The sequence below is a fragment of the Verrucomicrobiales bacterium genome (assembly GCA_016793885.1).
In the GTDB taxonomy this organism is placed as follows: Bacteria; Verrucomicrobiota; Verrucomicrobiia; order Limisphaerales; family UBA11320; genus UBA11320.
The window spans coordinates 1-57,671 of the sequence record JAEUHE010000141.1; the positions used below are offsets into that span (position 1 = coordinate 1).

Sequence of the window (57,671 nt, forward strand, 5' to 3'; positions counted from 1 at the left end):
CGCAGACCTAAGCCTTATCCGCTCCTGATGAAACATCGGAGAACGTTTCGCGAAATTTCCCATCGAAACCGATACTACAAAAACAGCGTCTTCGGTCCCAAATACCGCATTTCTTCGAAGCGCTAACTAACTGCCATTCGGATCAGATCCCTTTTTAGGTTGGGCTTAAACGCGCAGGACCTTTTTTCCTTAGGACATTGCGTCCTTCGCGGTTCAACAATCCTCGGAGTAGTTCCCAGAGTCTGTCCTACGCCCAGACGCCGGATCGCTCTTTTTCTTCAGCTTTCACTTGCGTAAATTAGATTTATCAGTAATTTCTGTATAGACAGAAATGATCACTGTGATGACCACCCTCAGTCCAGTTCAGCAAAAATTTATTCTCCATTGGGGGGAGATGGGGACCCGGTGGGGGATCAATCGGACGGTTGCGCAGATTCATGCCCTTCTCTTCATTTCCCCGCGGCCGCTTCACGCGGAGGAAATCACCCAAGTGCTGCAGGTGGCCCGGTCGAATGTCAGCACCAGCCTCAAGGAGCTCCAGGGCTGGGGCATTGTAAAACGAGTTCATGTGCTCGGCGATTCTCGCGACCATTTTGAGAGCATGAAGGATGTTTGGGAGATGTTTCGCGTGGTCCTGGATGAACGCAAGCGGCGCGAAATCGACCCGACGTTAGCCATACTCCGGCAATGCGTCGAAGAAGCCCGGAACGATAAGGAAACGGATCAATACACCGAGGCCAAGCTCGGGGAACTGGCGGAGTTCTTTGAAACGACCGGAGCCTGGTACTCTCACATCCGGCAATGGCCCACGCGTGCACTCACCAAATTTATGAAACTCGGGGACAAGGCGAGCAAACTGCTGGGACTCGGGGCCTGATGTAGCGGTCGGGCCTTTTTTTTATAGGTTAATTTCTGTGAATACAGAAATGACAAAAAATAACGATATGAAATCTCCTCAAGGCTGGGGCACCTACGACTGGATCTCGCGGAACCGCCTTTGGCTGTGCGCCGTGTGCCGTGCGGCCCCTCGGACCATGGATCGCTTCCGTTTCCGCGACTGGTTGATCGCGCTGCTCCTGCCTGTTTCCGCCATCCTTGTCACACGTCATTTACCTCCATGGGCCTTTATGTGGGGAACTGCCTTTGGCCTAGGGGCGGCCCTGAAGTGGCTGTGCTGGGTCGACGCCCGGATCCACGGAGCCCGTCCCTCGCCGAGCCGAGCGCTCGGGTGGTTCGTCGGCTGGGCAGGTCTGGACGGACGAGCTTTCCTGACCGATCACATTCGGCCACCACGTCCTGGAATCATGGAGTGGGTCACCGCTTCGCTGCCTGTGCTTGTAGGATTCGGTCTGGTTGTCGGTGCCTTCCCTGCACTTTTCCCCGCCCATCCCATCCTGGCGGTGTGGGTTGGAATGATCGGTTTTGCCGGCCTATTCCATTTCGGGGTGATTCGACTGATAGCTTTGGGGTGGCGCACCCTGGGCATCAACGCTCAGCCGATCATGCGTGCTCCGTTGCTCAGCACATCGCTGGCTGAGTTTTGGGGGCGGCGTTGGAATCTCGCTTTCAGCACTCCAGCGCGGCGGTTTCTATTTCTTCCCGTCGGGCGTCAGTGGGGAAATGGCCCCGCAATGCTTCTCGTTTTCCTAGGTTCCGGGCTTCTCCACGAATTGGTCATCTCGCTGCCCGCTGGCGCCGGCTATGGACGGCCGACAGCCTACTTTTTAATCCAAGCCGCCGGCGTGGCGTTTGAACGGACTCCCGCTGCTCGACGGATCGGCCTTCCTGGCAGGACCGGAGGGTGGCTCTATGCGGCCGTCTGGCTGATCGTGCCTCTGCCGCTGCTCTTTCCTGTCTGTTTCCTGAATTCGGTGATGACCCCGTTTCTTCATGTCCTCGCCGCGCTCTTCACCGGGGGTTTCAGATGAAAATAGAACTGATCCTACAACTGGCAGGCTTAGCGCATGCGGGAATCTTGATCGCTGGTGCCTGCATGCCTCGAGTCACCGGATTGCGACCACAGCTGCGGTCGTTGCCTGAGTTTCCCCGCCAGCTGTTCTGGGTCTACTTTGGAGTCACCGGATTCTGCATCATCGCTTTCGGAACCATGAGTTTTGTGTTCGCCGAGGAACTCGCATCCGGAACTCGGCTCGCGAGAGCGTTCTGCTTCTTGGTTGGATCATTTTGGCTTCTGCGATGCGGAGTCGCTTGTTTCGTTTTCGATCTTCGGCCGTTCCTCACTTCGACGGTGAGACGGTGGGGGCATGCTTTGCTGAACCTAACCTTCGCCTTGCTCACTTTGGTTTACCTCTGGGCAGCGATCTTTGGAGGTGCTTTATGATTCCGTTGCTTCCGCGTTTAGTCACAGACGTTGCCGGCACTATCAAACGACGAGTTCTCGTCAACTTCAGGGTCGACGCATCCCAAGCCGTGCGCCAGTTGCCTCCGCCCTTTCGTCCGCAGCTGGTTCGCGGCCATGCTCTCGTGGGGATTTGTTTGATCCGACTCGAGCACCTGCGTCCGACCGGCATCCCCGAGTGTTTTGGTCTGGCTTCAGAGAATGCCGCTCATCGGATCGCAGTGGAATGGACCCGCGAAGGACGTATGCATCAGGGGGTCTTTGTGGCTCGCCGCCACACCGATTCGACCCTCAACGATTGGGCAGGGGGTAGAATCTTTCCGGGAGTGCATCAGAAGGCCAGTTTCGAGTGTGATCAAACGGGGGACCGCCTGCGCGTCGCACTGACTTCGGCAGGCGCTGGCGATCCTGAACGAATCGAGTTATCGGCACGGCTTTCGGAAAGCGTTCCATCGACTTCTGTCTTCGCCAACCTGGGGGAAGCCTCTGATTTTTTTCGAAATGGGTGTGCGGGTTGGTCGATCGCGCAAGACGGGATCACTTTGGAGGGAGCTCAACTCGAGGCATCCAATTGGGAACTGCAACCGCTCACAGTGGAACACGTTCATAGTTCGCTTCTCGAAGAATGGTTTGGGACTGTCGGGAGTGGACTCGAATTCGACAGCGCCTTTCTGATGCAAGAGGTGCCGCATCGATGGTTCTCGCTGGGAAAGTGGCCTGGTCCTCCACCGAGCCAAGTGATCCGTCGTCGACCATCCCATGGACGCCGACATGCAGCCCTTTTCGAACTGCCATGACAACACGACGCATTATATTGGCTGGAGGCTCTGGGTTTCTAGGAAGTCTGCTCCGAGAGTATTACAGTGGCCTGGGAGTTGAGGTCGTTATCCTCTCCAGAACGCGCGTCGACTCAATGGCATTCTGCCTCACAGTGCATTGGGACGCGCTGAAACGGGGGCCTTGGATCCGAGAATTGGAGGGCGCGCACGCAGTAATCAATCTGACGGGCCAGTCCGTTAACTGCCGATATAATTCCGGCAACCGTCAGATGATTTTGGACTCTCGGATGGAATCCACCCGGCTTATTGGGGAAGCCATCTGTGAATGTCGGCGACCGCCGCCCGTCTGGTTGAACGCGAGCACAGCTACCATCTATCAACATACATTTGGTCCTGGGTGGGATGAGTCCGGTGTGTGTGGATCTGACCCTGAGGCGAACGATCAGTTTTCCGTTGAAGTCGCCCAGGCGTGGGAAGCCGCAGTTGACGCCTTCACCACTCCGAAGACGAGAAAAGTGAAGTTGCGGATGGCGATGGTTATGGGATTGGGTTCCAACAGTGTGTTTCCTATGCTTCGGAGACTGGCTCGATGTGGACTAGGTGGGAAAATGGGGGATGGACGACAGTTTGTTTCCTGGATTCACCAAGACGACCTCTGTCGTTGCGTCGACTTTTTAGTGGATCGATCGGAACTGAACGGGGTGGTCAACGTTGCCGCTCCCCATCCGTTGACCAACGCCGACATGATGGCCGAGATCCGGACCGCCATCGGCATGCCCTTCTCGTTTTCCCATCCCAACTGGGTGCTTGAACTGGGAGCTTGGGCTTTAAGGACAGAGACCGAGCTGATCTTAAAGAGCCGACGCGTTGTGCCTGGCAAGTTGCTCGAGGCTGGATTTGGGTTCCGATTTACCCACCTGTCGGAGGCGATAGCCGACTTGTTGCAGCGGGAGAGGGCTTGATCTGAAATGGCTGAGAAAAGTAGTGAATTCGCGACGGGCTGGCCGACCTTATGTCGGGCTTTCAGCCCTTGAGAGAGGGGTGATGTGTACCTGGGTCTGTCACCCCAGGCTGTTATGATACGCGCCGGTGGCGCTGAGGTCCGACGGGCCACAGGCCCAGCCCCATACCAGCCTGGGGTGACAACCCCAGGTGTCCTCCCCCCGTACACGTCAAGGGCTGAAAGCCGGAGACATCGCCGCCCAGGGCATGGCCGCTCCGCAGACCTGGTTGGGTCGCGGCCTCATCACCTTTCTCACCCCCTTCCTATCCTACCCGTGTATCTCAGGTGTGATGTGAAGTGGGTGAGATGGAAGGGGGGATCTCAGCTACGCTGGGGGGACTAAAGCGGCAGAGGGCTGCCGCACTCCATAATTACCCCAGATGCTGTTTGAAGAACGCTACGGTTCGTTCCCAGGCCAACTGGGCATTCTTCTCGTCGTAGCGTCCGGTCGAGTCGTTATGGAACCCGTGGTTACACTGGGGATACATATGCATGGTGTAGTTCACCTTGGCTTCCTTTAGATCGGCCTCGTATTCGGGCCAGGTGTCGTTGACGCGTTTGTCGAGCTCGGCTAGCTGTACCATTAAGGGTGCCTTGATGTTCTTGCGCACTTCCTTGGCCGCGGGAGTGCCGTAGAAGGGCACCCCGGCATTCAGTACATCAGGAACCACTGCTGCCAGCATGTTGACGATGTAACCGCCGAAACAGAACCCGACCGCCCCGAGCTTGCCGTTGCTGAGTTCGTGCGATTTTAAGAATTTCGCCGCCGCCACAAAATCCTGCTCGATCTTGGCCTTATCCAGTGAACTTTGCAGGGCTCTGCCCTCATCGTCGTTTCCGGGATAGCCACCTTTGGGATGCAGGGCGTCCGGAGCGAAGGCCACGAACCCTGCCTTCGCGACGCGCCGGGCCACATCTTTGACGTACGGGTTCAGCCCGCGGTTCTCATGCACCACTAGAACGACGGGAGCTTTGCCCTTCAGCGCGGTGGGTGTGACCAGATAGCCGCGTCCTTCCCCATGGCCGTTCGGGGAAGGAAACATCGCATAGCGGGGCTTGATTTCAGGGTCGTTGAAGGAAACCTGCTCGGCCTCCGCATAATTGGGCATGAGCGTACCCAGAAGCAGGTTCATGGAAAATCCGGCGGCGGCGAGCGTGGCCAGCCGATTCATGAAGGTGCGTCGATCGATGATCCCGTGAGCATATTCGTCATACCAATCGAAAGCCTCCTGGGGAATCGGAGGATGCGTGGCGCTTTCCTGAGTTGGCACGTTGGGGAAAAGGGTAGGGGTGTTCATGGCTGGGATGGTTTAAGTGTTTAAATGAGTTCCATAGACGGTGTCTCTCGGAAAGGTAGTGAATCGAAGCCGGAGCGCAACCTCACTGTTTGCGTAAGGACTCGTGACTCGTCCCCTACAGTTCCGAAGTGTATGTAGGAGCCGACGTGAGAAGGCCTCAGGGGAGCACGCGTACCCGATAGAAACGGTTGGATACTGTGAGCGGATCCAATCTGCTGGCGGTGTTGCTGGTGGCGAGAACGTCACCAGCAACCGGGATCCACGTGATCGGTTCGCTGAGTTCGGGCGTAAACTCCAGTCGATAGGTGATGTTCGAACGCGACGACCAGGTCAGCAGTAGGTTGTTTGCGATGACACTCGGAGGCAGAAGTTCCGGGGATGGAACCTCTGAAAGCACCTCTTTGACTAACACCACGACTGCATTGGGAGTGTTGCTGAGCAGCAGGGTGACGCTGTTGGAGGGATACAAGAACCTTTCGAATGACCCGGTTCGGTTGCCCGCAGTGATTACCACGAACGACTGATTCACCTGAGCAGAGAACCCCGGGAGCAACATCGCCTCCAGACTGCCGGTTAAGTTGATGGTGCCTGGAAGTCTTAACTGCGCGTGATCCGCTCCGGGAGTCATCCCCCCGATGGTGAGACGGAGCAGGCTGGTCTCGGACGAAAGGTAACCCCCGTTTGCTGCCAGGACTCCGCTCCTAAGATCTACCGTGCCGCTGTTGTTGAAGGGAATTCCGGCGTCGATGACTGCGGTTCCCAGTCCCACTAGCTTGCGGAACGTTCCGGCGTTGTCGAAGCGGCAGCTGCCGCCTGAAAACGCGAAGCGGCCATCGTGCGATACCTCGAACACTGCGCCAGCTCGATTGGTTATGGTTCCGTTGAGCAGGCCGATGAGCCCGGGACCCGACCATGCCACGGTGCCTGCGTTTTCCAGGATTCGCTGCAGGCCAACACCGTTTGGGTTGGCGATAGACATCGTCGCCTTTGGACCGATGAGCGTGCGTCCTGCGCCGGCCATCGTGCCGGCAGTCCAACGTAGGATGTTGTGAACTGCCAAACTGCCGGATCCGCTCCAGGTGCTGCTCCCGTTTGCGAAGTTCAGGTTTTCCACGGCCAGGTCTCCATCGCCCACCACTGTGGCACTGATTCCGTTCAACTGATACTGCCCGGCACCGTTCAGTTGCGCGCCCGGATTCAACGTGAAGGTACCGCCGGTCCATTCGACTAGTCCGGTTGCCGGTGTCTCGAACGTTCCGCTGGCGGAACCGCCACCCGCGAGTCGGTTGGTTGTAGCCCCCGCGAGTTGTACCTTCCCGCTGTTTGTGAAGGCGACGTTGGCTAGAAGCGTGCCCGCTTGAAGCTCGACCGAGCCAAAGTTGTTGAAACTGCCGCTTCGGGTGAAGTCCACGATTTCCAACGTTCCGTTGCGTAAGGATTTGCGGAACGTTCCGGCATTGTCGAACCGATTGGCGCCAGAGACAAAGGTCATGCCTCCGTCGCCCTGAGCTTGAAATATCCCTCCAGGCCGGTTGGTGATGACGGCGTTCACGAAGCCGATGTTTCCCGAGCCGGTCCAAAGAACCGTGCCCCTATTTTCCAGGATCCGCCCGTTGAGTGAGCCTCCGCTGGGCAGGGAGGCTTGGAGCGTGGCTCCTGGGGAAATGACCGTTCGACCGACGCCGGTCATGGCCCCACCGGTCCAATCCATCCGGTTGGTGATCCTTAAGATGCCGTTGCCGCCCAGCGTCCCGTTTCGCAACTCGAGTTGATTCAAGTCCACATCTAGGTCGGCGAGAAGTGTCCCCGCATTGATCCGATACAGCCCCTCGCCCTCGAACCGGGTGCCAGGGTTCATCACGAACGTGCCCTTTGTCCACTCGACCATCGCACCGCCTGACGCTGCAAACGAGCCGTTCGCCGATCCCCCGCCCGCCAGGCGAAGGGTTGTGCTGGCCGAAATGTTCACCGCGCCAGCATTGGTAAAACCTCCCTCGCAGAGCAAGAGGCCCGACTGGATGTCAACAGTGCCAAAGTTGTTGAAAGCTAATCCTGGGTTCACGATTAATGTTCCAAGGCCGGAGGACTTCTCCAACCTCCCGGCGTTGTCAAACCGTCCGTTCGCCAGGCCGCCACCGAGTGACGGAGTTTCGTTCACGACCTGAAACAGAGCGCCGGCGCAGTTGGTCAAGACTCCGCCGCTCATCACACTGAATCCTCCCGTGTTATAAATAAACATTGTCCCACGGTTCTCCAACGTGCGCGCCGAGAGCGTTACGGTGGCTGGGATATTGGCGGTAACGTTCGTGTTGAGGATCGTACGCCCCGTGCCGCTCATGATTCCCAACGTCCACAGCAGGTTGTCGTGGACCATCAATGTGTCGCTCCCCGTCAGCGTCGGGTTGCCGGACACACTTCCCAGCGTGAGGCCCAGACATTCCGCCGGCCTGTTCACCGTGACCGTGGCGGTGATGGGGATGATCGCGTTGTCAAAAGCCCCCGGCACCTGATGGGGAGACCAGTTAGTGGCCGAATGCCAATCGCCCCCCCCTGTGTTGGTCCACACGATGTCGAGCGGTAGGAATTGAAAATGCGCGCGCACCGTCATGTTGCTCGCGATGGTTATCACAAGGGGGTTGTTGGTCGATGGGTAGCTGCCGTTCCAGCCGTAGAACCGATTGGTGCCCGAGGGCGTGGCGGTGAGTGTCACGGATTGTCCATTCGTAAAGCTGGCTCCCTTAGGAGTGGTTTCCACGAGCCCGTTGCCGTCCGTGAGGACCGTGAGCGTATAACGCACAGACAGTCGATTTGTCGGATTGGTGTTGTCCAAAAACTCGGTCACATTGGAAACCCCGTCGCCATCGAAATCGGCCGTGGCATTCTGATTTAGATTCGAGAAGTAGAGCCGTTCCCACGAGTCCGGCTGGCCATCGGCGTCACTATCAATCGAGAGTATGGCCGGAGCGCTCGTGACACTGCCGGAGGGATTGGTGAGGACCACGCGATACTCGCCTTCGTTGGTCGTTCCGGCCTTCTGCACGACCAGGGCGTCGTTGGTGGCTCCGGCGATGTTCGTGCCCTTGAACTGCCACTGATAGTTGAGTGCTCGCGTAATCGCTGCCACTGCGGAAAACGACGCGGCTTCGCCTGGAATTGCGATTCGGGTCTGCGGTTGGTGTATGATCTGCGGTGGGCCGAGCACCTCTGCCGTCCGTGCCGAAAGGTTGCCATTCGCGTCAAAGACGAATTGCCAATCTTGGGCGTGGGTGAGGTTTGCCAAGAGCAAGAAAAGTGCCGCACCCGTGGCTCGGGCCTTCCTCCAGGCATCGGTGCGTTCGCCGTGGAATTTGAGACGGTGTTTGTCGGTAACGAGAGTCTTGGTTTTCATTTGCTACCGCCGATCCAAACGCAGTCATCAAGTGCCAGGTCGATCACAATCCCGGCGATGCTCAAATTGGGTGCGTTGATTTCGAAGAACAACCGAGGGATGCTGCAATTGGGCGGGCGCTTCCGGCATTCCGGAGGTTCGCATCCCTTGCTGGTGCACTTAATAAAATCCTCGATAGCCTCCTTGAGTTGATCCGCCTGCGCGATGCATTCCCAGGGTAGGCTTCCCTTGTGATGGCACTCAGCCCGAAAGACGCGCCGAATTCTATCGGCTTCCTTTTCGCAGCACAATCCGAGCGGGTCGGTCAGGTTGACCGGATTGTTTTGGACATAGGCATAGAGATTCGGGCCTTCATTGAGTTCCGCCTTCCTCAACGGATCGCGAGAGAGCCAACGAGCCAGTTCGGGGTCGTAAGCCCGGAACGGCGTTAGAGACAATCCCACTTCGCTCGCGAAAAGCATCCCCCCGAATCCGAAGTCTGCCTGCACGTCGCCCGCCAGTTTGCTCCGGCGACCGTACGGATCGTACGCGTATCGCGCTCGAACGCTGCCGATGGCATCGGTAACCTCGCGGATGGACCCCAGATGATCGCGAGTGTAAAAGAACGTTCCGGCCGACGGGCCGGATTCCACCTTCACCCCATGCTGATAAAACCGCTTCGTCACCGCTCCCGCAGGATCGCGTTCTTCACAAAGCGTGTAGTCGCACCACACAAAGCGGCGGAACGATACCTCGGCACCATTGGTGTAATGGCGCAGGGTCTGCATTCGGTCCAAGCCGTCGTAGGAGAACTCGGTTCGCTGATGGCCAGCGTTCACAGCGACAAGGCGATCTTTCGCATCCCATTCGTAGGTGCGCGTCGCTCCGGAGGCAGCGCTGGTGCTGACTTGATTGAGGGCATTGTAGGTGGCAACGGAGTTCGATGCGCCTAGTTGCTCGGTGAGTCGGTTGCCAGCGGGGTCATAAGTATACGCGAACGTAGTGACGAGGTTTCCGGAGTTGGTTATTGTGCCTGCTAGGAGTTGATTCACAGCGTCATAACCAAACGTGTGGAACGACGGTGCCGCTGCACCCTGCTGCTGGGACCAGTTGGTGATCCGGTCGGCAAGATGGTCGCGACCGTACCGAAATTCGGAAACGGGCGTAGCACCGACTTTGTGGGTGATGCGATTCAATTCAAAGTCTTCGAGGCTGCTGGCATAACCCCTCTCGACGATTAACTCGTTCGGGAACGTGTTGGTCTGCAAGCGGTCGGTGGCTCCGTCGTACGCATAACTGAAAGTTCCCAAGGCGTTGGTTTCCCCGCTCATGCGGCCCGCTGCATCGTAGGTCATGCTCGTTGCCACACCGTTGATCGCAGTGGAAATGCGTCGGCCTAGAGCATCATACTCGAAGGTGATGGTGTCATTCGGCAGCGGACCATCCACGCTCGCCATGCGATTGGCTCCTAAAGTGGGGACTGCCGTCACGGGGTGGTAGGAATATGTTGTTGTGCCTATGCCATCCGTCATTGAGACGCGGCGTTGGTAATCGGGGTCGTAGGTGTAGCGGATGCCGGCCGTTGGAACGATGGCGTTGAGATAGTCTATCGCCTTGAGCGTATTGTCACGGTTGTAGGTGAACTGCGTGATCTGTTGCTTCTCGTCAATGGACTGACGCAAACGGCTGCTGGTGCTTTCGTAGACATAGCGCACCTGCGATCCATCGGGATACTGCTTGGCGGTGTGCCGTCCTTGAACGTCCGTGAGCCATGAGGTGGTGCGGCCCATGGGGTCGGTCAAGCTCTTGATGGCACCGCATCGGCACCATTCGAAGAGAGTCACCCTGCCCAAAGGATCAGTCTTGCGCTTCATCTGCCTCACCGCGTCAAACTCAAACACCGTCTGCCGGCCGGCGCGATCGCGCACGGCGACGACATCCAGGCGGTCGTAGGTGAGCTGCTCAAAGGAGCCATCGGGATGTGTGATTTTGGTGAGACGATCGAGATCGTCGTGCTGAAAGGTCAGTGCATAACCGCTCACGTCGATCTTGGTCAGTGGGCGGCCCCGTGCATCATACGAAGCGGTGACCATGTCACTCGTTCCCGGCAAGGGCCCGTCCACCTCGATAAGATAGCCGTTGGTATTGTAGGTGTAACGGATCGTTTCGCCTTTCGGATTCGTTTCGGTAAGAAGCTGGCCGCGCTCGTTGTAGGTGAAGGTGTTGGTTTGGCCAGCTGCATCCACCGTCGTGAGCGGCAAATGCTGCGAGTTGTAGGTCCTGCTGGAGAGTAACTCGCTCTTTCCAGCGCGGGTCTGGCGGACCTCCAACAGATCGATCCCGTTGGATGCGTAGAGGTAAGTGAAACTTCGACCCACCGGATCCACCATTCTGGTGACATGTCCAAAGCCGTTGTAGTCGTAGGAATAAAGCTGCGTTGTCCCGTCATCCAGCACGCGGCCGACATGAATCGGGCGGTTGTTGGCCCCTACGAAAGTCGCACTGTTCTGGCTTGCATAGTCATACCACACGCGGCCCTCGAGAGCTTCCTTGGTGCTCTCGAGGATACCGGCGGTTTTGGTGGGATCCTCCGAGTGCAACCAGTGGTAGACCTTCGCTTTGCTGTAATCGCCGTAGCTGGTGGCGCAGGCCGTTCGGCTCCAGTAAAAGGTATTGCGAAAACCCAGGAAAGCGTTGGCGGTCGACATCACGGACGGGACCGCAGACTCCCGCTGGGTATTGCCCGTTCCGGACACGAATTGGGTGTATTCGACCCGGTCTCGACTTCCATCTGGATAGAGCGTCTCCAAGAAGCGTGTGTTTCCGGCGGGCCCCTGGGTAAACGAGGTGGTGCCGTAGGGTGTGACGAGCGCCTTGATGAAATCGCTCCCGCCATCATACACAAAGGTCGAGTTCAACCCGATGACATCGGTGATGTTGGTCAGGCGGCCCACCGAATCGTAACTGAAGCGGGCGAAGCGGCCGAAGGGATCGGTGATGCGGGTGATTTTGTAAACATCGTTGGTGTCGCCATAGGAAAGTGTCGTGACCTGCCCAATGGCGTCCGTGATGGAAGTAATGCGCGAGTCTCCATCGTAGGTGAGCGTGATGGCGTTGCCGAAAGGATCGATGGTCTGGGTCAGAAAGATCTTTCGGGTGGTACCAGCTGTGCCATCGGGCTGGCCGAACACCAGCTTCGATCCATCGCGCGATGTGAGTTCGTAGCTATCCGGACCCGTGCGGAGGAGGTGGGTTTGATCAAACTGCTGGGAGGCGAAACTCTGGGAGTTGCTGTTAAAGCCGCTGAATTCGCGTGTACCACCCCCGCGGAGGTATTGGTTCACGTTGGCGGAGCGGCTTTGTGGAGTGTCGGTGATATACGCGATCCAATCGCACGTCCATTTCGGGCCGAAGTTTGAGTAGGTGAAATTCGCAGGTTGGAAGGCCTCACGCTGATTGTAGGTGACGGTGCCTTTGACGGCAGGACCGACCGGCGGCGTGTAGCCCACGGGCGTGTCGATAATGTTCAAACTGACCAGCATGAGATGCACATCGGCCACGGCCATTCCATTGCCATTGCCTCCGCATGGCTCGGGCTTTTTCGGATCGTCTGGCCCATGGGGTTTCGGATCGTTTCCCCCGGTCTGACCTTTGCCCCAAACCGTTGCACCTTCCTCGGTGTCCACGGCCCGCCAACCGGGCGGCAGGCTTCCCGGAGGGATCAGGAAATAGCCACTGGTCTCCGCCTCGAGCGCTTGTCGAGTGGCCCAAACCGTGTTGCCGAAGGTGGGGTCCTCGAGCAAAAACGTGTCACCGTCTTGACGTACCATCGCCGCGTAGTGTCCGGCTTTCCAATGCACGACCGAAGGTATGACGAACTCACCGGTCTGTGCCCGAAACCCCATTCGATAGTTCAATCCAAGCTTCTTCGACAATGCCGCCACCTGCGGTAGTGAGCAGCCTTTCTGGGTAGACGGGAAATGGAAGATTTCCTGCAGTTCGTTGTTGGTCGACGAGGCGAGTCCGCTTGGGTTGAGCTTGAGAATCTGCATCAACGCATAGGGCCCGCACTTGAACGAAACTTCTGGCCTGTTCTGCATGTTCCAAAGCCCTTCCCGCGCTCCTGCGATGCGCTCCGTCGCCGCTCCCGTCAGTGGGCGGCTCTCGACGGATCGAAGCAGTGCTTCGAGCTCCGTCATTCGGCCCAGACGGGCGTACAGGTAAGCCAGTTCGCCAACGGCCCGGTCGGCGATGGCTTTGCCTTTGTTATCGCTGGCTTGCTTGGCCTGCGACCAGGCACTTTCCCAAGCTCGGAGAGCGAGCGAATAGTGGGCGGTGTTGTAGTATTCGAGCCCCAGACAAGTCAGGACGGCGGCCTGCCACGGGGAGCTGGGGTGTCTTTCCAGAAACCCCGTCAAACTGGTGAAATCATCAGGCCCACTGCGTCCCACATAGCCAAGCAGGGCGGCGGCAAGTGCGGCGTTATCCGCCGCTGTCGGTTCTCCTCCAATGGGTGCCAGCGGCTCCTCAAACACGCGCGCACGGGAAAGCTCCTGGGTGGTCGGATTTGTCGAGAACGTCAGGCCGGATCTTGCCGGCGTGACCTTCGGTAGGGTGCGATTGGGGCTGATCGGTTTGTCTGGAGTCGCGCCGGTCGCCGCCACGCCCACCTGAAAAAGCACCGCGGCCAAGATCGGCGCTAACTGAAGTCTGGGTTTGGGCTTCATCTTGGTAGCAAGACGGGTTGCTGAGGGTGCGATTATTTCTGGCGGAACTCCGTACAAAAGACGAGGCCTCACTCGGAAATCATCACGCCCGGTTGCCGGGACACGGAGAGAGTGTGTGGAACTGAGTTTCATGGCTCGAGGCGTAATCGGTAGAAACGAGGTTTAGTACTTCCAGCCGACACAGTGTCGTCGAAGTGCTCCTCGATCGAGGTGGCGATGCGCGGGAAGCCTGCGCCAGGGAGTTGGCGGAAATTCTCGGTGAGGGCGTCGGCATAGAGTAGGTCATAGGAGCGTCCTGGGACCGCCTGCCAGGTCAAACGAACATGACCGTCGGGTAGCAGCGCGGCTGTCAGACGCAACGCGGAGAGCGGGTCACGTGGATCGGTGTCGCTCAGATATTCGCCGAGATTCGAAACCCCATCGCCATCCGGGTCCGCATCTGGACCATCCGCGCCGGTGGCGGCTTCTGGATCGACTTGGTGCCGGGTTTCCCAAGCGTCGGGCAGGCCGTCGGAGTCGGTGTCGACTTCGGTGCCGGTCACGATCTTGATCTCATCGGGGATGCCGTCGGCATTCAGATCAAGTTCGGATCGGACTTGCTTGACCCTCGGCCACTCGTGCAGCACCACGCAATGGATCGCTCCGGGGGGAACGTCGAAGGGTCCATACACTGTGGACGCATTATTCTCCCGAGATCCAGCTACGGCGTCGATCCGCAACGAGTGCCGGTTCATCTGAGTGGATTCGTTGCAATATTCCACCGCACGTCGATCCCGAAGTGCCCGGAACTCTTGCGCCCGGTTTCCTTCGCTCCTGAGCCCTTTCCACTCGAAGGTCACTCCCGAGTTCGTTTGGAACAACATCCCAACGCGGGTGGTGAAGTTGGTGTCGGCTCCCTGGGGTATGTAGCGGAAGGAGGACAGCCGATTGGCCCGCGTGCCCAGCTTGATCTGATTGGCATGACCAGGCGTGCCTTGAGTTGATTCCATTTGGAGGGAGATTCCATTGTCCGAAACATGGAAGAAACTCGATCGTGAGGATCGGACGTTCATTTGAACCGAAAGGTTGGTATACGAGGCGGCGTCGGAGGGTTGTATAAACACCGGAATGGAGCGGGTGCGATTGGTGCCTGAACCGAGCGGTACCATCGCCCGAAGCCCGGGGAGATTGTCTACAAATTGGCCATCTGGCCGCCACCCCCACTCCCCTTGCGGGGAACTGTAGTGCGCATCCGCGCCGCCGGCGATGAACATGAGCAGTTGCGGGAGCTCGAAGACGGGTCCGATCGCCCCGAGTAGCGCGATGGGTGCGGTTCGCCTCCCGCTGTAGGTTTCGACCGGAATCGAAAAGATGCCGTCCCCGGTCTCGTCACCGAAGGTGAACTTGTCGGCGCTCAGGTCGAAGTCGATAAAGGCTCCGGTCACGCAGGGGGATGACGCGGAGTCAGGCGGCTCGCAGGGTTTCTCATTGTCGTAAACCCATATGCGGGTGTGGTTGGCGTTGTTGGTGAAGTTGTCTTCGATGCGGTAGGGCGTCACGCAGTGGCCACCACCGTCCGCCCGCTGCATACAGATGGTATAGGCGCCGAGCCGTCCGCGCATCTCATTGAGCCGCGCGGTCGGAAACCCGCTGAGACTGGTGGCTGATTTGGATTGTGCCAGGCCGAGCGTGAGATACTCGAGACTGGTCTGGGCTCCGTGATTGGCCCGAATCACCGCCCAAACGTCCTTGGGTTTTGGGGGGCGATTGTTGCGTCCTCCAATGTTGCTGGTGTCGTAATCGCCAGGGAAACCAGGGTCAAGAATTCCGTTGGCAAAGAAGGCGTCGGGGTCGAAGTCGACCGGCTGACGGATGTCATTAAACAGTTGAACCGCGGTGCTGGCCATGCCGACGCAGCTGCCACCCGATTCCTCCATCCAGTAGTCATAGACGAAGAACCAAATGCCCCAGTAGAGCGGGTCGGGGACACACGCTGGACAATCGCCGATGTAGGCATTTTCCCCGTAGCAGGCCAGGAACTCGTTGAGCCGGGCACCTGCTCCCTGATTGTCGAATCGGAAGCCGTGGGTGATGGGGTAGGGGGGGCGTTGGATTCGGAAGTTTCCCACGGTGCTGTATTCGATGCGGCCGGGGCGGAACAAGGTGTCATGAGCCACCCACCGCCAGGAGGTTTGGGCATCGAAGGACAGAACGAAAGGTCCGTTGAGTTCCAGTTGGACGGTCTCGGGCACGAAGGGGGCTTCGACTATCACCGAGGTTCCATCAGCGGCGATGGATTTCACGACGGCAGGCAGGAGGGTCCACGCCTCCGGGCTGTTCGGGAAACTGGGGCTCACTGGCGCGAGAAAGAACTCCATGCTCCCGTGCAGATTCGTTCCGCTCAGCGTGACGCGCTCGCCGGGTCCACCTGGCTCGCCCTGGCGGACGACGGCGCCGCATTGCGGGTTGAGCGGCGATGCCCCAGTGATGGCTGCAGTGCCCGGAGGCGGTTGCAGGAAGAAATCGGCGCTGGCGAGTTGGACGACCCCGGTGGTTCCGAGCGGCAAAGCCGGATACAACACGCCGTTGGTGAACACGGAGAGTGGTTCGACGTCATTGGGCAGGCAGTTGGTGCAGACTACTGGACGACCTTGCAGTGCGAAGCTCACTGTTCCGGGTTGACCGCGGATGGTTTGACCTGCGGGCATGGGGACGTCGAAGCGGAAGCGTCCGGAGCTGTCGCTTCGTGTTACGTGTGCGAGGTCGTTGGCAAAGAGAAACATGGGATGATTGGCCAACGGAGGCGCGGTTTTGGTCGGACTTGCAAAGATCCGCCCGTTCCACCTGACGCGTGGCAGCGTGGCGCTGCCATCGCCATAAGTCATGGTCACCCATTGGGTGGGCACAGCCGGAAGGGCCTCTTCCGGGGTGAAACTTGAACCGCCCGTCCCTGTGAGATTCGATATTCCAAGAGCGACGCCATCGAAATCGTTGAAAGAACCGAGCAGCGTCCGCGACACGCGGAACTCCACGCACGCACTCTGATTCACATCATCCCCGCAGAATGTCTGAGTGGCTTGCCAGAGGTTACGCGGTGTGCAGGGTTGGGACGGCCCGAGGTTGGGCGGCGTGAGACAGGCGAAATAGCCTCCGAGTCCGTCCCCGTTCAAGAGTGTGGTGTGATTGGTGTCTCCGTCGATCGGTACCTTGATTTGTATCTGTGGAAGCTCGGCGAGGGCAGGGCGTCCGTTCGTCGTGTCGATGAATAGGCTGAGAGAGGTATTGGGGGAGAAGCCTGCGCGTCCATCGAGGCTGAACGCTACGAACAGGTTCTCGTCGGTTCGGATGAAGTAAGCAATGCCATCCGAAAGGGCCGGCAGGTCGGGATACCTAACCACCATCTGGTCAGCGCCGGCGTACTCCGATGCCAGGTTGATGCCGCCGTCGGCGATGGGTGGGACCGGAGAAAGGGGCACCACCAAATCCCGCGGCAACATTCCGAGAATCTGTTCGGTGGGTGGTGACCCCGAGCCCACCAAACCGGAGATTTCCTCAATTCGCCCTCCTCGGGGGAAAATGGCAGCCAGCCCGGGTTGATTGCGCACCTCGCGGTAAAGCCCTTCCCGAATCTCCGATTCGCTCCGAGCCACGGACCAGAGTCGGATTTCGTCCAGTTCGCCTCCGAAGTGCGAGACGATTGAGGCATCGTTGGTGGGGCCCACTTGGTCATGCCCGATTCTCAGCTGTCGAAGCTGACCGGCCCCCGCGTGGGCTAAAGGCTGGGTGCCCGCCAACTCGCCGTTGAGGTAAAACCGAGCGGCGGAGCCATCGTAGGTGACAGCGACGTGCGTCCACTTCCGAGCCGGGATGATGCGCGGGAGTTCCGCGAAGTCCGTTCCGCGGCTGAACCGCAATCGGGGCGAGAATCCCAGCCAATAGGAGCCCGGTGCGTCATGGGAGACCAGGGTTTGAAGGCGGTTGGTTTCCTCAGGATAAACCCAGGCCTCAATGGTCATGGCGACGGCGCGATCCCAATCCGCTCGCGGTTCGAACACTACGTGATTTCCCTGCGAGACGGCGTAGTGTGAACTGCGGCGCGGGGGAATGCCGGCTGGGTCGGGGAAAGCCGGGATGGTGAAGCTCTGATCGGCTCCGTTGCCTCGTCCGATGTTGTTCGTGGCGACCAGTCGAAAGTGAACAGTTTGGCCTTGGAACACGCCAGCGATTTCGGCGCTGACGGGCGTTGCGCTCAGGCCGTTGGGCACCTGAAAGCTGGGCGTTAAATTGCCGTAATTGGTCGTCGGCCCCCATTCAAACCAAGCGGTCATGGCTGTACCTACCGGCGTCACTGCGCCGTTCAGCCGAGCGAACGTCAGTCGCAACGAAGTGGCTGGGAGGGTCTGCGCGGGACTGGGGGTCCGGAAGGTTTGGTTCACTCCGAACTGCGCGGTCGCGCTGTTCGAGCTGAAGGCGCGATAGACATAGGTCGCATCGAAGGCCAGATCGGTAAGCGTGAGATTATACGGTTGGTCTGCATTCCCACGCGGACCACCCGTCGTCAGGACCGTTCGGGCGTTGTCAAAGTTGGTGGTTCGCCCCCATTGGAAACCTGCCGCGATCGTCGAGCGATTGGGGTTTGCCAACCCATTCAGCGTTGCTTGAGTGAACCCCAAACTGGTCGCGGCCAGGGTTTGGGAGTTGGGCAGGACCGGCGTGAACAAAGAGAGCCCCACCCATGCACCATTGTTGCTTCCGCCCAGCGGGGCAGTGTCGGCGATGGTGTTACCGGTGCCCTCGTTGCATGGATAGTAGGCCAGCTGGTTGCTTCTTCCTGTCGGGAGGTTTCCGTCCATGCTGTTTTGAATTCCGGCCACGGTCAGGCTTTCACTCCAGACCCGGACATCGTCGATGAAGATGGATCCGACGAAATTGTTATTTCCGTTGGGATAACTGCCAATCCGCACCTGCTGGGTGGTGGTCGTTGCTCCTGGAGTTCCGGTCCAGGCCACCGAACCGCGCTGAGTGCCGTCGACATAGATCCGGGCACCGGCCGCGTCCACGACGAGGGCAAGGTGATGCCATCGTCCGTCCGCGATGAACCCGCCATCCAGGCCGTCCGCACCCCCTGAAGCATTTCGGGTTGGGCTGACGAAGTAGAATCCCCGTACCCGGCCGTTGAGCAGGAACAGGTTCCACCCGTTCCTGGAGTTCGCCACGTATTTGTTCACGAGCCCCTGCTGCCCCGTGGTGACCGTGGTGTTAACCCAAGCCATCACGGTGATGGGGAAGGAGTTGAAGGCCGCCACGTGCGGCACGGCCACATAGTTAACCGTGCCGGCGATGAACAGGGAATGGCCTGGCGCCGACTGGGCCCCAGACCTAGGGGCGGGCAATAGGCACACCGCCAGTAACAAACCCCTGAGGAGGTTATCCTTGAGCCGACCCGAGAACTTCATAAACAGAGCCATCTTTGTGTGGGGGTGATGCACCACCAGTGGCTGTTCTCGGTTTGGGAAGGAACGTCACAAGAAAAGTGAGGAAACTTTCGTCGGGTAGGGGGATCTGGCTCCGCTGGGGGGCAGAAGTGGCTAGTTTTGGCTGGTCGACTTTCTCCCACCCATGGCTTCTCGGAGGTTCGGTTCATGGAACTAGATCTACAAAACCTCTGCAGTTGCAAATAATAGCAGAGGAGTTGTAGGCTTGAGGGCATGGCAGTCCCGCTACGGAAAAAGGCACTATCCATCGTTCGCCAGTCTGGACTCATCCGACCGAGAGATCTTTCGGCGGACGGGGTGCCAGCGTGGGTGCTCTATGACCTCGTTAAGGAAGGCTCCGTGAAGCAGGTCAGTCGGGGGCTTTACTCGCTCAGCGATTACTCCCCCAGCGAAAAGCACTCCTATCTCGAGGCGATGAAGCGAGTGCCGAATGGAATCGTCTGCCTGCTTTCGGCACTTCGTTTCCATGAGCTGACCGTCCAAAACCCTCACGAGGTCTGGATCGCTATCTCCAGAACGGGATGGCGTCCCAAATCGGAAGGAGTGGAACTTCGTATCATCCGATTCTCCGGGGAGGCGCTGACTGCTGGAGTCGAGGAGCATCAAGTTGAGGGAGGGGGCGTTCGGGTAACGAACGTCGCGCGTACGGTCGCTGATTGTTTCAAGTATCGGAACAAGATTGGGATCGACGTGGCCTTGGAAGCCCTACATGAGGGCTGGCGCAAGAAGCGTTTCACGATGGACGAACTTTGGCGTTACGCAAAACTCGATCGAGTGACAAAGATCGTGATGCCCTATCTGGAGACGCTTTCCTCGTGAGTCAAAAAGGAAAGAATCTGGCAGCTTCGGTGCGACACCGCCTCGCTAATGTGGCGGAGCGCGCTGGGGCTGATTTTCAGCAAATCTTGTCATCCTACGCGATAGAGCGATTCCTTTACCGGCTCTCGGTGTCCAAGCACGGGAAGGATTTTGTCCTGAAGGGGGCGACACTATTTACGCTTTGGGAAGGCTTCCCGCACCGGCAAACACGCGATGTGGATCTGTTGGGCTTTGGTGACAAGAGCATCGAGAGACTTATTGAAGTCTTTCAAGAAATTCTCGCATCTCCTGTTCCCGATGACGGGCTGACGTTCTCCAAGGACGTGACCGGCGAACCGATCCGCGCCGTGCAAGAATATGGCGGCACCAGGATGAACCTGATCGCCAACCTGGGGAACGCGCGAATCACCGTGGGCGTCGACGTGGGTTTTGGTGACAAGATAACCCCACCACCAAAGGAGTTGGAGTTTCCCACTCTTTTGGATTTTCCCAAGCCGAAGGTGCGCGCGTATCCCGTGGAGACCGTCGTCGCCGAAAAATTGCAGGCACTCGTGACTCTCGGCATCGCGAACAGCCGCATGAAAGACTTTTTCGATCTATGGCACATTGCGCGGAACACAACTTTCGATGGTAACAAATTGAGTTCTGCAATCGCGGGAACATTCGAGCGACGGAAGACCGTCATTCCGAGCGAGACACCAGTCGGCCTTTCAGCCGAGTTCAGTGGAAATCCAATGAAGCGGACGCAGTGGCGCGCATTTTGCCGGAAGGCGGTGAAGGCCGAGAAGATCGTAGAACTCGATCAAGTCGTGGATTTGCTCTCGGGCTTTCTTCTTCCCATCCTGCGGGCCGTTGCGAACAACACCGACTTCAAGGCGAAGTGGGTGGCCGGAGGGCCTTGGTGGACGTAAGCTTTAAGCCAATGAGCCGGGCCACGGATGCGGCCTATGCGTAAACTTGCCCGTGACTTCAAAGACGCGGTCGTGCGCGATGATTTCGATCAAGCAAAGTCGATTCTCCTGGCTTCACTTGCCCAGAACGAGACTGATTTTGTCAACGCCTTGAGAAAGGAGGGAGCCCTTCGGTATTCACGCTACGGGTTCCGCACGAAAACCATAGTGCCACTTCTGGAAGAGGTCCTACGCAGCCCTCCTTCACCCGTTGCGGAGGAGACACGGAAGTATTTCCGCTCAGTCCTCGCTTTGGCCGAAGTGGCCAATGCTGTGTGCACTAAGCTCGCGAAGCTGAGAAAGTCCTTCAATGCGGCTTCGCTCACGCGTTACAACGAGATGCCGATCAAATCAAGCGCAACGCGGAAAGTGTCTTATCGATCCGAGACCTGGCTAAGGATGCTCTAACACGAGCTGAGGGGAAGTTCATTGAGATCGTCGAGGAACCCGTAAAGCGAGTTCGTGTTCACCTTCCGGCGATCGCTGTGCGATCAACTCCGTACGACACCCTAAGCCTCACCTGGAAATGATCACTTCCAGTTGGGATGTCCAGCCAAAATGAGACTTGCTGAGGTTGTGTTTCAGTCCGAGGCCTACCGTTCCTCCCATGTCCGTTGGTTCCGTGGTTTCCATCCACCTTTCTAGGGTTGGGGTCAATCACGCAGTCTGAGCGGGTTCGCTCAGTGGGCCGACTTGGGACGAGCCTTCGGGTCGGCTCCTGGTGAGGTGTCATCCCAGCCGAGGCCCAGAGTGCGCAGTTGTTCGTCCAAGACCGTCAAATCCCATAGTTGCAGACGTTGCGCGTCGATGCTTACAGCCAACTGTCGACCATCGGCACTGGCGGCTAGGGGGAGCATGCCGGTCGGTAGGAGTAACCTTGGTTTCAAGGTCGACTTGTCGTAGAGCCCCGCTTCCTGCAGCCCTTTCGTCAACCACAGGCTACGGCCATCCTTCGTGTACAAGAACGGACGGCCGAAGTTCGTCAGCACTTGCGTCCTTCTCCATTCTTTGGTGTTCCACAGTTCCACACCGCGGGTGGAGTAGAGTGACACCTCATCTCCAGCCGGCGAGAACTCAAAGTAGTTGATATTGCCCAGTGTGGGCAGGCGCGTCAGCTGAGCGATCGGTTCCATTCCGGGCAGGCTGTAGATCTGAAGTGATGGCGAGTAGTGCGGGAGTATGCCCAGCCAACGGCCGTCGGAGGAGGCGCGGTTCAGGCCGGCGACTGTGCGATGCCAGACCTGTCCTCCGTTCTCGACGCCCTCTCGAGTGTTCAGGCTAGTGCCCTCGCGGCTGGTCATAATCACCCAATTGGACTGCAGCGACAGAAAGCTGTGTTCGTCCAGCTTGGGGAGGGGGAGCTGTTGGAGTGATGGGGGGGCTCCGGCGCTAACGGCTAGCCCGATCCGCCAGCGAAAACTGGCCGCGTCCCCATTGCCCCGGTCCCGGCTGGCGAACAACTCGAGGGCGTCGGGGGTGAAGAAGCAGTGCGCGTCGTACGCTCGGTCCTCCAGTGCGCCCGGACCCTGGATCGTCAGGTCCCAGATGCCGAGCTGTTTTTCGCCGGAGGCTGCCAGCCAGCGGCCATCGGGAGAAAAGGCGGCCTGCTGCAAACGGGTGCCGAGGTCTTCGGCGAATTCGCGAAAGCCGTCAGGCGGTTCGAACGCGTGCAGCCGGATACCGGACGGCAGTTGCACCGCGTAAGCCAGGCCATCCGCGCGAAACTGTCCGATGGCGCTATCCAGCCCGATCGTGAAGGCCCGTTGCCGGGTCCGGGTGTCCCAGCAGATCAACTCAGAGCCCCAGGCACCACTCATGAGGTAGCTGCCGTCGGGGCTGAATTCGACCGTGACGGCCTCGAACTTGTGGCGTCCCAGGGGGCTGATCTCCGCTGTCTTGGCGTCCATGAACTGGACCTGACCACGGTGATCGCACACCGCGAGCTGATGGCCTCCGGGCTGCCAGTTGAAGTCCGCATGAATGGCCGCGAAGTCCCGCATGGCGAGCGAGGTGCCGTTGGTGATGGCGTGCACCGAAAGTCGCCACGAGCCCGCAACCTCACAAAGTGCGGCGAATTGGGTGCCATCTGGCGAAAAGCGCAGCCTGCTGGGTAGGCCGGGCAAGCCCACCCGGTTGATTTCCTGGCCTGTTCGAAGATCGAGGGTGAAGGCATCCGTCCCTCGTGCGGTCAAGAGAACGGGGAGCCGGGGATGGAAAGACACGGCATCACGGGGCACCTCTCTGACCAGCTGAAGTCGCTCGGCCTGAGCAGGGGTAGGCGTGGAGGGGAGAGCGGGTGGGAGCTCCCAGATCTCGCGGTCGGAACGTAGGCCCCCGCCCGGGTAATCGCGTTTGATGGCGAGAAATCGTCCGTCAGCACTCCACTCCGCGACGTAAGCCGCGAGGTTCGTGCTCGCGGGTAAGGTGAAGAGCAATCCATCCTCCGGAATGGAACGAACTTGAATGGGGCCCCTCCCGCGACCGACGGCGATCCGCTGGAAGGACGGATCCAAGCTGCGTAGGGTGAAGCTTTCCCCATACGGTAGCTCCCGCTCGTAGCGCAGGTCCGGCTTGGCCAAGGCACCCATTACCACGCGTCGAAGCTCCGCCGATTTGGAATGGCTGGCGGCGCGGCGAACGGCTTCGAGGGCCTTCACGCGATGTCCCATCTCTCCGCTCAATAGGGTGGCTCGCGCCTGCTCGAGCAGCGCGGCGTAAAGTTGCTTTCCGGTCTCCCGCTCGGCCTCCTCCGCGCGAGCCCGCAAGGTTGCCTCCTGCTGGCGGGTGGCGTTGATTCGATAGATCGCGATGGGCGATCCAATGGCGATCACGAGAAGCAACGCGGTCCCGGTGCCGATCGCCAACGCGAGCGCTGGTTTGCGTCGACACCATCGTGCGAGTTTGGCAGCGGGGGCCAGGGGGCGAGCCCGGATGGGCTCATCGCCGAGAAAGCGATCGAGTTCATCGGCCAAATCCTGAGCTGACGCGTAACGATTTCGGGGCTCCTTCTCCAGGCACTTGGTGCAGATGGTCTCCAGATCGCGTGGCACCGTCGGGTTAAGAAGGCGAGGCGATACAGGGTCGGCTTCGGCCGCCAGACCGAGGGTCTGAGTGATGCTCTCGGCCAGGAAGGGCGGGCGGCCCGTCAGCAGGTGATACAGGATTGCTCCCAGGGAATAGACGTCACTGGCCGGCGTGGTCGGACCGCGTCGGGGATCCGCCTGCTCGGGGGGCATGTAATTGGGTGAGCCCAGAACTTGGCCGGTGAGGGTTAGGTCTTCTTCGGATGTTTGGCGGGAATGGGGGGGGACGCGTTCCGCCACACTCCTCGGTGCCTGATTTGAGTGCTCGGAGTTGCCAGCCATTCCGGTGAGCGGTTCCACCGCTGGATCCAAAGCGGCAGAGGGCTGCCGCACTCCAAGTCGCTTCGCGAGGCCGAAGTCGGTCACATGCGGCACTCCCTGGGCATCGATGAGCACGTTGGAGGGCTTGAGGTCGCGGTGGAGTACACCACGTTCGTGGGCGTAGTGAACCGCTTTGGCGATGGTTCGGAGCAGTAGCGCTGCCGGACGCGCAGACACGGGTTGTTCGCGAATCCATTCGGCCAGACTTCGACCTTCAATGAGCTCCATCGAGAAGTACGGTTGGCCCAGATGCGCTCCGACCTCGTAGACCGAGACGATGTTCGGATGGTTGAGGCTCGCTGCCGCTTCTGCTTCACGACGAAAACGATCGAAGAACGCGGGGCTGGCAAAGTGACCCGCCAGCAACACCTTCACCGCCACCAAGCGGTTCAAGCTTTCCTGCCGCGCTCGATAGATGACCCCCATTCCGCCACGAGCGAGTTCTCCGAGAAGCTCGTAGTCGCCCAGACGATGGGGGTGATGCGCTGGGAAGGGCAGGGGGGTGTTTGGAGCAGCGGACTCTTCCTGACATTCGTCGGCGTCTGCGGTCTCCGAGCGCGCGTCGCCCTCAGGACCCGACCAACCCGGCACGCAAAGCCTGACCAGGCACGCGGGACAATTGTTGCGCAGCGGCCCGGACTTGGGTCGGCCGCATTTCGGACATCGTTGTAGATCATCGGGGTCCATGGGAACTAAGGCTGCTGAGGGATTTCCTCCAAAATCCGGAAAATGTCACACCTCGGAGCCACGGATTCGTCTATCCGCTGATGAGGTTCAGCAGCAGACGCATCTCTTCGTCCACCTCCTGGGGCTCCCCGACGGTTTGGGCCACTTCGTGTCGCAGCAGTTCGCCGTAGCGGCGACGTAGGCGCAGCACCGTCATTCGAAGCGCTCCCTCTCCCAGGCCGAGCCTTCGACCGATCTCTGCGTAGGTCGGACCCTCCCGATCGTTGGAGAGAAGCTCCTTCACCTCGGCGAACAGTTCTCCTTTGGCTTTGGTCTGACACTCTTGCTCCAGCGCGTTCATGGCTTGCTCCAGAACCGTGAGCGCCCAGTTTTTTAGAAACTTCGTTTCAGGAGTTTCCTGGTCGGTCGGCTCGAGCCGGTAGCGCTCCTCTGGAGTTTGTTGGTCCAAGGAGATGAACTTGAACTGTCCTCCCCGCTTTTGGCGATGGGCGCGGCTCCATTCCCGCGCTAGAAAGTAGTCGAGCATCGTCAGGAGAAAGGTGCGGAACTTTCCTTTCGTCCTATCCGCCAGCCGCAGGTGGTCCTTGGCGATCACCTGCGCGAAGAATTCTTGGGTCAAATCCTCGGCTTCATCCGGACCGTAGCCCTTCCGTCGGACGTAGACATAGATGGGATACCAGTAGGCGGAACACAGTGTCTCGAGGGCCCGATGAGCCGGCGCTGAATCGCCTTCACCTGCCGCAAGGACCACACTCCAGTGCGTGGTTGCAAAGATGCGGTGTCCGATTTCGCCAGACTGTTGACCTGAGGTAGCCATATCGCCCGATTCGTACAGAAGCATGGCATAGGATGCGCAGTCCGAACAGCTTGAAGTTGTCTCACCCGGTGCCGCGGGGGTGATTTGCGGTGGGGGAGGGTAGGGGATCCCCCTCCCGGGGGTGCCGGAAAGCTGTAGAGGGCTACAGCACTCCAAAGGCGCTTCGCGACTCGCTCGACCCTATGGAGTGCGGCAGCCCTCTGCCGCTTTTCAGGAGCCGACGGAGTCGGAAATTCCCGCGGGGGCGAATGTGCCCTCACCCGGAACTGGTCCCACCCGCCCCCCTTCCGAGAACCTTTTGCCTTGTGCGGAATCCTGCATCGCTCCACGCTTTGCGGTAGTCACCATGAACCGGATTCACATCACCGATGAACCGTTACTCTGCTCGGGCTCGGCCATCGGGACGGCTCTGCTCTTGAGACTCCTGGCGGTCGCGGGTTTGGTTGGTACGCTCGCCGCCGCTTCGCCGGAGGATTCGCCTCTGCCTTCCCAGGTACGGACGCTGCTCAAGGACTATTGTGTGGATTGCCATGGTGGGGATCAAACCAAGGGCGGTTTCGATCTGTTGGAGATTCAACAGGCTGGTGTTGCTCGTCATGCCAATGAGTGGGAGCGTGTGGTCCGCAAGCTTCAGGCTCGCCAGATGCCGCCAGCGGGGAAGGAGCGGCCAACCGAGCAGGCCTATCAGAGTGTCGTGGCCTATCTGGTATCCACCCTGGACCGTGCTGCGCAGAAGCATCCGGATCCGGGCCGCAGCGACACCTTCCGCCGTTTGAGCCGCACGGAGTATCAGAACGCGGTTCGCGATCTCTTGGCGGTGGACCTGGACGCGACAGCCTTGCTGCCGAAGGACGATTCGGGCCACGGCTTCGACAATCAGGCTTTGGGAAACCTTTCGGCAACGTTGCTGAATCGCTACCTCTCTGCGGCTGAAAAAATCAGCCGCCTCGCCATCGGCGCGCCCCGGCGCACTCCAGGTGGCGACACCTATAGGACCCCGCCGGACCTGACTCAGGAGGAGCACGTCGAGGGGCTGCCTTTCGGGACCCGCGGCGGCATGCTCATCGCTCACACGTTCCCCCGTGACGGCGAGTATGAAATTCAGATTCGCCTCACGCGAGACCGCAACGAACATGTCGAGGGAATGCGGGAGCCCCATGAGTTGGAGATATTGCTCGACGGCAAACTCGCGGCTCACTTTACCGTCTCCCCGCCGAAGGATGAAAATCATGACCAGGTCGACGCCCATTTAAAGGTTCGCTTGACGGTACCAGCGGGACCACGGCGCGTAGGCGTCACGTTCCGAAAGAATCCCTCCTCGTTGCTCGAAACCAAGCGACAGCCCTATCAGGCGCGCTACAACATGCATCGTCATCCGCGGTTGGGGCCAGCGGTTTATCAGGTGTCCATCAACGGTCCTTACCACACAACCGGAGCGGGCGACACTCCGAGTCGTCGCCGCATTTTTATCGCCCGGCCGACGGGCAGCGGTGACGAGGATCGATGCGCGCAGCAGGTTATTGCCAACCTCACCCGGCGGGCTTATCGACGTCCCGTCAGCGATGTCGACCTAGCTGGTCCGCTGGAGTTTTACCGCCAAGCCAAGGCGGTGGATGGCTATGAGGCGGGGATCGAGGCGGCCCTGGCTGCCATCTTGGTCAGTCCCCAGTTTCTATTCCGCGTGGAGCGCGATCCGGCTGATGTTGCTCCCGGTGTGGCGTATCGTTTGTCGGATGTGGCTCTGGCCTCACGACTTTCGTTTTTCTTGTGGAGCAGCATTCCCGATGACGAGTTGCTCGCGGTCGCCGAGCGGGGTGACTTGCACCGTCCCAAGGTCTTGGAAAAGCAGACCCGACGCATGCTGGCTGACCCGCGCGCGGAAAACCTAGTCGGCAACTTTGCAGAGCAATGGCTCCACCTGCGGAATTTGGAGTCCGTCACTCCGGATCTCCGGTTGTTCCCCGACTTCGATGACAATCTGCGCCAGGCTTTTCGACGCGAAACCGAGCTTCATTTTGAGTCCATGCTACGCGAGGACCGCAGTGTTCTCGATCTGCTCCGTGCGGATTACACGTTCCTGAACGAGCGTTTGGCCAAGCACTATGGCATTCCCCATGTGTACGGCAGCCAATTCCGTCGCGTAGCACTCAACCCCGCCAGCCAGCGTGGCGGCCTGTTGCGTCAGGGCAGCGTGCTCACGGTGACTTCCTATGCCACCCGCACATCTCCCGTGATTCGCGGTAAGTGGATCTTGGAGAACATTCTTGGCACCCCGCCACCGCCACCGCCGGGGAACGTGCCGGCGCTCAAGGAGAAGACCATTTCCGAGGCGTTGCCGGTTCGGCAGCGTTTGGCCGAACATCGGGCGAATGTGGCCTGCGCCGGCTGCCACGCCCTGATTGATCCGCCCGGCTTCACGCTCGAGAACTATGATGCCATCGGCCGCTGGCGCACTTTGGAAGATGGTCAGCCCGTGGACGCCAGCGGGGGCCTGCCGGACGGCAGCAAGTTCAGTGGCGCGGACGAACTAGAGAAGGGGCTGCTGCGACGCCCTGATCTGTTTGTCGGCGCATTTACTGAGAAGCTGATGACGTTCGCCCTTGGGCGGGGTGTGGGAGCCCAGGATGCGCCCGCCATCCGCCAGATTGTTCGCGACGCGAAGGCTGACAATTACCGGCTTTCAGCTATTGTAAGGGGTATTGTTAGCAGTACACCGTTTCAGCTACGAAAGGCACCATGATCATCACCAAGAAATTCCTACCAAGGCGGACTTTTCTACGCGGTGTGGGCGCGACGCTGGCGCTGCCGTTGCTGGAGGCCATGGTTCCGGCCGCCACGCCGCTCGCCAAGACGGTCGCACGTCCGGTGCGCCGGCTCGGCTATGTGTTTATGCCGATGGGATGCGACCAAACGCGCTGGACACCGCCCGGCAGCGGAGCCCTGGGCGAACTCTCTCCCATCCTGGGCTCGTTGGCGCCGGTGAAAGACCAGGTGACGGTCCTGACCAATCTAGAACTGCAGACCGCGTACCCGGGCAGTCACGCGACTTCGAATTCCTCGTTCCTCAGCTGTGCCAAGGCGAAGCTGACCGAAAGCAACGACTATTACCTAGGCACCACGGTCGACCAATTAGCGGCCCAGCAGATCGGCCGCGAAACACAACTGCCCTCGCTTGAACTCGCGATGGATCTTTTGCAGGTGGTTGGCCAGTGTGACAACGGCTATGCCTGTGCCTATCAGAACAATCTTTCGTGGTCTTCACCCACGACCCCGCTTCCGGCGGAAGCGCATCCGCGCATTGTCTTTGAGAGCTTGTTTGGCGACGGCGGGAATCCGGCCGAGCGACGCGCGGCATTGGTGAGGCGGGCGAGCTTGCTGGACTGGTTCGGTGAGGATATCGCCCGACTGAACCGGGAACTCGGGCCCGGCGACCGTGCTCGCCTCGGCGAGTATCTCAATACAGTTCGTGAAGTGGAGCGGCGCATCCAGCAAGCCGAGGCCGATGCGAAGGACAATCCGCTGCCCGACCTCGAGCGGCCGGTGGGAGTTCCCGCCTCGTACGCCGCTCATGCACGGCTCATGTTCGACCTCCAGGTTCTGGCCTTTCAGGGTGATGTCACGCGCGTGATCAGCTTCCAACTCGCGCGGGAGACCAGCAATCGGACCTATCCGGAGATTGGGGTGCCCGATCCGCATCATCCGCTGTCCCATCACGGCAACGATCCGGCCAAGATTGCTCGGATGGCGAAAATCAATGAGTTCCACGTTTCGTTGTTCGCAGAATTCCTGGGCAAGCTCAAGGCCACGCGGGAAGGTAACGGCACCCTGTTGGATCATTCGCTGTATCTCTACGGCAGCGGCATCGGGAACCCCAATATTCACGACCATACCAACCTGCCTATTCTCGTCGCGGGCGGTGCTGCCGGTGGAATGAAGGGCGGACGGCATCTGCGCTACGATCGGCCGGTCCCCTTGGCGAATCTCCACCTGACCCTGCTCGATAAAGCGGGGGTAAGGTTGGACAAGTTCGGCGACAGCAACGGTCGTGTGGACGAGTTGTTTGAGCCCATGCCCCTTTAATGCATCTTCGCACTTTGAGTCTGGCGTCGGCGGTGGGCTGGGTCACCTGGGTGGCCGCCTCCCAGGTGGCTCTCTCGGCGGCCGACACCGCGGTTGCCGATGCGGCTCAGAGGTCGGATCGTGCAGCCGTGCGGCGGCTGTTGAAACAGCATCCCGAGGTGAATGCGAGTCAGCCTGACGGAATGACTGCGTTGCACTGGGCAGTCTTGAAGGACGACCTCGAGTTGGCGAGGCTGCTTTTGGAAGCCAAGGCGAATCCCGGGGCCACGAATCGGTATGGGGTCACCCCGCTCGCGCTGGCCTGCCAGAGCGGCGAAACGGCCACGGTGGAGTTGCTGCTCGCCCGGGGGGCTGATCCGGACGCGGCATTGTCTGGAGGGGAAACGGCCCTCATGACCGCTGCACGCACCGGTCGACCTGGGCCTGTCCAAGCGCTGCTGCGTCAGGGTGCGAACGTGAACGCGAAGGAGCGACGCGGCCAGACGGCGCTGATGTGGGCTGCAGCCGAGGGCCATACCGAAGTGGTTGACCTTCTTGTTCGAGCCGGTGCAGAGGTTGGAGCTACCCTGGATTCAGGATTTACGGCCCTCCTTCTCGCTGCGCGGGAGGGAAGAAGGGAAACCGTCCGGCTCCTGCTTAAAGCAGGCGTTGATGTCAATGGGGTAATGTCGCCCCGCAAGTCAGTGGCCAAGGGGCCAGCCAAGGGAACCAGCGCATTGGTCCTGGCGGTCGAGAATGGCCATTATGACCTCGCGTTGGATTTAATCGAGGCGGGAGCCGATCCGAATGACCAGCGTTCGGGATATTCGCCTTTGCACATGATGACTTGGGTGCGCAAGCCGCCGCGCGGCGAGGATTTTGGAGCGCCACCGCCGCCTGAGTTGAACGGACTCGCCAATTTGCAGTTCGTTAGGGCGCTCGTGCGGCGCGGAGCGGATGTCAATGCGCGTCTCGCCACCGGCCGGGGTGGGTTGGGTAAGTTCAACCCGAAAGGAGCGACTCCCTTTTTCATGGCCGCGGCAACGGCGGATCTGCCTTATATGAAGTTGCTCCTGGAACTCGGGGCCGACCCCACGATCACCAACGTGGAGGGATGCACTCCACTCATCGTGGCCTGTGGCATTCATGTCGGTTCCGACCAGGCGACCGAGGCCGCTGGCGAGGAGTCGGAGGTGCTCGAGGCGGCACAGTTGCTTTTGAAACTAGGCATCGACGTGAATGCTGTGGATGCCAATGGCGAGACCGCCATGCATGGCGCCGCCCTTAAGAACCTCCCTAGGGTCGTGCAATTCTTGGCGGATCACGGAGCCAACATCGACATCTGGAACCGGGAAAATCGCTTCGGATCGACCCCGCTCATGCTGGCTCGGGGGTATCGACCCGGAAATTTCAAACCCTCGGCCGAGACCGCCGAAGCCATCGAACGCGTCATGATTGCCGCTGGAGTTCCACCGCCCGTCACCACAACTCCGCCCGTGCTCAAGAACTCCGATTGGGAGCCCACCGCCCTTCAGAAGAAGCCTTAAGCCGGCCGAGTTTGCCACCCGACTTTGAGGACTGCTGGGTGGACGAGCGCTCCGAAAGGCATCCAATCGTTTACCCAACTCCCGCGGATCATCTCTGGATCCGAGGGTCCCTTGCGTTCGCACCGCGCGAAGGCACATTAGCCTCGAGAAACCCACCGTGGTCGAGTCAACGACGCTGGCTGGTGCGGGTGGCATTGACCGGTATTAGAATGAAAAACTCTTGGTAGATGAGCTATGTACAACGCGGAGCGATGGCAACGAAAATGGATTTGGCTAGGTTTGGTCATGGTCTGTGCCCTTCGGTCCTCGTTCGTTCAGGCAGCGTGTGATGCCTGCACCACGATTGGATCAGGTCGGACGCAGGGAACGATCACTCTGAACTCCCTTTCCGAGGCGTCCGGTATTGCCGCGAGCCGGCTCAACCCCGGAGTGGTGTGGATTGTGAACGATGGATCCCGCCCCATCGTCTACGCTTTCAACCGCGACGCGGAACGTCTGGCCTCCTTTGAATACAGTCAGAAGTTGGATGATACCGAAGATATCGCAGTGGGGCCGGGGCCAGTGGCTGGTCTCTCGTACCTCTATGTGGGAGACGTTGGTGGCAATCAGGGGACCGACGTGGCGCGCAGTCGAGTGAAGATCCTGCGCATTCCCGAGCCCGCGGTGGATCTGGCCTGGGCGTCGAAACCCCGATCCCCGAGTTTTAAGGATGCGGAGCTTTTTGTGTTGGTGTATCCCGATGGCTTTTACGATGCCGAAACATTGATGGTCGACCCCATCTCCGGAGATGTGTTCATCGCCACGAAGCAGCAGATGGGCTCCCGTCTTTATCGCGCCAACCTTACGGGGCTTACTAACGGGAGTTCGGCGACCTTGCAGTTTGCTGGAACCGTTCTTTTCAATCAGGCGTCGGGAGGGGACATTTCGGCGGATGGTCGGCAAATCGTATTGCGACGCGAGGAGTTGGCCATGTCGTGGGGCCGGTGCCTCGATCAATCGGTCGGTGAAACTCTGGCGCTTCCGGGACAGCTTATTCCCGTCATTGGCCCTCCCACTGAACCGAACGGGGAGGGTATCGCTCTGCTGCCCGATGGGACCGGCTATGTCACTGTGAGCGAGGGAAGGAATCCGGCTCTATACTATTTCCCGGCACAATGTCCCGCTCCTCCGCGGTTCACGGTTTCGCCGACCAACCAAGTCGCCTTCGTCGGTGGAAGCGCAACTCTAGTCAGCTCGGCCGTCGGATACCCCGTGCCTACGTATCAATGGAGTTTCAGCGGACAGAACCTCAGCCGAGAGACCAATGCCCAGCTCCAACTTTCCGACCTTTCACCTGACCGAGCCGGCGAATACCAGATCGTGGCCTCCAATGCGAGCGGAGCAATTACTAACACGGCCATGCTCACCCTGCGGTCTAAACCTGATTTGAGGATCACGGAAGCCATGTCGAGCTTGGCCCCGAGTCCCAATGTTCCGACGGCCGATTGGTGGGAGCTAACCAGCTTTGAATCGCAGCCCGTGGACCTATCGGGCTGGCGGTTCAACGAAAACTCCGGCGCGTTGACGGATGCGTTCGTCCTCCCGTCCGGTCTGGTCATCCTTCCCGGGGAATCGGTGGTGTTTTGTGAGGAGCTGACCCCTGTGCAGTTTCGCAGCTGGTGGGGTAACTCGGCTCTATCGGCCACGCTGCAAATTGTCACCTACACCGGTTCAGGATTAAGTCTGGGGGCATCGGGTGACAGCATCCGACTCTGGGATGCTCAGGCCACGGATCCTGCCGACCTGGTTGCCAGCGTCGATTTTGAAATGGCGACAGCAGGGTTCTCTTTCATCTATGACCCCAGCCGCGAGGAATTTGGTTTCTTAAGCGCTGCGGGCGTCCATGGCGCGATTCAAGCAGAGCTCACCTCCGACGTCGCCTCGCCAGGACGGATCCGTGCGTTGCCGACGCCTCCTGTCCTCCAAGTTTCGGGAATGAACGGTACGGTGAGACTCGAGTTCGATGCCATCGCGGGGTTCCGCTATTCACTTCTCACCCGATCCCGCCTGGACGTTCCGGACTGGGAATTAACTGGGGACACCCTCCAGCCCAGCTCGAATGCCCGAGTCGGTTTTGAAAAGGATGCTTCGGGGGACTACCATTTTTATACCGTGCTCGTGGAGTAGGTGAATTTCGGTGGCCGGGTTCCCGTCGAGCGACCCGGCATGGGGAAGGGCACGGCAGTGCCCCCGTTTACTTTCCATCAACCCGGTAGTATGCCGGGAAGGTCAAATCCTCATCCTGATCTTCGAAGGATCCGTTACCACTTCCGTCGGTGAGAACGGTTCCCACCGCAGTCCAGCTGGGACTCGTAAGTGTTGTGGCCCGGAAAATATCATAGGTTTTTTGAGCCGAGCCCGAGAAGCGCAGCTGAGGATTGCCGTTGAACAGAAGGCTGTAGTTGACAAAGCGTGCCGGTTGGAGTGCATCCACCTTTACCTGATACCGTGCGATGAAAGTATCGGTAGCTCCGGCCGACGTGAGGGAGGCGCGAGTGGGTTGGCCCTCGCCGAAAACTGCGGTTTGACCGAATCTTCCCACGACATGGATTCCGCCGGTTTTATCGACGGCAATACCCATCGCCCGATCATCGCCGATCCCCCCGTCTGACCGCGCCCACAACAGTCCGCCCTGGGTGTCCAGTTTGGCTATAAAAACGTCCCCCTGACCCTCGCCGTTAAGGCTGGTTTCGTGATCCTCCTCGGCGCCGACGACGAGGTGGAATCCGTGGGCGGTCACGTAGGAGCTGCCATCTGATCCTACGGCGATGCCCGTCGACACTTCATCAGCAGGACCAACCATCATCTTCACCCATTGTTGGTTTCCGTCCTTGTCATGTTTGACCACGAAAATGTCAGCTGATCCGCCTTCATCGAGTTGAGTTTGATTCAGTTCCCCGGCGAAGGGTGCGCGGCTGCGGAAAGTGCCCGTCGCGTAGCTGTTGCCATCCTTATCTACGGCGATCGCCGTGCCCTCATCGTGTTCCGCCTGCCCCAGTCCGCTACGAACCCAGGCCAGCGTTCCATCACTCAGGTATTTTGCCACGAAAATCTCGTAGTTGCTCCCGAGCGGTCCCTTGAGCACCGTCTCATGGACCTCACCGGGGCCGAAGGTGGCGGTGCCGCTGTATCTGCCCACCACGTACGCGTTTCCTGAGTCGTCGATGTCGATTCCCATACCTCCGTTACCCGTCGCTCCGCCGGCGCTCTTCGCCCACACCAACTGCCCGTTGGGATTGTACTTGGCTATGAACACATCTTCGCCGTTGTTTCTGCCGAGCCCGGGCAAGGCAGTTTGATTGGATTCACCCGCTCCGAACGTCACCGGGTTGGAGCCATACCGTCCGGTCACGAAGGAGTTGCCGGCCTGATCGACGGCGATGCCGTTCGCGGTTTCGCTATTCGAGCCCTGGGTCTGCTTGGCCCATAGAAAATTCCCATCCTTGTCGTATTTGGCGAGGAACAAATCATTGGCCAGCGCGTTGAACGAGACCTGTTGGGGGGTTCCAGACGCAAAGGTGATGGTGGGTCCAAAGTGCCCAAATACGTAACAGTTGCCGGCTGCATCCAAACCAATGCCGGATCCCCAACCCGCTTGGGAACGCGCTTGCCGAACCCACAGCAGTGCGCCTCCTGGTCCATACTTCGCTACAAACACATCTTGGCCCAGCGCCGTGAGTTGCACGGGACTTGGGTCCCCCGCTCCGAAAGTGGCGGTGAGTTTAAAGTATCCTGTGATGTAGGTGTTTCCCAGTTCGTCGGCCGCTATGGCGGAGCCCTCATCGGTCGTGCCTCCTCCCGCACGCTTGGCCCAGGACAGATTGGCGTTGTCGGCCCCCACAGGGATCGCCCAGGCAACCAAGATTAAAAGGATGAGCCCCCAAGAGCTGACGCCGGGCAACACACGCCGATCTCGAGGTTCGGATCGAACAACTTCAAAATGATCCATGGTGCCATCCTAAGCCGGTTCCGGCTTTAGAGGCAAGCAGCGATATGCAGGCACAGAGCGCATTGAAGATGAAAGGGGCTATGGAGATTCTGATTACTCGGATCTGGTCCCGCTCCCTCTCCTCTTGGCCTCGATCACTCCTTGTCGCTCCTCGCCGTGGCTCGTTCCACCCTTGCACCTATTGGGCCTGCATGGGCTCGACAGAGTCTCTCCCTGCCTTGGTCTAGGTATTGTCCTGCGGAAAAGTAACCGATCTTCTGATGGAGGCTTAGTTAGAAGAAGGTTTGGGAGCTGTCAACAAACTCATGGGGAAATCGATTCGCCAGATTCCTCTCAATTGACCCGTCACAAAACCCGTGGCCTCGTCCTGGGGGTACAGTCTTCGGATCAGACCCGTCTGCTCCGGCGAAAGGTCCTTTCCGACACGGCCATGGCACTGAAGGCATACCGAGTTGTTGATCACGATGGGGGCGAGAAAGGTGACTTGATCTGGCATCCATTGAACCACCATTGGCTGCGGGAGGTTAGTCGATGCCGCTAGTGAGGCTTCGAATTGGCTCAAGACCTTTAGCTCGGCCTCGTTGGCTCGGTTTGCCGGATTGCGCGGCTTGTGAGTCACCCTGCGCAGCAAGACTCCATGCTTCTTGGCCACGCCGCCGACCAGCGGCGACGCCACAGCGGAACAGAAGGGTAGTGCGTTGCTAATGCCACCTGTTTTGAGAACCGAAACAAGGTTGGAACTCAGCAGCCCAAAGGTCTCTGAGGTGATGGCCTTGCCGCGCTTGACCGTCTCTTGTTTGAGCGCTGGTGGAATCTCCTGGGCCGTCGGCTCCGCGGCCCGAGCGGGTTCGTAGGAAGCGCCTCCCATTATCAGGAGTGCTAGGTAAGCGAGACCCTTCGAGAAGGATGTATTTGGTGCCATCATTGACTTGGGCTTAGCTGACGGGTTGATTCATCATGGGCCGACTGCTCCTGCGGTTTCGTTCGTGCCGTTCGATCGCCCAGAAAACGACTGCAGCCAAGGCGCAAAGCATCGCAAACCACGCTGCGTCCGGAACTCCAGTCACGTCGGGCAATCGCAATTTCCCTAGCGCGGCAACGGTTTGGATATGACTTTCCACCCACTTGAAGCTCAGGGCATATAAGACTCCGCCCACCATCATTCCGCCGAATCCGACCAAAGCATGAAGACTGCCCGTTGCCAGTGCAGCTACCCCGGTACCCGGGCAGTATCCATAGAGGACCATGCCGATCCCGAATAAGCTGGCTCCGAGGGTGACACCCAGCATATTCGCGGGCTTGATGTGATACTGTGCATGACCTGACTGTTTGAGAAGCAGCACTCCGATTCCACCGACCAGGATGGCAGTGAACATGATTTTGAGCACGGTGAAGTCGCGAAATCGGAATTGATTGACGATGACGTTGTAGTGCGCAACTCCGCCGCGGTGCAGGAGCATGCCGAAGAGCATTCCCATCGGTATGGCTAGCCATCGGGCGGTTTCGGCTGAGACTGGAAGTTCCATAGATGGTTTCCCGGTTTAGGGTTGTTTGGTACTCGAGGCGAGTGTGGTGGGGTTGCGTTTTCCGAACAGCAGCAGGGCGGTCGCAGCCCCGGTCGCAAATAGGGTCAGGAAGAAGGTCCAGCTGCTCAGCGCCAACTGGAGACTGCCGCTGATCCCATGTCCGCTGGTGCATCCACCCGCCATGCGGGCGCCATACATCAGGAGAACTCCCCCCAAAAAGGCCACCACAAATCGTTTCGCAACCGATCCGCCAAACCGCTCCCTCCAGACCGATGGCACTTTCTCGGCCTTAAAGGACCGACTGAGCATCACGCTGAGGAGGCTTCCGAGGAAGGTTCCGATCAGGAACAGCATGCCGCCATCCAGCTTCAACGGCGTTTTAGCCCAATAGGCATTTTGAGTAACCCCTTCGGATCCGATCAGGGGAATGGCGCACACGCTCGATACCGCGGAGAGGGCAGTGGAGATACCCAGGGGTTGATTCAATAGACCAAATGCAATCCAGCTAAGGACTCCTAAACACACGCCAACTAAATAGGGATTCCACCGCCCGCGCACCGCCGTTTCGGGATTCATGTTTGCGTGTTGCATAACTGTTCGTGTCTATCCGAGCCGCGATCTGGCCGAAAGTTACAAACCTTTAGCCGGAGGCAATCCTGAGCCCGGAAGCTGGTTTCCCGACCTACCTTTAAGCTCGCCACTCCCTTGCGTTCCTGTGGTGGGTGCATTAGAAGTGCCTAATGGATCACCTTTCGTCTCGCGTGTCACCTGCCTCCGCGGTGGGTGGAGGCCGAGCGGTCTCGAGCCCGTGCAACTGGATTGCCTTATGACTAACGCCTTTCGCCGACTCCGCCTCCGGTTGTCGGTTATCGCGCTCTGCTTGGCTGCGGTCGATTTCCGGGTCTCCGCCGCCATCTTTGAGCCGATCAATCCGCTCGGCTGCAGTTATGCTTCTCTCCGCGAGGCTGTAACCACGGGCGGGTTCTACCGTTTTACCTGCAATGCTACCATCGAGATCCCCGCTACCCTCATCGTTTCCAAACGACTGTATCTAGACGCCGCAGGCCACGACGTCACGTTAAGCGGAGGCGGCCTTCATCAGATCCTGGTGGTTCAGTTCGGCGTTGCTTGCGAGCTCCGAGGGATTCGGCTTCGCGATGGTGTTGCCCAGCGGGGTGGGGCAATTTCTAGTCGCGGTGGGGAATTGACCCTACGGGATGTTCGATTCGAGAACAACCTCGCTCAGGGCGTGAGTTCGGCCGGCACGGAAGGGTTGGGAGGGGCTATCGACAACATGGGAGGCACGATCAACGCGTTGCGATGTCAGTGGACCGGGAACCTCGCCCGCGGTGGCGACGGCCTGGTCCTGTCCGAGCAGCCTTCGTCCGTGCGCTTCGGCGCCACCTCGGCCCGGGCAGGAGCGATTTACAATGATCGGGGGGTGGTTCAGTTGGTGGATTGCCAATTTGTTTCCAACGCGGCTCAGGGCGGTAGAGGCATGAGCGAACCCTTTCAACACCGCGGGGCCGATGCCTCCGGAGGAGCCATTGAGAGTTCCGGGCAGCTTGACGTTGTAGGCTGCACCTTCTCGGGTAACGAGGCTCGAGGTGGTGAGGGACGGTTTTCGGGCAGTTTTGCCTATTCTGGAAGCGGGCAGGGAAGCGGTGGTGCAATGGCGAATCATGGTGTTCTTACAGCGCTCAACTCGACGTGGTATCGAAACACCGTCACCGCGCGTCTGGAATCCCTTCCGCAGGGTCCTCTCGGGGAAGGGCAAGCGGCGCCTCACCGGGGCGGCGCACTTTTCTCTGATTCTGAATCGAATACGGTCTCCATTGTTCATGCGACTTTCGTGGGCAACGTGGCGGCTGAGAGCTTCGGATCCAGGCCGGGAAACGGAGGGGCCATCGCCTCCGACCACTCCAGTGTGCGAATCAGCCGCAGCGTTTTTGCGCACGCTGCTGGTAGCAGCAACTTCGCCGGAACGGTCATCGACGTGGGCTACAATCTTAGCTCAGACGACAGCGGTCATCTTCAGGCGGGTGGAAGCCGGTCTGGTCTTGATCCGCGACTCGGGACGCTCGAAGACAACGGGGGACCTACCTGGACCGTTTCCTTGCTGGCGGACAGTCCTGCCATCGATGCCGCCCCTCACTCGGAGTTCGTGGTAACGGACCAGCGCGGCGTTTCCAGGCCGCAGGGCGTTGGCTTCGATCTGGGTGCATTCGAGCGTCGCAACACCTCCTCGGCCCTCGTCCTGCGCTGGGTCCGAATCCTTCCGCCCAACGGCGTGCTGGAGGTCGTTTCCACTCCGGGTGCGCGTCTGCAGTTGTTTGCGGCTAGGGAATTGAAAGGTCCGTGGACTCTGGCCGCTGAAGCAATGGCCGACGCGCAGGGGCGCGCTGTCATCGAGACCGCCCTGGCCGGACCGGGGTGCTTCTTCCGAGTGTCGCAATAGTGGGCCGCGGTTCCGACGGTCGTATCTGGGAGGTTAGCTTCCTTACAGGAATTGTTGTAAGGACCGCCAAGGTCATGCGACCAAGTCTTGGAAGCCGATCCAGATTCGAAGACCCGCTGGGAATATTGTGGGGACTCGCTCCTCTGACTTAGGCATCTACGCACTAACTTTGTCCGAAAACCGTCATGCCCAATCAGATCAACTCACCGGAATGGAAACCTGAGGGCCGGGCTCTCCGCCTAGAGCGAGAACCGATCGCCCGGCAACGGCTGCTACCTCGAGGTCGCTTTCTTGCTTTAGCCCTTTCCGGCCTGGCTGTTTTCGCGGTGTGCGGCTGTCAGGGCCCGCGTGTGAGTCAGCAACGACTGGTTTCTCAGCCCAACATGCTCTTTTCAGACTCTTTACCCCTGAACTTCAGCTCGCGACTGATTCCTCAGCTCGAGACCGGTGCTGCAGGGTCGGGTGGAGCGGCCAACAGCGGGTGCACCGCCTGCAGATAGACGCCTCTGAATATGAAATCCTACGTTCAATGGAGGGGTTTCCAGTCCAGGATCTGGGCCTTAGCGGGCATTTTCCTCCTCGAGGTTGGGCTTCGAACCGGTCGTTCGGCGGAGGTTCCCCTCTGGGAGTTGCCGCGCTGGAAATCCGCTGAGATCCTAAGGCTCAGTGATTTCTCCGGAAAGATCGTGGTCCTAGATTTCTTTGCCTACTGGTGTGCTCCTTGCAAACAGGCCTCCCTGGCTTTGGAGGGCGGTGTGCAGAAATACTATTCAACCAAGGGAGGCAATCCCAACGGTATCCCTGTTCAAGTCGTTTCGGTGAACATCGAGACCCAGAATCCGGAACAAACCGACACCTACATTCGTGAGACTGGCGTCGAGTTGGTTGTGAACGACCTGGATGGCGCGCTCCTGGACAAACTCGGCGGAACCGCGACGCCCTTCATCGTGATCATCGATGGGACCCGAGTCGCGGGCGGAGGAACCTTCAACCTGGTCTATCGTGAAGAAGGTTTGGATTCCGTGAAAACTCTGCGTGGTGTGATCGATCGTTTGGGACAGAGTGCCCAAGGCTTGAGAAATGAGGTTCCCGGTCATCCGCCGCTTTCGGACGATCAATCCGGTCCGAACAACGGAATCAAGTCCCAGACCGCCGAGGCTGGAATGGAAGTCTTGTTCGGGGATGACATCGTTCTGACCGACAATCTGGCTCGTTACAAGATTCAGACATCGCGTTTCGAGGTCGATGTAAGCTTGGGCCTGAAGACTTTCTCTCTGGATTATGAGCCCTTCATTGCCTTCGATGCCCTGGGAAGCGCCCAGCATCTGCGGGAGAACCAGTACTCCGGCGGGTTGGCCTTTCGTCACAAATGGAGTGATTCCTTAACCCAGGTGACCAGCTTCGGGGCCTACGATGGATTCACCGATTATCGATCCCTCTGGCTGAGTAGCTATTATCGTCAGCAGTTCAACTCTTTCCCGGAGTACGAGCTTCCGGATCCACGCGGGTTTAATGCGGCGGCGGGATGGCGGTGGGAGTATCGGCCGACGGTTGGCTTTCTCGATGTGAATCTCTTCTACGCCAATGACGCCATCGCCCCGGGGTATGATCTTCCCGACTCCACGCCGCAGAATCCCACTCCAGGACTCGAGAGGGGCAGGGAATTCCTGCATACCTATTCCCCGAGCCTCCGATTCGAGAATGTGCTGACCTCTCGTCTGCGGCTCTTGAACGAGTTTCAGCTCACCGTCACCTCGGGACGCGATGCTCGCTATTCCTATCGCAGTGGCTTGAACGTGGCTTTGGCCGAGAAGTGGGTGCTTCGGCTCAGTGGAGGATATGCGAATGAAGATCCGAGCTTGGTGGCCTGGTATGCCGGATGGACCGTGGAGTATTCTTTCGCGCCTCGCTGGGTGGCTGGTGTCACCGGGCGGTTCTATCGGGACACTGGCGAGATCGAGAACTCGCGCCTTATTTCTACGGCTGCTCCTGCTCTGGATACCTATGAACTCGGTCTCGGAATCCGGTATCAAGGACGCCGATCTACCTTCAAAGTCTATGCCGCCCCCCATCATGCCTATTACGACCGGGTGGACATCGGCACCGCCCCCTTTACCAACCTCTATCGCAGTCGCAAGTTCGGACTGGTCCAGCTGAGCTGGTCCGGCAACTTCTAGCCACCACCAAACAACCCGCTACTCACGTTATGCGCCTCCTCAAATCCATTGTTGCCACTTTGCTCCTGTCCTCATTGTCGTTGGTCGCAGCTGCGACCTACAAGGTCGGTGACCAAGTGAGCGACTTTTCGTTGATCGCACGTCAACCGTTTAGCCGACCGGATGGAACGGTGGTGAACGCGGGAGATCCGGTCCAGTTGAGCGACTTGGCTGGACGGGTCATCTTCCTGGAGTGGTTCGCAGTTTGGTGTCCTTTCTGTGTGGCCGCCGCACCGCAGGTGGACAAAGGAATCGCGGACTACTATGTAGGTCGCGGAGGCAATCCTTACGGGGTGCCGGTCCTTCATATCGCGGTGAACCAGGAGCCCCGCAGTAATTATCGCACGGCCACCGACAACTTTGTCCGCCAGCAGGGGTTCGAGCATGTGGTCAACGACTACAATAGCACGAGCACGAACCGAGTGCGCTTTAATTTTCAAAATGGCGGGCAACCTACGTTCGCAGTCATCAACGGGGTAACGAATTCCCCATCGCATAAGCCGTGGGAATTGCTGGTCAACCATCTGGGTTATGGCCAAACCGATTTCTCCCAACTGATTCTCAGCTGGCGGGCTTTAATCGATCAGGTTCAGCCCGCTCCGGCGCCCTTACTGTTGAGCGTGCCGGCGGTGCAGGGCGATGAGGGCTTCGGCTTCCAGATCAATGTTCCCGTGGGGCAGACCGCGCGGATTGAATCCACCATGGATTTGCGTGCTTGGGAGACGCTGGCAACGATCCCCGGCAGTTCGAATCAGGTGACCTTCCGCGACACCAATGCACCCGCCCTACAACGGTACTATCGCGCAGTGATTCCTTGATCAAAACTCAAGCTTTGCTTCGTTAACGAGTTCCGGGGTCTTGTCCGCCCTTTCATACATCTTGTAAAATTCCTTCGCAGGGGAGCCTCGGCTGTTCTTGAATCGTGCGACGGCTTCCGGAGGCACGGATTGGTAGAGTAGTTGGACCTGCGCTAGAATCCGGCCTTCAGCCGATTCGAGGTCAATGCGGTAAGTCACCTCATCGCGTCCGTTGCCGTTGGTGTTGAAGTTCTCATCTTGGACAGCCTCGCCTCGGACAGCAGTGTGGGCGTTGTTGGGGCCACCCGGTGTGAACCCACGCGGCGGAAGTCGGTTGTCCTTGAGATACTGAGTGGCCCCCAATAGCGACCGAGTGGCATTCCCTGCGGCATCCCCCATCACTGCCTCATAGACCTGAACCTGGTCCGGTTGAGTGATGACGTCCTGGTGTGCCGCGTATCCCGTGGAGAGACTTGCGATGGAACCGTTCTGATCTGCGGCGCCCGATTCGAATACGGCACGCCCCGAGGCTTCAATAACCCGCACATGAAGCCAGGCGCGTCGATAAGGATGACCGGTTGGAAATTTGTGCCCGGATAGGTTTTGGACCGTCACTTTTAAACTGAGCTTATTCCCCTCGCGCTGACCTCGCAGCGTGACCGTAGCTGCCTTGGCCAGTTGACGTCGCGCTTGGGTGATCGTTTGTTCCAGTTGCGCCACGTCGGCGTTGGGTTGCAACGCTTTCGACTGATCTTTGAACAACGCGAGCATGAAGGCGTTGCCCCCGACAAACTGATGACGCCAGAATGGTTCGCGGCCTTCCAGCCAGGGTGGGCGGCTGCTGATCTTAATCGATTCATTCAGACGCTCCATATGACAATCCTGGCAATGCTTGCCGCTTTTGGCGTAGTCGCTGTTCCGCCATTCCAGGTAAGGGACTTGTTCGGGAAACTCCCCCGTGATGTTCCCTTTGGCATCCACGATCGGAGTGAACAAGGTGTGGCACGTGGCGCAGAGCTTGGAGTCTTGAACGTGCTGACCCAACTGTGGGGTGTAGTTGACGTGACGCAGCATCGGTCCCGCAAACACGTCGTCGTAGGGACCAAAGATCTCCCGGTTATTGTGAATCTCGTAGTGGCCACTGAAACTGGCTGCCGTTCCTAGATTCCCTGGCTGGATCTGGTGACACAGGGTGCAGCTCACCCCATCCGCCGCCAGAGGCATCTGCTTCGCCTTCGCGAACGACAGTTCTCCCAGGCCATCCTGGGTCGCTTGCGTTTTCGCCATGGGCGCATGACAGGTTTGACACTTGTTCTCGATGAACTTACGCAGCTTGGGGTGAGCCTCGACCTCCGCTTCCATGACAGCGCGCCAGAGAGGATCTTTGAAGGAATGCGCCATCATGGTTCCCCGCCAGTCACCGGCGATCGACACGTCATTACCAAGTTTGTCGGTAAGACCCCGCCCCCACTGGTCATGGCAGAAGGCACAGTTCGCTGACCCGCTAAAGTGAGAGGACGTGACATCGGTTAACTCTGCGGAGTACGCCGGGATGAGTAAGCCCAAACCCAAAAACAGAGTTCTAAGAGCTAGGCCGAACTTTGTGCCGCCTTCCAGGATGATATGAAGTCTGCGACCCCAATCGGCTTCGAAAGGCATAGTCGGGGACTTCTGGCTGCTGTTGGTGGGTCTGGAATGATGACGTGTCTTCATCTTCTGCCATCAACCTCCGCCCCGATGGCGATCGACACTCTCCTCGCTTTGCTTTGTTTTGACCGCCGATTGCAGGATTCGGAGTGGTCAGCGTTCTAACAGCGGGAACGATCTCGGTAGTTGTAACCTTTTCCTATGGCTCGGCTCAGAGAAGGGAAGAACGGAACGACTATGATTGTGAAACTTGCCAATTCAATCACGAATCAGTTCCAGGACTTTCACGTTCAGAACCTGTGCCAACTGGTTCATCATGTGGAAGGTCGAGGGCCGTTTATCGTCACTCAGGATGGGGCAGCTCCTGACGATCCGAGAATGCGCCAGTGCTCCTTTGTGCTGACGAAGCGGGGAACCTGGCTTCACTTTTATCTCTATCTGGCGTTGCCCGAAGTGGTCCGGGACCAACTTACCTACTTCGACGCCATCGCTGCGATCATACAACGTGCCGAAACCCTGTCCGCGAAAGTCGTGGTGGAGGATGCCTCGTCATTGCAGGATTTACTCCATGAGACCGGGTTTAAGCCCGAGGCTTCCGATCTCATCGGGCAAGCATTACTTCGTGAGGTGAGCCTTCGCCACTCCCAAAAGGCCGCCGCAGAGAGCTAGGCCTAGAGCGAGCTGTTGCGGCTTGGTTCCCACACTCGAGATTTTTGGGCCTCTCGGAGACCTTGATTCGTGGGTTTGAGGTTCCAAACTTCCACTCGATCGAGTTGAGTGGCAGCTCCCACCGTGAATCCCTCGAGCACGGACTTCGCGGGACGATCCAGGTGGGCTGCTAGGAGCGCCTGTCGATCGTTGACAAAAACCTCGACGAGGTATTTGTCGATAAAGATCCGCAGATCGACGTTCTCCCCGGGCTCCAGGCTGGCAACGGAAAAGGGAGCTTCGACGCTTCCCAACCGGACCGTGGACGTCTCCGGTCGGAGGAGGATTGGGAGTCCTCCGCCCTTGCCGTCGGCAAAAAGCATGAAGCCAAAGAGCTTTCGCGCGGCCTCAGCCCGGTTTACGGTGATGCGAATCTCCAGGGAGTCGCTTTCCAGCTCAGCGATGGTTTGCAGCGCGGGTCCATTTCGAGGCGGCACCCGATCTCCATGCCCGGTGATGGGGTGCTGCAGCTTGACCTGGGTCAGCACTTTGGACTGGGAGCGCTGCCCTTCCAGCTCGCGGAGGGGCCTGATTCGGAGCGTTCCATCGCGAGCGAGGCTGAGTTCGCGAGGAAGGGACTGAATGGTTTTGTTGAGCAGTTTGTTGTCCGGTCCGGCCGAGGTGACCCACGCCCACATGACCCGACGGCCGTCGGGCGTAACCAGGCTTTCGGGCGCAAAGAAATCGGTACGCTGGAAAAGCCCCCAGACCGGCTGATCCGTCCGTGCCCAGTTCATCCGTCCGTGGGACTCCGGGACGAATTGCTCCGCCTGGGAATCCCAGTCCCCGAGATAGTAGCGACAGCCCAGCGGATGGCTGATGCATAAGAGCATCCACTTGTTGCCCAGACGGAAAAAGTTCGGGCAGGAGATGTCCTCTCCGATGGTGACATCCGAGGGATGCTGGCGGACAAAGTCGCCAATCAGTGTCCAGGTCTTGAGATCCTTCGATTTGAACACGGGCGGGTTGGCTCCTCCGGAGATGGCGTAATAGGTATCGCCGATCAAGAAGCAGTCCGGATCCCAATGGCTGATCTTGGCTTCGCTGCCATCGGGATTTCTAACATCGATAGGAAATGGCTTTTCCCATCCCGACAGGGAGCGGTCCTTAGCGATGGCGATTTGATTTCTGCCCGAAGCCTGTCCGTGATAGATCGCCGCAGGACGTCCATCCTTGGTTTCAAAACCGGTTCCGCTGAACATTCCGTGCTCGGTGAACGCGGGCTGAAGTTGGGTTCGCTGCCAGGTCCAGTGAAGCATGTCCGGACTGGTGACGTGCACAAAGCTGAACGACCCTTTGCCGCGCCAAGTGTGGCCGAGGATGTAGTGAAGATGGTAGGTGCCGTCGAGGTAAAAGGCTGGATTCGGATCGCCGGGCAGGCTCGCCTCGCCAGGGTGCATCAAGTGATAATTCAGGATGAACTCCTCCGTAACATCCGGCCCTGGTGTCCCGATCGGCCTCGGCGCTGCCGAAGGCGGCGAGACGAAATAGCTCTGATTGCCGTCCAAGACCAGGCGGCCGGACTCAATTCGCGCATTGCCCGCCAGCTTGCCTGCGGGGAAATTGGCCATGGCATCCTCCGGCCTTCCATCTTCGAAATGCCACCACGCAAAAGGTTTGGGGTCGGAGGGCTCATTCGGCTTTAGTGCCTGGATCTGGGCCGACGAGAGGGCGAGATCGTAGAGGCGAGCATCGTCGATGGTTCCGGCGAAGCAGGCACCATCCTGAGCGTCGAGATGGCGCAAGCCCATGATCACGGCGCTTCCCTTGCCGAACGTGGCCAACTCGGTAACGGGGTGGTGCGAATAGAGCGACCCATTGCGATACACGGAGACTCCGTCCTTTCGATACACGATGGCGATCTGTACCAGCGTTGTAGGGCCGGCGGTTTCCTGCGCCAGTTCCTCCTGCGCGCGTAACGTTCGGCGATAGAAATCGCTGCCTGCCATCCAGCGTCGCGGCGACACCTCCCCGAAGACAATGCCATCAAAGTGGGATTCGCGGTCATCCCACGTCAGAACGCTGCCCCCGCGTTGGCTGAGGTTGGCTGGGGAGGCCCAGGCCACCAGGGTCTTTTCAGCCGTTGTCGCGGCGGCGGCGGAATGGGCAACGACTGAGGTCAACAGAAGCATCACGAGGCGGAATGTCGTTGGTTTCATGTGAGTGAGCGTGTAGGACATTGATGAACGAGTTGAGATTCAAAGCATAGTCTAAAAACGGTTTTGGCTTGTTCAGGCTCTGGTGCCTCGGCAAGGTGATCCCGATGTTTAAGATGACATTTCATCTTGTCACCGGGCCGTCTGGCTCGGCGATGACCCATTGGACATTCCTGTCATGAATCCAGCCTCGCAAGATCCCCATTCCAAGCCATTGTCTTCCGGTGACCGGCGTGTCACGACCAGCCCACCGGAGTCCGCCGAGACTCGCTCGGCTTACTCCTTGGCTGATTACCACTTGCTTGAGGGGCCGCATTCCCGCACCAATGAGTTTCTTACCCTGCTCCGGGTGTTCGCCGATTATCTGAGGGGATTTCGCGCGCTGCACTTCGTTGGACCGTGTGTGACCGTGTTTGGATCCGCGCGCATTCCGGCGGGAGACCCCTACTACGAAGCAGCCAGGCAAATGGGCGCCGCCATTGCGCGCCTTGGATTTACGGTCATGACCGGGGGAGGGCCGGGCATCATGGAGGCGGCCAATCGCGGCGCTCGGGAGGCGGGCGGCCGGTCGGTGGGGTGCAATATCCAGCTCCCCACCGAGCAAGATCCGAATCCCTATCTGGATCGATGGGTCAACATGAGATTCTTCTCGGTGCGCAAGACCATCCTGATGAAGTATTCCTACGCCTTCGTCGTCTGTCCCGGAGGCCTGGGCACCCTCGATGAGCTGTTTGAAGCGCTGACGTTGATCCAGACGGGGAAGGTGAAAAGCTTTCCGGTGATTTTGCTGGGGAAGGATTATTGGAAGGAGCTACGTCTTTTGCTCGAGAAGCTGGCCATGACCGGAACCATTAGTCGCAGCGATCTGGATTTGGTTTATTGCACGGATTCCGTGGAGGAAGCGGCCGCCTATATTGAGGAAAAAGTCATCAAGCCTTTTGGTTTAACCCCGGTGGTACGCACCACGTTTCCTTGGTTGCTGGAAAGGAGCATTTTGAAGGCGAAGCGATTTGCCAATTCGCGCAACTCCGTCTGACTGCTCAGAATCGGTTTGTTTTACCTCAATTGATCCCTGACCTCGAGGCGAGAGTTACATTTTTCGATCGTCAAAACCGGCTTATTGCACATTTAGGTGATGGAGGGCACTATCAGGGCGTCCGCGAAAAAACGCGCGATCGCTTCGCGCCGGGCAAATTTGTGGCGCCGCATGGGGCTTGCTTTGATCGTGAAGGAAATATCTTCGTGGTGGAGTGGGTCGAGGTTGGTCGCATCACGAAGCTTCGGAAACTTGCTTAAGCTTCGCGGTCTGGTCGGAAGCGGTTGCAAGCCCTCCCGATCGCCACGCGAAGACGGTGTGAAGCCATGATTCGAACCAAGCTCGTTGACCAGGAATGTGAGCTAAAGAGCATTTTGGCGCTCCAGGCTGCCAATCTGCGCAGAAATCTAGCGGAGGAAGAAGCGGCTCGGGAAGGTTTCCTGACCGCCGAGTATGAACTGGATTACCTCCGTCGAATGAACCAAAGCGAGCCCTCCGTCGTGGCCGTGGATGGAGATCGCATCGTGGGCTACGCCTTGGCTGCCACGCAGGCGATTCGGCATGGAAACCCTCTGCTAGCCGACCTGTTTCGTCAAATCGATCCGCTGGACTTCCGAGGGAAATTGTTGCGAGAAGTCCCTTATGTGGTAGTGGGGCAACTTTGCATCGCCAAGGGCTACCGCGGCATCGGATTGGTGGGCCAGATCTATGGGCACTTTCGGCGATCCATGCAGGGACGTTATCAATGTGCCGTCACCGACGTCGCTCGATCGAACGTCCGTTCGCTGAAGGCCCACTGGAAGATGGGATTTCGCACGATCCATTCCATCTCGTTCGATGGCTTGGAGTGGGAGGTGGTGCTTTGGAATTGGAATGATTCCGAGCTGTCCGACTCCGTCGGATCCTGAAACGCAGTAGAGGGCTGTATACAACTTTGTTCCTTTCCGAGGGGGGTCCGCTTTTCGTTCAAACTTTTGGTCCTGCTCTTTTTAGGCGTTTCGGTTGGACGAGCAGAATTTTTCGATCATGGGCACGTTCGTTCGCCCGATGTGAGTCTCGAAGGTGAACTCTTTCCTCTCCGCGCACTCCGCGCCTCCGCGAGAAAAGATCCCTCCCCTGACTCCGAATGACTGCCGGAATCTCTCGCGGAGGCGCGGAGAACGCGGAGGAGCACTCAATCAGTGGGAACCGACGGATCGTGCAGATCAGGCTGATCAAAGCCAGTTCCCCTCCATGAACCAAGCCTCGTCACCTCGGCTCCTACCAGGCTCGAATGGAAGGCCGAGACAACCTCCAAGGAAAAGTTTTGCCCACGGAACACACGGAGTCGGAGGGAATTCAGCAGAGCGGTAGCTTCAGTCGGCTCGGCTACTCGCCCCGGCCCCGCGGTCGGGGTTGCGGCCTCTCCTCACATCCGTGTGGTCCGCGTGGTTCGTGGGCAAAATGTTCCTGCTCCGAGGGCTTCCTAGCCTCACAACAGCCCTGCCTTCGCGACGGAGGTGTTTGCTGCTAGAGCGAGACAATACTTTCGAAGCCACCGTAGGCCATGCGTTTGCAGTCCACGATGCCATTGGCGGCTTCGCACATGCCTTGCAGTTCGGGGTCGGCGAAGATCTTCTTGTTTACCGCGTCCCGATGTTTCCGCGATTTGAAGACCACGTAGGAGAAGATCACGATCTCAGTAGGCTTTGCCTTGGTAACCTTGGGAAAGGGTATCATCGAAGGCGCTGTCATATCCTCCGCTGCGCATTCCCGGTACTCGAGGGCGCCATGTTTGCGCCAGATTTTCCCCGCCTTGGTGGCAATCTTCTTGTACGCCGCCAGCTTGGATTTCGGAATCGTGAGAAGGAACCCGTCGATATATTGGCTCATAACTTAATGGTAGATGATGTCCGTTAATTCTAGAACGATCCGTGATGCTTGGGAAGGACAGTTCCCAGACGATTTTGAGCAGCCTTCTTCGAATGGGGGCTTTTTAGGGGGGGACCCTGGGAGTCTGAGCCGGTTTAAACGGCCGCCATCCACTCTCTGAAGCGCGGAGCCGCGGCGGTCCTCAGCCCGCGGGTCGCGTGACGGTCCGCATATGAACGATAATCGCAATCCAGGGAGGATATGGCCTGCTGTATCGTGCCCCACGCCGCTTCTCGGAGGTCTGAAACGATTTTCATCAGCTGGAGCCGAGCCCGATGCGCGTTCGTCACTGCACTGAAATAGCACCGGAGCAGCGTTTCATCCGTCTCGGGTCCGAAGCCATTGTTGATCGACAGGTTTCCTAGATCAAAGAAGGGATCTCCCATGCCGGCATACTCATAGTCGACCACCCAAATGTGATCCCCCTCGCGTAGCAGGTTGGCATTCAGGAGATCGTTGTGGCAGGGGCACTTGGTAACGGCATTCCGATTGAGCGCTTCCTCGATGCGTACGCCTAGTTTGGCAAGCTTGATCATCTCCGGGGAGGGATCGGCTCCTCGACGCATCGCCACTTTTAGATAGTCCTGCACCACTCGAAAAACTGGAAACCCGGCAGCGAGAGCAGGGCAACTGTGAATCCTCTTCAGAGAGCGAACCACGGCCGTGAGGCGCGGTTCGTTCTGGAGTTCTTCCTCGGTGATTCCCACCCCCGCAACGAAGCGGGTGATCAGTATCTGCGAGTCGGGCAGGTAGGCGAAGACCTCGGGGCCTGCGCCAGCTGCGGCAGCCGCGCAGGCCATGGCATGCTCGACGGCCCGATCGATACCAAGCAGATGGGTGTCAACTCCCGGAATTCGGACCACAAAAGCCTCGCCATCGATTTCGACCTTGAAGTTTCGATTCGTGATGCCCGCTTGGATTGGCGCCACGGCGGCGTTTCGTCCGTTCCATTGGGGAATGGACTCGATCACTGCACGTAAAGCTGGGTCAGCACCGGGCTGCATATGCGGGAACCGGCGGCCCAAGACTGGTCCGCCCTGAGGTTCATCATAACCATCCTCAAAGTCCCCGCCAGGGCTAATATGCGGCTCGTCCAGGCCGCCCGGTTGGCGGCGTGGCTGATCGATGAGGACCACCTTCGAACCAAGCTTGCATTTACGGCCTTCGTCGAGGTTCACTTTACCCGTTAATGCGATGAAGCACATGCTCTTCATGCTGGTGACGTTGGGGCTCTGGACGTCTGCGAGCCGTGCTGCGGAGCAGCCCGTCGAATCCCACTTGCCGCGCGTTCTCCTCAGGTCGGAGGAGCCCGTCGCATCCGACCGACGAGTGCCATGCCGAGTGCAGTGGGTCTTTCCGCCCGGACTTGGTTCAGGACGCACTGGCGAACTTGCCGGGACGATCAAGTTCCATGGAGCCAGCTCCCAGGCCTATCCCAAGAAGTCCTTCGCGCTGACGCTGGATCAGCCTGTCTCATGGCTGGGGATGCGCACCCATGCTCATTGGGTTTTAAATGCGGCGTTTGTCGATCGTTCTCTGATGCGGCACAAGCTGTCCTACGACTTGTTCCGTTCCCTTTCCACGTCCAACGCGCCTCGCTTCGCGGCGGCAAGTCGGTTCCTCGAGGTTAATTACAACGGCAACTATCGCGGTGTCTATCTACTCATGGAACGTGTGGATCGGGCGCTGTTGGGGCTGCAGCGCTTTGACAGCAATAACCTGCATCATGCCTGTCTCTACAAGGCGGTGGATCATTCTGCTACCTTCGATCACCTGGGTCATGGAGGATTCGAGCAGCGGGAGCCGGATCCACTGATCAAGGAATACTGGGGGCCGCTGGACCGGTTCAACCGGTTTGTCAGCACTACGAAAGACGCCGAATTTTTTGATCCAGCGAAGGGCATTGCCACTCGCCTGGACCTGGATAACACGATCGACTTTCACCTGCTCGTGTTGTTGACCAGCAACATGGACGGGTTTGACAAGAACCTGCTCCTCGGGCGTGACGCACCGGGGACTAATGGTCCTTTGCCGAAGTTCTTTTTCGTGCCCTGGGACTACGATGCCACGTTTGGGCGCAATTGGGAAGCGAGCCGAGTTGGGACCGACGCGTGGCTTTCGAATCATCTCTTCGAGCGCCTGCTGACGCAGGCGGAGTATCGAGTGAGATTCTCGAGTCGATGGCGGCAACTGCGGAGCCGGTCTTTTTCCCTATCAACCATTCAGAACCTGATCGACGAGAACGCGCGAATCGTCGGCGATGCAGCTCGCCGTAATTCGGCTCGCTGGCGGACGGCCGAGGGGAGCTATCCTGACCTGCTCACTTTCGAGGAGGACGTGGCTCAAATGAAGCAATGGGTCGTTGAACGATTGGAGTGGCTGGATCGAGAAATCGGACAGCGCACCGAGGTGACGCCGGAGGAAACCCGATGAATACGCCTCCGACATCGGGTCTCCCGGTTTGACAAGTCCACCTCTGTAGCAAAAACTAAGCCCATTCTGAGTGCCAACGCCTCAATCCGCATTCTCGCCCTCGGCAACCTTATCGTTTCGGCTCTGCTCTTGCCTTGTCTTGGTGTGGAACCGCCATCCACTGCCGCTGGTCCGGAACTGGCGTTGATCAAACCGGCTGTTTCCACCAGCACCGGGCTGCTCCTCGAGCCGCCGCTGGATCTGTCGCACTACTCCACTGAGGATTTTATGGCGATGAGTTCGACGGTGGGGGTAGACAAAATCCATAAGAAGTGGACCACTGCAGTAGTCGCCCTTCCGCCTCATGGGCGCGCGGATGTGCACGGCCTGACCAAGCAGGAGGTGAAGGAATACATGGTTCAGGCTCGTCGACTCTTTGATCAGGGAAAGGCTGTCCCTATCTCCGACGTTGGATTGATCAGCACCCAGGAGGATGTGATCCGCAAACCCATGTTGAATCACATCTCCGCATTCTCCAACGCGGTGGCGCGCGTTTATCTGTTGGTTCAGAGGACATCGACCGACAAAGGGTGGGGATACTATTCCATTGTTCAGGATCTCACGACTCAGCCGCCTTGGGATTATTTCGCGGAGCTGAAAGGTGAAAGCGTCAAGTTTGAGGGGGCCACCTGTTACAAATGTCATTCTTCCGGCCCGCTCGCCATTCACCCAGCGCGGGCCGATCTCGTGAACGATCCTAAGCTCGCTGCGGCCATCAGCAAACACATCGCCGATCAACCCCTCTCGCGTTTCCACTTTCCTGAGGGGGAGACTCCGGCTGACTATGGTAAGCCCCTGGCCTTAAAGTTTTGTAGCAAGTGTCATGACGCTGATGGTGATCGCATGCCGCTGTTCAAGGTGCACGCGCATCCCATTCGGATCCTGGTTGACTTCGGATACATGCCGCCTCGGCGCAGTCTTAACCCCGCTGAGATAGCTGAATTGAAAGCCTGGCTTGATCAGAAGGGGCAATGAGGCCCTTCGTTAATTGGCACGATTCGGAGGGAAGTATTTCTCGAGAATCTTTCGGCTTGGGGGACGAGTCAGCAGTGACCCAATCACCATGAAAAATGCCGATCCTAGGACCATGGGGAGCACGGGGAGATAGCCATAAACCAGGACGTTGCTAGGACTGCGCAGGAACATCCGGCCTAACATGGGAAAGATCTCGTGCATCGGTTGGCCCGGTTTAGGAGCGAGGGCAGCGGTGTTATCGTAGAGCCACCAGGTTCCTGACATGGCGAAGATCACCCAGATGGCTGCTGCGAGAGCCCCCCACTTGGTGCTCCGCTTCCAGAACAGGGCCGCGAGCATGATCGGGGCAAGCGCCGCGAACCCGGAGAAGGCGAAGCGGATCGCCAGCTCGAAGATGCCGGCCTTGTCCTCTAAGCGCAACCCGACCAAATAGGCTAGGGCAGTGACTAAGATCACAAAGATTCGACCAGTCCACACTTGCGCTTTGTCGCCGAAACGTTCCTTTCCCCCATAGTGCGCGAAGATGTCCTGGGAGAACATGGTGCAGAGCGCAAGAATCTGGGAGTCGGACGCCATCACACACGCCATAATGGCGGCCCCCAGTACGCCAGCCAGCACGGCGTCGGTATTCAGTGTAAGCAGTCGTAAAATAACATCATCGGATTCGCCCGCCTTGAGGCCCGGAAATTGGTGAGCTGCGACGACGCCAAGCACGACACAGGGTAGCCAGATGAGCGCGATACAGATGGGATAGAACACGACGGTCTTCTTGAAGGACGTAACCTTCTCGGCGGTCATGCACATGATGGCAATGTGCGGAAACATGATCGCGGACAGCGGGATCAAGGTGTAACTGAAGAACTCCTCCATGGGGATTCTTTCGCGGGTGAGCAGCGGAGCGGTCTTGGGGTTTGATGCTAGTTCACCCATGATCCGATCGAATCCTCCGAGGTTCTTGGAGATCAAAACGAACGCGATTGCCCCAAATCCCAGAAAGAGCAGTGTCTGGAACATGTTCACCCAAGCCGTGCCGCGCATTCCGCCAAAGAACACATAGCTCATCACGACGATCGCGACGATGGCGCCACCGAACTCATAGCTGATCCAGTGCTTGGTCTCCATCAGCGTTTTGCCATCACGTGTTACCTCGTGAAGTATCGGTTTCCCATCTGGTCCCATCACTGTGGTGAGCGCCTCCAGGGTGTGGCCGCCACCCATCACCCCGATGATGATGTAAGGCACCAGCATCCCCGCCGTGAGAGCGAAGATCACGGTTCCGATATGAGAGCACTCCCAGCGATCTCGAAAATACTGCACTTGAGTGACATGTCCGAACTGCTTCCCAAGCGCCCAGAGCCTTGTCCCGATAAAGAACAGGCATAGAGGAATGACCAGCCCTGAGGCTGAGGCCATCAAGCCGTAGACTCCGATCCCCCGTTGGTAGGCCAGTCCTGAACTGCCCAGGATGGCGAAGGCGGTCATATTGGTGCCAAAGATCGCGAGAAGGAACACGTAAGGCCCGAGGGACCGATTCGCGACGAAGAAGTCATCGCGAGATCCTGTGCCTTTGCGGAATGCGAAGATGCCTATATAGAGGACGATGCAAAGGTAGACGGCGACGATGACAGCAGGAATCACTTGGGCTCCTTTGGCTTAGTGCTAGCGGGCTGTTCGTCTGGAGACAGTTCTTTGGGCCAAGCAAACCTCACCAGGACTACCATGGTGAGAGAGGCTGCGATCGAATAGATGACATGGTAAGCAAGGCCTACGGGAAGGAAGCCGAAAACCAGGGGTTCGATGCGCTTCCAGTTCCAGAAATCTTGGTGTAACACATACAGCCCCGCCACCAATAGCGTGAGAAGAATGGATTTGGCCATAAGCAACGAGTTAGCTGAACAAGTGGAACCACGCTTCGGATCCGCCCCAGCAAAGGGCTGCGAAGAACCCCAGGCAGAATGCGAATTGGACGCATCCTGCTAGAAACACCAACCCGTCGTGCTCGAGTCCGGCGGCAGCTATCAGAATGATGGTGAGTGCTGGAAACGCGTTGCTAAAGGGCACGGGGAGGGGGAGGAGGAGGAGGAGGCCGCAGGCCAGCACGATCGCTCCGCTAGCGCTCTTGAAGGCAACCGGATAGTCGGGATACAGCAGCCTGGGTCTCAAGAGTTTTTCCAACCGGCCGAACCCACGGCTGGCCGCCAACAAGAGCTTAGGGAGTATCTTTGAGGGCAGTTCCCTCGTCATGAGCCTTCTAGGAATCCAGGGGCGTTGAGCTAGAAGCATCCGGAGTCCAAGCGACGCGATGATCAAGCCGAAGACCGTCGAGAAGCCCGGCAGCGGAATGGGGGTGATGAATGGGAATGCCAGCAGGATCAGCATGGCATTGTAACCGCGCAGCTGGAGGACGTCGATGACCTCCCCTAGCTGCACCTGCCTACCCGAGAACTGAGCAGCCAATCTTCCGAGTTGGCTGGACAGAGTACGTTTAATCACCCGCGCTGGCGCCGGGGGGGGGTCCCCCGGCTGACTGGAGGGGTTAGATGTCATGCTCCCTTAGATTCGGCGACACCGGGCGGGATGATGATCTTCTTCGGACGGAGAAGTGACATTACGACGGAAGTGCCCAGGATGAGCACGATCACACCGAGCGATACCAGTGTGTCCAGTTTGTAGGGCGAGTGCGCCAGGAGCATCTTCACTCCGACAAAGGTCAGGACGACTCCGAGCCCAATCTTCAAGTAGTGGAACTTGTCCATGACGCCCGCCAGCGCGAAGTAGAGCGAGCGCAGGCCCAGGATGGCGAACACGTTCGAAGTATAAACGATAAACGGGTCGGTGGTGACCGCGAAAATCGCCGGAATGGAGTCGACCGCGAAGATGAGATCGGAGATCTCGACCAACAATAGGACAACAAAGAGCGGGGTGGCCATGCGGACGCCATTTTCCTTCACGAAAAACTTGTCGCCCCGGTAATCGGAAGTCACAGGCATGAGCTTCTTGAACCAGCGCACCACTGGATTCCGTTCCGGATGGATCTCCTCCTCCCGTTTAAAAATCATCTTGAGGCCCGTCAAGATCAGGAAGGCGCCGAAGATATAAATAATCCAGGCGAACTTGGTGATGAGGGCAGCACCGATGACGATCATGGCCGCCCTCATGCACAGCGCTCCCAAGATGCCCCAGAAGAGAACTTTGTGTTGGTACAGCTGGGGGACAGCGAAGTAGGAGAAAAGCAGTGCGAAGACGAACACGTTGTCGACACTGAGGGATTTTTCAATCACGTATCCGGTAAAGAACTCGAGCGCCTTTTGGGGGCCGGAGAAATACCACAGGCCGAGGTTAAAAAGGAGCGCGAGCCCGATCCACGTCACGGTCCAGGCCATGGATTCCTTGAACGTCACAACATGGGCATTGCGGTGGAAGACACCAAGATCCAACGCGAGCATGGCGAGCACGAAGACGTTAAAGCCGACCCAAAGCCATAAGGTTTCAGTCATGCGGTGCGAGTGTTAAGGCGGCTTCGACCGATTCGAGTGGCGGGACTCTGGTGGACGGTAGTCTGTTCTGCTGGCTTGGCCGCCCGGCTAGCGATCGCCTTCCGCAGTTGGGCCCAAGCTTTCTCACAAGCCGCCCGGATGGTGTGGTCGCGCGCCTGGGCAAAGATGTCGGGGCCCGGGGTTACCAAATGAACGCGGGCTTCGTAGGCGGGACTGCCCTGGACATGGCGAATGAGCTCGATGTTTGCCTCGTCGATTTGTCGCGCCTGCCCCAAGGGTAACACTTGCTCCTCCACCCAGGAGTCCAGTTTGTTCGTTGATGGAATGTTGGTATGCTTCAAGGTCATTTTCATATGCTGGATTCTCGTTCATTTCGTCGGCGTTCATGCACGGGCTGAACCTAGGTCTGTTTCGCGTGAGGATCTAATACGCGTTTCCGAATGGACGCTTAGGTTTAACCGAAGTAATGTCCGGGGCATGGACTGGCTCAATTACCATCACTTGCGATACTTTTGGACCGTGGCCAAAGAGGGCAGTCTGGCCCGAGCTGCGGAGAAGCTGCATGTCTCCCAGCCGTCCATCTCTGAGCAGATTCGAGAATTGGAGGGGGCGCTGGGTGAGAAGCTCTTCAAGCGAGAAGGCCGCTCCAATAAGCTTACCGAGGCCGGTCAGGTGGTGTTGGGCTACGCGGACGAGATTTTCGCCTTGGGCCGCGAGCTGACGAATGCGGTGCATCGGAAGCCGGGCGCGAAGGCCATGCGCCTGTACGTGGGAGTCGCGGATTCGTTTCCCAAGCTGGTGACGAATGAGATCCTGAAACCAGTGTTCTCCCTGCCGCAGACCGTTCACGTGATATGCCGGGAAGGAAAAATGACCGATTTGTTGGCTCAATTGGCCGCCCATCGGTTGGATATCGTGCTGGCCGATGAGGTGGCGCCGAGCAGCACGAACTTCAAGGTTTTTAACCACTCTTTGGGTGAGACCAGCACCACTT

Annotated in this window: 40 protein-coding genes (1 of these 40 running past the window's edge); 21 read left to right on the top strand and 19 right to left on the bottom strand. The window is 58.7% G+C overall.

Translation table 11 applies throughout. From position 1 onward, the window contains the following. The first annotated feature begins 394 nt into the window (after positions 1–394). The 5 genes from JNN07_15650 (at position 395) to JNN07_15670 (ending at position 4,100) form a co-directional block, all read left to right on the top strand. Positions 395–877, top strand: coding sequence for a MarR family transcriptional regulator (locus tag JNN07_15650; GenBank protein ID MBL9169174.1), 483 nt, complete (start codon positions 395–397; stop codon positions 875–877). Between the two features lie 67 nt (positions 878–944). Continuing rightward, the gene (locus JNN07_15655) at positions 945–1,928 is read left to right on the top strand and encodes a hypothetical protein (protein MBL9169175.1); all 984 of its coding nucleotides are present in this window, start codon (positions 945–947) and stop codon (positions 1,926–1,928) included. Beyond that, complete coding sequence (locus tag JNN07_15660; GenBank protein ID MBL9169176.1) at positions 1,925–2,341, top strand: hypothetical protein; 417 nt, start codon at positions 1,925–1,927, stop codon at positions 2,339–2,341. Before JNN07_15655 ends, JNN07_15660 begins: the two co-directional genes overlap by 4 nt. Then, positions 2,338–3,156 (top strand): DUF2071 domain-containing protein, encoded by an 819-nt coding sequence (locus JNN07_15665; GenBank protein ID MBL9169177.1) that lies wholly within the window; start codon positions 2,338–2,340, stop codon positions 3,154–3,156. The genes JNN07_15660 and JNN07_15665 overlap by 4 nt, the downstream gene beginning before the upstream one ends. Further along, complete coding sequence (locus JNN07_15670) at positions 3,153–4,100, top strand: TIGR01777 family oxidoreductase (protein ID MBL9169178.1); 948 nt, start codon at positions 3,153–3,155, stop codon at positions 4,098–4,100. The genes JNN07_15665 and JNN07_15670 overlap by 4 nt, the downstream gene beginning before the upstream one ends. A 412-nt stretch (positions 4,101–4,512) precedes the next feature. Here the strand turns inward: JNN07_15670 and JNN07_15675 are convergent, their stop codons facing one another. The 4 genes from JNN07_15675 to JNN07_15690 all read right to left on the bottom strand — a co-directional run bounded on the left by JNN07_15675 (position 4,513) and on the right by JNN07_15690 (position 18,968). Next, positions 4,513–5,439 (bottom strand): dienelactone hydrolase family protein, encoded by a 927-nt coding sequence (locus JNN07_15675; protein MBL9169179.1) that lies wholly within the window; start codon positions 5,437–5,439, stop codon positions 4,513–4,515. 157 nt (positions 5,440–5,596) lie between these two features. Beyond that, positions 5,597–8,827 carry a chitobiase/beta-hexosaminidase C-terminal domain-containing protein gene (locus JNN07_15680; protein MBL9169180.1) on the bottom strand — a complete coding sequence of 1,077 codons (3,231 nt, stop codon included), beginning with the start codon at positions 8,825–8,827 and terminating at the stop codon, positions 5,597–5,599. Beyond that, entirely contained in the window at positions 8,824–13,533 is a 4,710-nt protein-coding gene (locus tag JNN07_15685; GenBank protein ID MBL9169181.1) for a hypothetical protein, read from the bottom strand. Before JNN07_15685 ends, JNN07_15680 begins: the two co-directional genes overlap by 4 nt. A gap of 128 nt (positions 13,534–13,661) precedes the next feature. After that, positions 13,662–18,968 carry a LamG domain-containing protein gene (locus JNN07_15690; GenBank protein MBL9169182.1) on the bottom strand — a complete coding sequence of 1,769 codons (5,307 nt, stop codon included), beginning with the start codon at positions 18,966–18,968 and terminating at the stop codon, positions 13,662–13,664. A 252-nt stretch (positions 18,969–19,220) separates the two neighbouring features. Here JNN07_15690 and JNN07_15695 point away from each other — a divergent pair, with 252 nt between their 5' ends. Genes JNN07_15695 through JNN07_15705 form a run of 3 tightly spaced genes read left to right on the top strand, consistent with a single transcriptional unit; the run spans position 19,221 to position 21,184 of the window. After that, positions 19,221–19,826 (top strand): type IV toxin-antitoxin system AbiEi family antitoxin domain-containing protein, encoded by a 606-nt coding sequence (locus JNN07_15695; protein MBL9169183.1) that lies wholly within the window; start codon positions 19,221–19,223, stop codon positions 19,824–19,826. Continuing rightward, positions 19,823–20,737 carry a nucleotidyl transferase AbiEii/AbiGii toxin family protein gene (locus JNN07_15700; protein MBL9169184.1) on the top strand — a complete coding sequence of 305 codons (915 nt, stop codon included), beginning with the start codon at positions 19,823–19,825 and terminating at the stop codon, positions 20,735–20,737. Before JNN07_15695 ends, JNN07_15700 begins: the two co-directional genes overlap by 4 nt. Before the next feature lie 36 nt (positions 20,738–20,773). Continuing rightward, the gene (locus tag JNN07_15705; protein ID MBL9169185.1) at positions 20,774–21,184 is read left to right on the top strand and encodes a hypothetical protein; all 411 of its coding nucleotides are present in this window, start codon (positions 20,774–20,776) and stop codon (positions 21,182–21,184) included. A 272-nt stretch (positions 21,185–21,456) separates the two neighbouring features. On the opposite strand, the gene JNN07_15710 is transcribed toward JNN07_15705, so the two are convergent. Both JNN07_15710 and JNN07_15715 read right to left on the bottom strand, forming a co-directional pair. Continuing rightward, a complete protein-coding gene (locus JNN07_15710; GenBank protein MBL9169186.1) occupies positions 21,457–24,867 on the bottom strand; it encodes a protein kinase in 3,411 nt (1,136 codons plus the stop codon). 70 nt (positions 24,868–24,937) lie between these two features. After that, on the bottom strand, positions 24,938–25,708 hold the full coding sequence (locus JNN07_15715; GenBank protein MBL9169187.1) for a sigma-70 family RNA polymerase sigma factor: 771 nt from the start codon (positions 25,706–25,708) through the stop codon (positions 24,938–24,940). A 322-nt stretch (positions 25,709–26,030) separates the two neighbouring features. On the opposite strand from JNN07_15715, the gene JNN07_15720 reads away from it, so the two are divergent. The 4 genes from JNN07_15720 to JNN07_15735 all read left to right on the top strand — a co-directional run bounded on the left by JNN07_15720 (position 26,031) and on the right by JNN07_15735 (position 33,456). Next, on the top strand, positions 26,031–28,424 hold the full coding sequence (locus JNN07_15720) for a DUF1592 domain-containing protein (GenBank protein MBL9169188.1): 2,394 nt from the start codon (positions 26,031–26,033) through the stop codon (positions 28,422–28,424). After that, positions 28,421–29,764 carry a DUF1552 domain-containing protein gene (locus JNN07_15725; protein MBL9169189.1) on the top strand — a complete coding sequence of 448 codons (1,344 nt, stop codon included), beginning with the start codon at positions 28,421–28,423 and terminating at the stop codon, positions 29,762–29,764. Before JNN07_15720 ends, JNN07_15725 begins: the two co-directional genes overlap by 4 nt. Before the next feature lie 14 nt (positions 29,765–29,778). Further along, the gene (locus JNN07_15730; GenBank protein ID MBL9169190.1) at positions 29,779–31,290 is read left to right on the top strand and encodes an ankyrin repeat domain-containing protein; all 1,512 of its coding nucleotides are present in this window, start codon (positions 29,779–29,781) and stop codon (positions 31,288–31,290) included. Between the two features lie 234 nt (positions 31,291–31,524). Beyond that, complete coding sequence (locus JNN07_15735) at positions 31,525–33,456, top strand: immunoglobulin domain-containing protein (GenBank protein ID MBL9169191.1); 1,932 nt, start codon at positions 31,525–31,527, stop codon at positions 33,454–33,456. A gap of 67 nt (positions 33,457–33,523) precedes the next feature. Here JNN07_15735 and JNN07_15740 read toward each other — a convergent pair whose 3' ends face one another. The 4 genes from JNN07_15740 to JNN07_15755 form a co-directional block, all read right to left on the bottom strand. Further along, complete coding sequence (locus JNN07_15740) at positions 33,524–35,278, bottom strand: SBBP repeat-containing protein (GenBank protein ID MBL9169192.1); 1,755 nt, start codon at positions 35,276–35,278, stop codon at positions 33,524–33,526. A gap of 268 nt (positions 35,279–35,546) precedes the next feature. Continuing rightward, positions 35,547–36,203, bottom strand: coding sequence for a DUF3365 domain-containing protein (locus JNN07_15745; protein MBL9169193.1), 657 nt, complete (start codon positions 36,201–36,203; stop codon positions 35,547–35,549). Between the two features lie 10 nt (positions 36,204–36,213). After that, positions 36,214–36,804, bottom strand: a complete 591-nt coding sequence (locus JNN07_15750; GenBank protein ID MBL9169194.1) for a YeeE/YedE family protein — start codon at positions 36,802–36,804, stop codon at positions 36,214–36,216. A 15-nt stretch (positions 36,805–36,819) separates the two neighbouring features. Next, positions 36,820–37,380 (bottom strand): YeeE/YedE family protein, encoded by a 561-nt coding sequence (locus JNN07_15755; GenBank protein MBL9169195.1) that lies wholly within the window; start codon positions 37,378–37,380, stop codon positions 36,820–36,822. A gap of 250 nt (positions 37,381–37,630) precedes the next feature. Here JNN07_15755 and JNN07_15760 point away from each other — a divergent pair, with 250 nt between their 5' ends. The 3 genes from JNN07_15760 to JNN07_15770 all read left to right on the top strand — a co-directional run bounded on the left by JNN07_15760 (position 37,631) and on the right by JNN07_15770 (position 42,296). Beyond that, the gene (locus JNN07_15760; protein MBL9169196.1) at positions 37,631–39,262 is read left to right on the top strand and encodes a hypothetical protein; all 1,632 of its coding nucleotides are present in this window, start codon (positions 37,631–37,633) and stop codon (positions 39,260–39,262) included. A gap of 512 nt (positions 39,263–39,774) precedes the next feature. After that, the gene (locus JNN07_15765) at positions 39,775–41,439 is read left to right on the top strand and encodes a TlpA family protein disulfide reductase (protein ID MBL9169197.1); all 1,665 of its coding nucleotides are present in this window, start codon (positions 39,775–39,777) and stop codon (positions 41,437–41,439) included. 29 nt (positions 41,440–41,468) lie between these two features. Further along, on the top strand, positions 41,469–42,296 hold the full coding sequence (locus JNN07_15770) for a TlpA family protein disulfide reductase (GenBank protein ID MBL9169198.1): 828 nt from the start codon (positions 41,469–41,471) through the stop codon (positions 42,294–42,296). Here JNN07_15770 and JNN07_15775 read toward each other — a convergent pair whose 3' ends face one another. After that, positions 42,297–43,934: a hypothetical protein gene (locus JNN07_15775; protein ID MBL9169199.1), complete on the bottom strand. Its 1,638-nt coding sequence runs from the start codon at positions 43,932–43,934 to the stop codon at positions 42,297–42,299. It abuts the gene before it with no gap. A 225-nt stretch (positions 43,935–44,159) separates the two neighbouring features. On the opposite strand from JNN07_15775, the gene JNN07_15780 reads away from it, so the two are divergent. Further along, positions 44,160–44,591: a hypothetical protein gene (locus JNN07_15780; protein ID MBL9169200.1), complete on the top strand. Its 432-nt coding sequence runs from the start codon at positions 44,160–44,162 to the stop codon at positions 44,589–44,591. Positions 44,592–44,593: 2 nt separating this feature from the next. Here JNN07_15780 and JNN07_15785 read toward each other — a convergent pair whose 3' ends face one another. After that, positions 44,594–46,789, bottom strand: a complete 2,196-nt coding sequence (locus tag JNN07_15785) for a GH32 C-terminal domain-containing protein (GenBank protein ID MBL9169201.1) — start codon at positions 46,787–46,789, stop codon at positions 44,594–44,596. Positions 46,790–46,964: 175 nt separating this feature from the next. On the opposite strand from JNN07_15785, the gene JNN07_15790 reads away from it, so the two are divergent. Further along, complete coding sequence (locus JNN07_15790) at positions 46,965–47,822, top strand: TIGR00730 family Rossman fold protein (protein ID MBL9169202.1); 858 nt, start codon at positions 46,965–46,967, stop codon at positions 47,820–47,822. 326 nt (positions 47,823–48,148) lie between these two features. Further along, on the top strand, positions 48,149–48,730 hold the full coding sequence (locus JNN07_15795; protein MBL9169203.1) for a GNAT family N-acetyltransferase: 582 nt from the start codon (positions 48,149–48,151) through the stop codon (positions 48,728–48,730). Positions 48,731–49,331: 601 nt separating this feature from the next. Here JNN07_15795 and JNN07_15800 read toward each other — a convergent pair. After that, positions 49,332–49,694 (bottom strand): DUF1428 domain-containing protein, encoded by a 363-nt coding sequence (locus tag JNN07_15800; protein MBL9169204.1) that lies wholly within the window; start codon positions 49,692–49,694, stop codon positions 49,332–49,334. A gap of 134 nt (positions 49,695–49,828) precedes the next feature. After that, a complete protein-coding gene (locus tag JNN07_15805; GenBank protein ID MBL9169205.1) occupies positions 49,829–50,947 on the bottom strand; it encodes a phosphotransferase in 1,119 nt (372 codons plus the stop codon). Here JNN07_15805 and JNN07_15810 point away from each other — a divergent pair. Then, complete coding sequence (locus JNN07_15810) at positions 50,928–52,166, top strand: CotH kinase family protein (protein MBL9169206.1); 1,239 nt, start codon at positions 50,928–50,930, stop codon at positions 52,164–52,166. The genes JNN07_15805 and JNN07_15810 overlap by 20 nt on opposite strands. Before the next feature lie 144 nt (positions 52,167–52,310). Further along, the gene (locus tag JNN07_15815; GenBank protein ID MBL9169207.1) at positions 52,311–53,180 is read left to right on the top strand and encodes a cytochrome c; all 870 of its coding nucleotides are present in this window, start codon (positions 52,311–52,313) and stop codon (positions 53,178–53,180) included. A gap of 9 nt (positions 53,181–53,189) precedes the next feature. Here JNN07_15815 and JNN07_15820 read toward each other — a convergent pair whose 3' ends face one another. Genes JNN07_15820 through JNN07_15840 form a run of 5 tightly spaced genes read right to left on the bottom strand, consistent with a single transcriptional unit; the run spans position 53,190 to position 57,030 of the window. After that, on the bottom strand, positions 53,190–54,818 hold the full coding sequence (locus tag JNN07_15820; GenBank protein ID MBL9169208.1) for a sodium:solute symporter family protein: 1,629 nt from the start codon (positions 54,816–54,818) through the stop codon (positions 53,190–53,192). Beyond that, positions 54,815–55,057 (bottom strand): DUF3311 domain-containing protein, encoded by a 243-nt coding sequence (locus JNN07_15825; GenBank protein MBL9169209.1) that lies wholly within the window; start codon positions 55,055–55,057, stop codon positions 54,815–54,817. Before JNN07_15825 ends, JNN07_15820 begins: the two co-directional genes overlap by 4 nt. 10 nt (positions 55,058–55,067) lie before the next feature. Continuing rightward, the gene (locus tag JNN07_15830; GenBank protein MBL9169210.1) at positions 55,068–55,727 is read right to left on the bottom strand and encodes an exopolysaccharide biosynthesis protein; all 660 of its coding nucleotides are present in this window, start codon (positions 55,725–55,727) and stop codon (positions 55,068–55,070) included. Beyond that, a complete protein-coding gene (locus tag JNN07_15835) occupies positions 55,724–56,677 on the bottom strand; it encodes a TerC family protein (protein ID MBL9169211.1) in 954 nt (317 codons plus the stop codon). Before JNN07_15835 ends, JNN07_15830 begins: the two co-directional genes overlap by 4 nt. Next, positions 56,674–57,030 carry a hypothetical protein gene (locus JNN07_15840; GenBank protein ID MBL9169212.1) on the bottom strand — a complete coding sequence of 119 codons (357 nt, stop codon included), beginning with the start codon at positions 57,028–57,030 and terminating at the stop codon, positions 56,674–56,676. The genes JNN07_15835 and JNN07_15840 overlap by 4 nt, the downstream gene beginning before the upstream one ends. 124 nt (positions 57,031–57,154) lie before the next feature. Between JNN07_15840 and JNN07_15845 the strand changes: the two genes are divergently transcribed. Continuing rightward, positions 57,155–57,671 carry the 5' portion of a LysR family transcriptional regulator gene (locus tag JNN07_15845; GenBank protein MBL9169213.1) on the top strand. 380 nt of this gene lie beyond the right edge of the window, so the window shows 517 of its 897 coding nt (coding positions 1–517); its start codon is at positions 57,155–57,157; its stop codon lies beyond the right edge, outside the window.

Bases quoted from the DNA above. Each gene is read 5' to 3' on its own strand.
- JNN07_15650 (MBL9169174.1), top strand. From the start codon at position 395: ATGGGGACCCGGTGGGGGATCAATCGGACGGTTGCGCAGATTCATGCC.
- JNN07_15655 (MBL9169175.1), top strand. From the start codon at position 945: ATGAAATCTCCTCAAGGCTGGGGCACCTACGACTGGATCTCGCGGAAC.
- JNN07_15660 (MBL9169176.1), top strand. From the start codon at position 1,925: ATGAAAATAGAACTGATCCTACAACTGGCAGGCTTAGCGCATGCGGGA.
- JNN07_15665 (MBL9169177.1), top strand. From the start codon at position 2,338: ATGATTCCGTTGCTTCCGCGTTTAGTCACAGACGTTGCCGGCACTATC.
- JNN07_15670 (MBL9169178.1), top strand. From the start codon at position 3,153: ATGACAACACGACGCATTATATTGGCTGGAGGCTCTGGGTTTCTAGGA.
- JNN07_15675 (MBL9169179.1), bottom strand. From the start codon at position 5,439: ATGAACACCCCTACCCTTTTCCCCAACGTGCCAACTCAGGAAAGCGCC.
- JNN07_15680 (MBL9169180.1), bottom strand. From the start codon at position 8,827: ATGAAAACCAAGACTCTCGTTACCGACAAACACCGTCTCAAATTCCAC.
- JNN07_15685 (MBL9169181.1), bottom strand. From the start codon at position 13,533: ATGAAGCCCAAACCCAGACTTCAGTTAGCGCCGATCTTGGCCGCGGTG.
- JNN07_15690 (MBL9169182.1), bottom strand. From the start codon at position 18,968: ATGAAGTTCTCGGGTCGGCTCAAGGATAACCTCCTCAGGGGTTTGTTA.
- JNN07_15695 (MBL9169183.1), top strand. From the start codon at position 19,221: ATGGCAGTCCCGCTACGGAAAAAGGCACTATCCATCGTTCGCCAGTCT.
- JNN07_15705 (MBL9169185.1), top strand. From the start codon at position 20,774: ATGCGTAAACTTGCCCGTGACTTCAAAGACGCGGTCGTGCGCGATGAT.
- JNN07_15710 (MBL9169186.1), bottom strand. From the start codon at position 24,867: ATGGACCCCGATGATCTACAACGATGTCCGAAATGCGGCCGACCCAAG.
- JNN07_15715 (MBL9169187.1), bottom strand. From the start codon at position 25,708: ATGCTTCTGTACGAATCGGGCGATATGGCTACCTCAGGTCAACAGTCT.
- JNN07_15720 (MBL9169188.1), top strand. From the start codon at position 26,031: ATGAACCGGATTCACATCACCGATGAACCGTTACTCTGCTCGGGCTCG.
- JNN07_15725 (MBL9169189.1), top strand. From the start codon at position 28,421: ATGATCATCACCAAGAAATTCCTACCAAGGCGGACTTTTCTACGCGGT.
- JNN07_15735 (MBL9169191.1), top strand. From the start codon at position 31,525: ATGTACAACGCGGAGCGATGGCAACGAAAATGGATTTGGCTAGGTTTG.
- JNN07_15740 (MBL9169192.1), bottom strand. From the start codon at position 35,278: ATGGATCATTTTGAAGTTGTTCGATCCGAACCTCGAGATCGGCGTGTG.
- JNN07_15745 (MBL9169193.1), bottom strand. From the start codon at position 36,203: ATGATGGCACCAAATACATCCTTCTCGAAGGGTCTCGCTTACCTAGCA.
- JNN07_15750 (MBL9169194.1), bottom strand. From the start codon at position 36,804: ATGGAACTTCCAGTCTCAGCCGAAACCGCCCGATGGCTAGCCATACCG.
- JNN07_15755 (MBL9169195.1), bottom strand. From the start codon at position 37,380: ATGAATCCCGAAACGGCGGTGCGCGGGCGGTGGAATCCCTATTTAGTT.
- JNN07_15760 (MBL9169196.1), top strand. From the start codon at position 37,631: ATGACTAACGCCTTTCGCCGACTCCGCCTCCGGTTGTCGGTTATCGCG.
- JNN07_15765 (MBL9169197.1), top strand. From the start codon at position 39,775: ATGAAATCCTACGTTCAATGGAGGGGTTTCCAGTCCAGGATCTGGGCC.
- JNN07_15770 (MBL9169198.1), top strand. From the start codon at position 41,469: ATGCGCCTCCTCAAATCCATTGTTGCCACTTTGCTCCTGTCCTCATTG.
- JNN07_15775 (MBL9169199.1), bottom strand. From the start codon at position 43,934: ATGCCTTTCGAAGCCGATTGGGGTCGCAGACTTCATATCATCCTGGAA.
- JNN07_15780 (MBL9169200.1), top strand. From the start codon at position 44,160: ATGATTGTGAAACTTGCCAATTCAATCACGAATCAGTTCCAGGACTTT.
- JNN07_15785 (MBL9169201.1), bottom strand. From the start codon at position 46,789: ATGAAACCAACGACATTCCGCCTCGTGATGCTTCTGTTGACCTCAGTC.
- JNN07_15790 (MBL9169202.1), top strand. From the start codon at position 46,965: ATGAATCCAGCCTCGCAAGATCCCCATTCCAAGCCATTGTCTTCCGGT.
- JNN07_15795 (MBL9169203.1), top strand. From the start codon at position 48,149: ATGATTCGAACCAAGCTCGTTGACCAGGAATGTGAGCTAAAGAGCATT.
- JNN07_15800 (MBL9169204.1), bottom strand. From the start codon at position 49,694: ATGAGCCAATATATCGACGGGTTCCTTCTCACGATTCCGAAATCCAAG.
- JNN07_15810 (MBL9169206.1), top strand. From the start codon at position 50,928: ATGAAGCACATGCTCTTCATGCTGGTGACGTTGGGGCTCTGGACGTCT.
- JNN07_15805 (MBL9169205.1), bottom strand. From the start codon at position 50,947: ATGAAGAGCATGTGCTTCATCGCATTAACGGGTAAAGTGAACCTCGAC.
- JNN07_15825 (MBL9169209.1), bottom strand. From the start codon at position 55,057: ATGGCCAAATCCATTCTTCTCACGCTATTGGTGGCGGGGCTGTATGTG.
- JNN07_15830 (MBL9169210.1), bottom strand. From the start codon at position 55,727: ATGACATCTAACCCCTCCAGTCAGCCGGGGGACCCCCCCCCGGCGCCA.
- JNN07_15835 (MBL9169211.1), bottom strand. From the start codon at position 56,677: ATGACTGAAACCTTATGGCTTTGGGTCGGCTTTAACGTCTTCGTGCTC.
- JNN07_15840 (MBL9169212.1), bottom strand. From the start codon at position 57,030: ATGAAAATGACCTTGAAGCATACCAACATTCCATCAACGAACAAACTG.